The organism is Jejuibacter sp. L23 (assembly GCF_050815825.1).
Lineage (GTDB): Bacteria > Pseudomonadota > Gammaproteobacteria > Enterobacterales > Enterobacteriaceae > Jejubacter > Jejubacter calystegiae.
In genome coordinates this window covers 4,459,946-4,516,815 of the sequence record NZ_CP138199.1, presented here as the reverse complement: position 1 = coordinate 4,516,815, position 56,870 = coordinate 4,459,946, and the positions used below count along the sequence as shown (strand labels likewise).

Sequence of the window (56,870 nt, the reverse complement as noted above, 5' to 3'; positions counted from 1 at the left end):
GGTCGAGGATCTTATCGATCTGATCGATATTGTGGCGATGCAGAACAAAGTTGAGCACCATCGGGTAGCCGTGCTCTTTCACCGCTTTCGCCATTTCCAGCTTACGCTCGAACGCTTTCTGGGATCCCGAAAGCGCAGCATTGAGATCCGGATCGCTGGCCTGGAAGCTGATCTGAATGTGATCCAGCCCGGCATCGGCGAAGTCGGCGATCTTTTTGCGCGTCAGACCAATGCCGGAGGTGATCAGGTTGGTGTAGAAACCAAGATCGCGCGCCGCCCGAATCAGCTCGGGCAGATCCTTACGGGTCAGCGGCTCGCCGCCGGAAAAACCGAGCTGTACCGCACCCATCTCTCTGGCCTGTTCAAAGACCCGGATCCACTGATCGGTGGTCAGCTCTTTTTCCTGGCTCGCGAAATCCAGCGGGTTAGAGCAGTAAGGGCACTGCAGCGGGCAGCGGTAGGTCAGCTCTGCCAGCAGCCACAGCGGCGGTTTAATGGCTAATTCACTCTGGCTCACGTAATAAAATCCATTTCTGTTGCACCACGCGCGGGAAGAAGGCGACAACGTCGTTATCCACGCCTCCTGCATCGGGGTAGCGCTGGTTAAGTTCATCGATTATCCCGGCAATGGAGCGCTTACCGTCCACCAGCTGCAGAATTTCCGCTGCGGGGCCGTTCAGCTTTGCCATACCTTCCGGGTAAAGAATCACATGGCAATTTTGCGCCTCTTCCCACTGCAGGCGGTAGCCACGGCGGAAAACGGGGATCTGTTCGGTACTCATCAGACGAGCCTCGTGGTATGCCAGGCGTCTTTATCGGTGACGCTGTGATAGGGTTTGCGATGCAGCTCATAGGCCATGGTCATGGCATCCAGCATCGTCCACAGGATATCCAGTTTGAACTGTAGGATCTCCAACATTCTTTGCTGTCTTTCAACCGTAGTACAGAATGTTTTTGCAAGCGTAAGACCGTGTTCCACGTCGCGACGGGCCTCATTCAGACGGCGGCGGAAGTAGTCGTAACCTTCGGCTTCGATCCACGGGTAGTGGCCGGGCCAGGTGTCCAGCCGCTTCTGGTGGATCTGCGGTGCGAATAGCTCGGTCAGGGAGCTACAGGCGGCCTCCTGCCAGATGGTGCGGCGCGCGAAGTTAACGTAAGCGTCCACTGCGAAGCGCACTCCCGGCAGCACATGCTGATGGGAAATCAGCTCTTCACGCTTCAAACCGACCGCTTCACCCAGCCGCAGCCAGGCTTCAATGCCGCCCTCGGCGCCCTGATAGCCATCGTGATCCAGAATGCGCTGAACCCACTTGCGGCGGGTGTCGGGATCCGGACAGTTAGCCATGATCGCCGCATCTTTCAACGGGATATTGACCTGATAGTAGAAGCGGTTCGCCACCCAGCCCTGGATCTGCTCCCGGGTCGCCTGGCCGTTGTGCATCGCCACGTGATAAGGGTGATAAATATGGTAGTAAGCGCCTTTGTCACGCAGCGCCTGCTCGAATTGTTCAGGGGTCATGGGTGCGGTTTGCATAGTCGTGTTTTACCTAAATTTCGATGAGCATGCCGTCGTGGCTGACTTCAATACCGTGGCGGGTTAGCGCCAGGCGTTCAGCGGACTCCTCATCAAGAATGGGGTTAGTGTTATTAATATGAATAAGGATTTTGCGCCGGGCCGGTTGAGCCGCCAGCAGCGCCATCAGACCCTGCTGTTCGCCAAGGGCCAGGTGTCCCATCTCTTTGCCGGTATGGCTGCCGACGCCGGTGGCGGCCAGCTCGTCATCCTGCCACAGGGTACCGTCCACAAGCAGACAATCAGCGCGCCGGAACCAGGGCATCAGCGCCTCGTCAGGCTCGCCCAGCCCGGGGGCATAGAGCAGCGTGCTGCCGCTGGCGGTATCTTCCACAAACAGCGCCACGTTGTGTCCGGGCAGCGGACGGCCGCGATATTTCGAATAGGGCGGCGCATTGCTGACGATGGGCAGGGCGGTAATACGCAGCGTCGGGCAGATTCCGGGGTTAAAGGCTTCGTCCGGTGTTATCTGGTGATATACCAGACCGCCATTCCAGTGCGACAGCATGGGAAACAGCGGGAACCCCTCATTAAGGTCGTCATGGACTTCGGGGGTGCACCAGACCTGATGCGGGCAGCCTTCACGCAGGCTTAGCAGCCCGGTGGTGTGATCTATCTGACTGTCGGTCAGAATAATGGCGCCAATCGCGGTTCCCCGCAGAACATCGGTCTTGTGGAGTTCGGGATTCGCGGCCAGCTGTTGGGCTATATCGGGTGAGGCGTTACACAGGATCCAGTTTTTCCCGTCGTCGCTCAGCGCGATGGAAGACTGGGTACGCGGCGTGGCTTTGATGGTACCGTTGCGAACGCCCCGACAGTTCCGGCAGTTGCAGTTCCACTGAGGAAAACCGCCCCCGGCGCCGGAACCCAGGACTTTAATTTTCATGGTAAATCCGTTTTGGTGGGAAAGGCTCCTCCCGATTCGGGAGAAGCCGGGCGTGCTTAGCGGTTGGAAATGTACAGCGTCACTTCCAGGCCTAAACGCATATCTTCAAAATCAGGCGTGCACCATGTTTTCATATTATTTACCTCCGGTTATTAATCGCCACCCAGTCAGGGCTATCCGTTATGTTAACGAGGGACTGACTTGCCACTCTCCCGCTTATCAGGATAGCGTCAGGGTGATAATCCCGGGTTTTGGACCCGGGTCATGAGGCCCTATTTTAGATCACGATCACAATTTTTAATTAACAAATCATGCAAACCATTAACGGGTTTCGCACGATTAACTAACCCCAGCTCTGCTTCAGCACCCGTAGCCAGTTGCGCCAGCACAGTTTTTCCAGTAATGAGTCCGGGTAGCCCGCCTGGCGCAGGGCATCGATAAGATGTGGAAGCGCCGCCACATCGCGGAGCGCGTCCGGGGTTTGAGTACCATCGAAATCCGAACCGAAGCCGACTCTGTCTTCCCCCAGTTTTTCAATCAGGTAGTCAATATGGCGCACCACCTGAGTCAGGGGGGTGTCGGATTCCCGCTTGCCGTCGTCGCGCAGGAAGGCGTTGCCGAAATTAACGCCAACCAGGCCGTCGCTGGCGGCGATGGCGGCCAGTTGATCGTCGGTAAGGTTACGCGGCTGGGGACAGATGGCATGGGCGTTAGAGTGGCTGGCGACCAGCGGCGCATCGCTCAGTTCAGCGGTATCGAAAAAGGCTTTCTGATTCATATGTGAGACGTCCAGCATTATACCCAGCCGGTTACAGGCGTGAATCAGTTGCCGACCGGCCTGCGTCAATCCGGGGCCGCTGTCCGGCGAGCCGGGAAAGCTGCCGTTAATTCCTTCACCAAAGGCATTCGGCAGATTCCAGAAGGGGCCGATACTGCGCAGGCCCGATTGATACCATCCTTCGAGCTGGCTCAGATCCGCATCCAGCGCCGCTGCGCCTTCGATATGCATCACCATCGCGATTGCGCCGTCGTGAATACTGTTCTCGATCTCCGTTGCGTTCAGGCACAGACGCGCCCGGCCCCTGGAGCGCCCAACCAGCTCGTGCAGCAGCGCCATCTGGCGTTCGGTAATCTCCAGTGCGCTCAACTGTTCCGCCTGCTCCTGAGAGATATTGAGCATCTGCGCCACGTAGTGGGCCGGAGGTACAAAAACGGCGAACAGACCGCCCACAAAGCCGCCCTGGCGCATACGCGCATAATCGAGCTGTCCCGGCATCGTGCCATCAAGGAAATCCTCAATCGGCGAGCCTGACAGCATCCACAGTTGCAGGAGCAGATCGTTATGCCCGTCAAAGACAGGAAACGCATGTTTATTCATAGAGTTATTCATCTTTTCAGGCTCCTGTAGCAGAAGGGGAACGGTGGGCCCGGATAACCGGCGAGAACATTAATTCTACTAATGTTAACGATATGTCTATTAAATTTTAATCTTTAACAAAAATTTTTAACATATCCGAAAAAGTGATATGTTGATCGGGCTTTGACTGTTTCAGACGGTATCGCTCCGGTGCCGCCCAGCGTCAGCCATAGCATAATTTTTTGATTTATTGGGAATTATTGCACTTTTTGACTCTGTAGTGACTCCTGGATAGTGAAAAAAACAAAAGAGGCAGTAGAGATGAGGAAGTTGGCGCTTGTCATGCCCGCGGCCAATCTGCTGGGCGCGAACCACAAAGTGGACGTAGCGGAAGAGAAAACCGTCGATGTATTGCTGGTTGGCGGTGGAATCATGAGCGCGACGCTGGGCACGTTGTTGCAGGAACTCGAACCGGACTGGACCATCGAAATGGTGGAACGCCTGGACGGTGTGGCGCAGGAGAGTTCGAACGGCTGGAACAACGCGGGTACAGGCCACTCCGCGCTGGCGGAACTGAATTATACCCCCGAAACCGCCGACGGCGTGGAGATTACCAAAGCCGTTAACATCAATGAATCCTTCCAGATAACCCGCCAGTTCCTGGCATGGCAGGTTCGCAATGGCGTTCTGCATAACCCCCAGAGTTTTATCAACAGCGTCCCGCATATGAGTTTCGTCTGGGGCGATCGGAACGTCAACTTTCTGCGCAAACGTTTTGCCGCCCTGCAGCAGAGTACCCTTTTCCGCGGTATGGAGTATTCAGAAGATCCGGAGCAGATCAAAGCATGGGTACCGCTGATGATGGAAGGGCGCGATAGCGAACAGAAGGTCGCCGCCACCCGTATTGGTATCGGCACCGACGTGAACTTTGGCGAAATCACCCGTCAACTGGTGGCATCGCTGCAGAAGAAACCCAACTTCAGGATGCACCTGAATACCGAGGTTCGCACACTGAAGCGCAACAGTGACGGTACCTGGAGCGTGACCCTTGCCGACAGTAAAACCGGCCAGGATCGGGTGGTCAAAACAAAGTTTGTCTTCCTGGGGGCGGGCGGCGCATCGCTGAGCCTGCTGCAAAAATCCGGTATTCCGGAAGCGAAAGAGTATGCCGGTTTCCCGGTGGGCGGTGAGTTCCTGGTGACCGATAACCCGGAAGTAGTCAACCGTCACCTGGCGAAGGCGTATGGTAAAGCATCGGTAGGGGCGCCGCCGATGTCGGTACCGCATCTGGACACCCGGGTGCTGGATGGCAAGCGCGTGTTGTTGTTCGGGCCTTTCGCCACCTTTTCGACCAAATTCCTGAAGAGCGGCTCGCTCTGGGATCTGTTCGGCACCATCAACGGCTCCAACCTGATGCCGATGATGCGGGTCGGGCTCGATAACTTCGATCTGGTGAAGTACCTTATCAGCCAGGTGATGCAGAGCGATGAAGACCGCTTTGACGCGCTGCGCCAGTACTACCCGGATGCGAATCCGGATGAATGGCGTTTATGGAAAGCCGGGCAGCGGGTGCAGATCATTAAGCGCGATCCGCAAAAAGGCGGGGTGCTGCGTCTGGGCACCGAGATCGTAGGCGATCGCGAAGGCACCATCGCCGCGCTGCTGGGGGCGTCGCCGGGGGCATCGACCGCCGCGCCTATTATGCTCAACCTGCTGGAGCGGGCCTTCAGCGAGCAGATGGCCACCGCTCCCTGGCGTATGAAGCTACAGCAGATCATTCCATCCTGGGGCACAAAGCTTAATGGTAATGTCGAGGCGACCGAACAGGCGCTGAGCTATACCAGCGAAGTGCTGCAACTGGATAACCCGGTCCCGACCTGGCGTCCCGATGCCGCCCCGGAGCCGGATCGCGGTATTCCGGCCGCACAACCGGAAACGGTGGCCGATATCGCGCTCTGATTTCCGCGTTGCTGATGGCGCCGCGCGTTTTCACGCGGCGTTTTCTCCCTTCTGCGAATATTCTTAATTACGGCAAAGTGCCGGGCGGCGGGCAGAAATATCGGCCAGGTTTGCCAGAGGGGCGCAATTTTGCTATCCCCAACATAACATCATGACTGAACGGCAGCCGCGGCTGCCGTTCGGTCATTTTGGCAGGGGGATCGGTCGACTTAAAGGTAAATCATGCGGAAAATCCGCCCGTTGCGGAATCGGTATTCAAAACGTCCTGCAGCTTACGCCTGCCGGATATTTTGACTACGGGGTCCAGCACGCGCCGTTCTGGCTTGCCCGGTGACGGCTCCGGCACCCGATATCAGACGCTTTTTCCCGATCCCCTTATCAGACGCTCTCAGGCTCCGGTCTGGCGGGCGAGGTGTGCCTGATGGCGTCCGGGTACTTTGCCGGAAACGGGGTTTGTTGATGACAGAGGTTTTTCCGCTCGGGTGGCGACACCGGTCGTCGGCCGTGACCTGGCAGGAGAAAATTGCGATGCAGACAAACTCATCATCTGTAGATCAGGAACTGCCGCAGCAGGTCAGCGATGTCACAATAGTGGACAAACCGCTGATGAAGCGCGCCATTGGTGCGGCTTCGCTGGGAAACGCCATGGAGTGGTTTGATTTCGGCATCTACGGCTACCTGGCTGTCATTCTGGGTTCGGTCTTTTTCCCGGATGCCAGCCCGGTAGCGCAGTTGCTGTCGACCTATGCCGCCTTTGCGGTGGCCTTCCTGGTTCGCCCTCTGGGTGGACTTTTCTTTGGCCCCTTAGGGGATCGCATTGGCCGTAAGAAAGTACTGGCATTAACCATGATTCTGATGGCGCTGGGCACGTTTTCCATAGGGCTTATCCCCAGCTATGCCGCTATCGGACTATGGGCGCCGGCGCTGCTGCTACTGGCGCGTCTGGTTCAGGGATTTTCCACCGGTGGTGAATATGGCGGTGCCGCGACCTTTATTGCCGAATATGCGCCGGATAAAAAGCGCGGCTTTATGGGAAGCTGGCTGGAGATCGGCACGCTGTTCGGGCTGGTGATATCGGCGATGCTGGTGACCGGTCTGACGCACCTGTTGGGCAATGAGGCAATGCGCGAGTGGGGCTGGCGAATTCCCTTTCTGATCGCCGGTCCGTTGGGGCTTTTAGGGGTATGGTTGCGGCTGCGGCTGGAGGAGACTCCGGCCTTTCGTCAGTACCTGGAAAAGCAGGCGCCGAAAGAGAAGCCGCCCGGCATGGTACAGCAGTGGCGGGATCTGCTGGCGAACAGCCTGCGCCCGTTTCTGATCTGCATCGGGCTGGTGTTTATCCTTAACGTTTCGGACTACATGCTACTGACCTGGATGCCGGGCTACCTGAATGTGGTGATGGGGTTTAGCGAACTTCAGGGGCTGGCGGTGGTAATGGTCGCCATGCTGTGCATGATGGCGGTGATCCCCTTTGTTGGCATGCTGTCGGATCGCATCGGGCGCCGTCCGCTGTGGATGACCGGCTGTCTGGGGTTCCTGTTCCTGTCGCTGCCCTGCTTCTGGCTACTGGGTAGCGGCAATCTGGGGCTGGCGTTTGTGGGGATGCTGGTACTTGGCCTGCTGCTGAGCTGTTTTCTGAGTACCGTGGCTTCCACGCTTCCGGCGCTGTTCGCCACTTCGGTCCGCTATGGCGGTATGGCGATCGCCTATAATCTCTCCACCTCGCTGTTTGGCGGTACGGCGCCGCTGTTTAGCGCGTGGCTGGTGGAAAGCACCGGGCACCCGCTCGCACCGGCGTTTTATCTGATGTTTGCCGCAGCCGTTGGGGGAACCGCTGCCTGGCTGAGCAAAGAGAGCTCTCGCCAGCCGCTGGCTGGTTCGCCGCCAGCAGTGGAAAGTCACTCAGAAGCGGTGGCGCTGGTAAGGCGTAACCGCAAGCGACGTATTGGCATGAAGCCGCTTTCGGCCCGATAAAAGAACGCCGGGCGATAGTGCCCGGCGCGTTCCATTCAGGGTTATCCGTGGCGTTTATCTTCCGTTAGCGTATCGAAGTCCGAAGCGTCGTGACGTTCGTGTAGCTGTTCGGAAAGCGGCCCCGATGTGCGATTGACGATACGTCCGCGTTTCACGGCGGGTCGGGCATCTACCGCCTTCGCCCAGCGCACCACATTCTTATAGCTGGCGGCATCCAGGAATTCGGCGGCATCGTAAGAGCGGTTCAGTACCAGTCCGCCGAACCAGGGCCAGATAGCCATATCGGCAATGCTGTACTCATCGCCCGCCACCCATTCGTGATTCGCCAGTTGCCTGTCCAGCACGTCGAGCAGGCGTTTGGTTTCCATGGCGTAGCGGTTAATGGCGTATTCGATTTTGACCGGCGCATAGGCATAGAAGTGGCCAAAACCGCCGCCTACAAAGGGGGCCGATCCCTGGAGCCAGAACAGCCAGTTCATGGTTTCGGCGCGCGCAGGTTGGCTGGTTGGCAGGAAGTGGCTAAATTTTTCCGCCAGATAGAACAGGATAGAGCCGGACTCAAACAGGCGGGTCGGCGGGGTGGTGGAACAGTCCAGCATGGCCGGGATCTTGGAGTTCGGGTTGACGCTGACAAACCCGCTAGAGAACTGATCGCCTTCGCCGATTCGAATCAGGTGCGCGTCATATTCCGCCTCTTTTACCCCCTTCTCCAGTAACTCTTCCAGCATAATCGTGACCTTCTGGCCGTTGGGAGTCCCCAGTGAATAGAGCTGTAACGGGTGTTTGCCTTGCGGTAGCGTCGTCTCATGGGTGGCGCCGGATACAGGGCGGTTAATGGAGGACCAGGTGCCCCCATCTTCAGGCTGTTCCCAGGTCCATACTCTGGGAGGTTGATATTCGTGTTGCGACATCGTATTCCGCCTTTTGTTAAGTGATAGAGACCTGTAAAGACAGAATAGTGTAGCAGAAGCCGGGGTCTTTCCCGCCAGTGCGGTATACCGTTGTATTGGCGGACGATGCGTTTATAAAACATCTCTTTACCCGATGCGTAATGATGTCGTTTGATATTTTTTAGATCGTGAGGCGCGAAGCTAAAAAAATATGTTGCTTGAGTTGTTTAATCTCATTGTTTTGGTAAAGATATTGGGTTGGGCTGGAAATATAGCGTGAGTTATTCAATCTATACAAAATTTAAAACCGGGTTCAACTGCTGTGGCACGTTGCTGGAACAAAGAGCAGAGATATGTGAGTATTTTATATATAATAATTAATAGGTTGGCTGGAACAGATGTTCAGTGTGTTCATGAGCGTAAATAATCTGATTCTATTATCCATGCCGAATATCTTCGGGGGTTCGGCGGGCCGCTAAGTATGAATAATTACAGCGTAGTTATTCTTTATCGTCCGGCCGTTATTGTAGAAAAATATTTCTGGTTTGTTTGAACAGTGCCAAGAATAAAATTATATCCGATAGACTCTCCCGCAGTGAAAAAACGATTAGTGTCCATAAATCAAACATAGTACGTAAACCTGGGCTAAAGCGTATTCCCATAACACTGGGTAATGGCCTTAAGAATTCGGGGAAAAACACCTAAGCATTCTGTCTGCTCTCCTCTGCCCTGAGCGACATTCCCTGGTGGGAAGGGAAGCCTGAAAGGATTCAATCATTCTATAATCCTGTAATCTTTTGATTTTATGATTACAGGATTACAAGAGTATTTAATCTTCGCCTCTTTCCTTAAGCCACTGTTTTATCAGCGTTGTTGTCACTTCTGTCATATCCATATCGGCCTTAAGACAGGCCATCTTAAAGGACTTGTGCAACTCTTCCGGAATGTTCATCTGCAGTTTTTTGGTCAAACCGGTAGCGTTGCGTAACGAATTGACTGCCTGAACCGTGTTGCGGTTCTGGCCGAGTTTCATTTTCATACCAGCAGCTCCAGTATCTCGTTGGTCAGCACTTCAATCTCCCCTTTTGCGGCACCGTCATCGGTATCGAATACGGTACTGCCGTCCAGCATCACTCGTACATAGCTCTGGCGCTGGGCCATGCCGGTGCGTAGCGCCGGTACGCCGGTATCGGCGATGGAGGCTTTAAGTACCGACAGCATGCGCGCTTTCTGCACTTTACGGGTAATAAAGAAACGAGCGACGACAGGTTGCAGATCCTGCCGCGCTTCCAGCACAGCGAGAATCGCGCTACAGGCGGCGAAATCCAGCGGGGAAGGGGTAACAGGAATCAGCACCAGGTCGGAAACCATCACCGCCGCAGCCGAAATGGCTGAAATCGCGGCGGCGCCGTCGATGATGACATAATCATAGGATTTTAACGCCTTACGGACCTGGTAGACCTCTTTTTCACTGGCCGCTTCGGTCAGATCAAACTGGCACTTACTCTCTTCATACCAGTTGCTGATGCTCTGCTGGGGATCGGTGTCGACAACAGCGACCGAGTAGCCTTTGCGAGCAATGGCGGTTGCCACATTCACCGCCGCAGTGGTTTTTCCCACGCCGCCTTTCCCGTTCAGAAAAGCGATAATCTTAGCCATGGCTTATCCTTATCTAATGTAATTATCTTATGATTATTAGATTCTCATCATTACATAATTACGGCCATAGATAACAGTCTGATTTTTGTATCTTTGCATGACATCATTTAATGATTAAATAATGCTATAATCTTTTAATTAAAGAGTGTGGCGGGGAAGTATTGAAGAAAAGTCAGAGAACATGCGGTCTGAGGGCTGATTTTTGGATTTTATGATTTAATGATTACAGGATGTTGTGATGACAGGATTCACCGGGCTGGAGCATTGAAATGTGTAATCACAGGATTCAAGAATCCTGTGATTACATAATTTTAAGATGATTTGATGTCGGAAGCTCAGTGCTGCTGAGGCCAGACTTTCTCAAGCATCTGATGCAGTAGAAAGCCGCACGCCAGGGTGCAGGCAATGGCGACGCACACGGAAGAGAAACGATAAAGCGCACCGTAAAAGACATCCGAACCCGGCGTCTTTAGCCCGAAAAAGATAGCCAGCGCCGTCATGGCGCAAAAGCCCTGCACCGGACCGCTGCGTTCCCGCACGTGCTCTGCCGCGAACCAGGCCACGCCCAGGCCGTAGAACAGGCTCATCAGCGTCAGATTTTCTCCCCAGGTAAACAGCAGCGCCTGAATCAGAATGGCGCTGGCAGAACCGATTAGCGTCCCGAAAATGCGGTGGATGCTGATGGCGTAAATGCCCTGCCAGCGCATGGGAAACAGGATCAGCAGCGTTGCCGCCTGTGCCGCCAGCGAATCTTTCTCGTCAAATAGCTGGAAAGCCAGAAACGACAGGGTCGCCAGTAGGGTTCCAATGGTAATCTGGTGGCGTAGCGTATTGCTGTCTTTGGTTATTTGCGGCGGTGTCGGGCGAGGCTCGCGGTCCGGAAACAGCCAGTAAGCAACGAAAGCGCTGGCCAGCGCCAGTGCGGTAGCTGCCAGGTGTGACTGACACAAATCGGTCAGCGGCGTGTCGTGATAGCTGCCCAGATGCACCATGGCGTGAATCGCCAGCAGCGACTGGGCGCCCGCCAGAAAGGCTATACCGCTGGCCATCAGCCAGAAGCAGAACAAATTCACCAGTAGCATCAATAACACCATCAGCGCCGGTTGATTGATAAAGATGTCGGCGATAACCACCGTCACCAGCACGTTAAAGCAGCCGCTAAACAGAAACTGGCGTACCACGTGTGGCGTAAGCACCGGCACCAGCCCCATCAGGATCATCGGATAAATGGCGAAGTAAGATCCGTAATCCCAGGCAAAAAATTTGGGGATAACAAAACCGGCCAGCGCGCCCAGTACCAGGCGTTTTACCTGTTGCAGGCCATTCTCATCAAGATGGTGAAGAGCTTGTTCAGTAGACATAGTGTAATAACGCGACGGTGTGAATCTGTAGCCAGGCCAGCGGTCTGAGCAGCGGGTGGTGAAGAGGCAGAATCTGAACGGTCGCACGGGCGCCGCTGGGCAGGTTTACCGGCAACGTTTCTTCCAGTTCGAGGTAGACCCGCTGACGCTGAGCATCACGCACCCAGCGATCGCTCGCCTCGGTGGCCGCCAGCTTACCGTCCGCCAGAATCTGCCCGTCGGCGATCCCCGCTTCGGCGGACACCAGTTGAGCGTTGAACACCTCGCCCGGCAGGGCATCAAAGACCACCCGGGCATTGCTGCCAGCCCCGGCGTGGCGCAGCGATTTCTCGCGGAAGTCGGCGTAAATCTGTGCCCGGGGGCTGACCAGACTCAGCAGCGGCGAACTGGTGCTGGCATAGTCGCCGGGCTCCAGGTTCAGGTTACTGACATAGCCGGACTCCAGCGCCCGCACCCGGGTTCTATCCAGGTTGAGCTGGGCCTGATGAATGGCGCTGCGGGCCTGACGCACGTGCAGGTTGGCCTCGCCCGAAAGGCCACGCTGGATCTCCAGACTGTGAATGCGCGCTCTGGCCTGAGCGATTTGCGCGGCGTATTCCCGCTCGCTGCCGACGGCTTTATCCACCTCCTGACGAGAAACGGCGACGCCTCCCAGACTGCGGTAGCGGTGGGCGTCATTGCTGGCGACTCGCCAGGCCGCTTCGGCCTGCGCCAGGCTGGCCCGGGCTTCGGCCAGTGAGGCATCCAGCTCCCGGTTCTGATCCTGGGTTTGCTGCAGGCTAAGTTCGGCATCGTGAAGCGCGGTGCGGTAATCGCTGTCATCCAGAACGAACAGCACATCGCCGGCGTGAACATACTGATGGTTTTTAACGCTCACCTCCACCACCCGACCGCTCACCTCCGGAGCGACCGGAATCACCCGGTGCAACAGGCGAGAATGGGGCGTCAGAGGCATCAGAATATCGGCCACCACAAAGTAGCCGAAGGTCAGTACGGCCAGTAGTAAAGAGCAACGCGTCCAGCGGCGGAAGCGTTGTTCGGGGGTAACGGACATGGAAAGGCAAACCTCCGGATCGGACGATAAGTGGGGAAAGAACCGGATAAGTTTATATTTGAGCCGATGCTAATAAAATGGCCTAAAATGGACATCACTATTCCATAAATGAACCAGTGCAATGCAGGATCTCAACGAATTGTATTACTACGCCAAAGTGGTGGAGCGGGGCGGATTCGCCGAAGCGGCCCGGGCCACTGGCATTCCCCGCTCCACGCTCAGTCGCCGCATCGCGGCACTGGAAGAGCGGCTGGGCGTCAGACTTATCCAACGCTCGACCCGTCGTTTTAACGTTACCGATATCGGCTGGGAGTATTACCAGCACTGTCAGGCGCTACTGGTGGATGCCCAGGCGGCTCAGGCGGTGATCGACAGGGCCAGTGATACGCCGCGCGGCACCATTCGCCTGAGCTGCCACGTGGTCCTGCTGCATGCTCACGTTGGCGATATCCTGGCCGACTATATGCGGCGCTATCCGGATGTGATGGTAGAGGTGGAAGCGACCAATCGCCGGGTGGATGTCATTGGTGAAGGGCTGGATCTGGCGCTGCGGGTGCTGCCGCCGCCGTTGGAAGACAGCGAACTGGTGATCAAGGTACTGGGGGAAAGCCATCAGCTACTGGTGGCCCATCCGGATCTGCTGGCGCGCTATGGCGAGCCGCAAAGTCTGGAATCTCTGGTGCAGTTGCCGCTGCTGGGCGCCGGTCAGGGAGAAGAGCGGCTCTATCGCCAGTGGCGCCTGATGAATGCCGAAGGGGAAGAGCGGTTGCTGACCTACCGCCCGCGGCTCGCCAGCGACGATCTGGTGCTTCTGCGTCAGGCCGCGCTTGCGGGCAACGGCGTCACCATTCTGCCGCATATGATGATTCGTGACGACCTGCTGACCGGGCAGTTAGTGAATATTCTGCCCCAGTGGCGTCCGGCGCAGCGCATTATTCATGCCCTTTATCCCTCCCGTCGCGGTCAGATGCCCGCGGTGCGCCACTTTCTGGCCTTCCTGGCCGGGGCTTTGGGGGATATTTAACGGGTTTAGTCCCGGGTTTCTGCGTCCCAGTTACGCATGACCAGGGAGATGGCGCCCTCCATCGCATCGAGAGCGACGTCGTCTCTGGCCAGTATCGACAGCCCCAGCAGAAAACTGTCGAAAACCGTGGTCAGTGCCGCGATGTTGGTACCGGCACGCAATTCGCCGCTGGCAATGCCGCGTTTAATACAGGCGGTAATACCTGCCCGGGTACGCGCCCGGGAGCGGGTCAGGGGTTCGGTAATCGCGGCGTTTTTTTCTGATGGGGCGCTCATGGTGCCTAACCCAACCATACAGCCTTTAGGATGCCCTTCGCCGCACTGCATTCTGGCCGACTGGAGAAGCGCGGTTTCTATCGCTGTACGAGGGGGAAGATCGGTATCCCACAGACATTCCGTCACGTGGGCCCAGGTGGCCAGATAGCGCTGCGCGCACTCCAGAAACAGGGCTTCTTTGGAGCCGAATGCGGCGTAAAAACTGGGCGCGGTGATCCCTCCTGCAATGGCCGCTTTCAACTGGCTCAGGGAGGTGGATTCATAGCCGTTCTGCCAGAACAGATACATTGCCTGCTCTACTGCTTCTTCGCGGTCGAATGTCCGCGGTCGACCCGTTTTCGCCATCGTTTTGTCTCCTGGAGTACGCCGGATTATAGACTAATAGATACATAAGTCGTGGACAAGCTCGTCGCCAGCAGATTTACCAATTTTATACCGATCGATATTTATGTCGTTGACATCGCCGGAAGGTTCACACTATAAATATATACCGATTGGTATTTAATTAAAAATAACACCTGCAATGAGGGCGAATCTGTGACCACCACCACCTGTGAAAATCCGGTTCATCGCTTACCCATGGGAGCGCTGCTGGCGCTGGCGATGACGGGATTTATCTGTATCGTGACCGAAACCCTGCCAGCGGGACTGCTACCGCAACTGGCGGAAGGGCTGAATATATCCCGGCCCCTGGCTGGACAGCTGGTTACGGCTTACGCCATCGGCTCGCTGATAGCCGCCATCCCGCTCACCATCGCCACCCGTAGCTGGCGTCGCCGTTCTGTGTTGCTGCTGACTATCGTGGGATTTCTTATCTTCAACACTGTTACCGCGCTGTCGTTTAACGTCTGGCTGACGCTGCTGGCGCGCTTTTTCGCCGGGGTTTCCGCCGGGCTGGCCTGGAGCCTGCTGGCCGGGTATGCACGACGGATGGTGCCGGATTTCATGCAAGGAAGAGCGATGGCGGTAGCCATGGTCGGCACGCCGGTGGCGCTGTCGCTTGGCGTACCGGCGGGAACCTGGCTGGGTAACCTGGTGGGATGGCGTATGGCCTTTGGCGTGATGTCGATACTGACGCTGGGGTTGATCGGCTGGGTGCTGGCAAAGGTGCCTGACTATCCTGGCGAATCCGGCGCTAAGGCCCTGGGGCTGCGCCCGGTGCTCAGTACGCCTGGCGTTCGTTCGATACTGAGCGTGGTGATTGTCTGGATGCTGGCCCACAACATTCTCTACACCTATATCGCTGACTTCGTGTCGCTGTCGGGGTTACTGGCGCACGTGGATGTGATCCTGCTGGTTTTTGGCCTTTCGGCGCTGGTGGGAATTGGGTTTGCGGGGCGATTTGTGGATCGCTGGCTGCGGCTGTGCGTACTGGTCAGTCTGGCGATTTTTGCGCTGGTCGCCCTGTTGTTTGCCCTGTTCCCCGTTCAGACCATGGTTATCTATGCCGGTGTTGCGCTCTGGGGGATCACCTTTGGCGGTGCGGCCACGCTGTTGCAGACCGCGCTGGCGGATAGCGCCGGCGACGGCGCCGATGTCGCCCTGTCGATGAATGTGGTGGCCTGGAATAGCGCAATTGCCGGTGGCGGCATTGTTGGGGGGCTGTTGCTGAACCGCTGGGGGGCTGACTCCTTTCCCTGGGCGCTGCTGATTTTGCTGGCGGCAGGATTCTGTATCGCGCTGGCGGCCCGGCGCCACGGTTTTCGTCCGGGTGCCCGTACCGGCACTCTGTAATTTCCCCATCTAATTAAGGAAATCATCATGTTACGTAATTTTACTGGCGCTCTGTGCGGCGCCCTGGCGCTGCTGTCTTCCGTATCGGCCTGCGCAGAGGAAGAGTTTCCGATCCCGACGGGATTTACCAGCCATTATCAGACCGTTGACGGCGTTAAGCTGCACTATGTCAAAGGCGGTAGCGGGCCGCTGGTCTTTCTGGTTCACGGCTTTGGCCAAACCTGGTATGAGTGGCACCAGCTCATGCCGCTGCTGGCGCAGCACTACACGGTGGTAGCGCCGGATCTCCCGGGGCTGGGGCAGTCAGCGCCAGCGCCTTCATTACGGGGACGGGACGTCGCACCGCTACTGTTTAAGCTTGCCACCCGATTTAGCGGTGAACAGAAGTTCGATCTGGTGGCCCACGATATTGGCATCTGGAATACCTGGCCGATGCTGGTGCAGCACCAGGCGCAGATCCGCAAGGCGGTCTATATGGAAGCGCCGATACCTGATGACAGCATTTACGAATTTCCGGCCTTCACGCCTGAAGGGGAATCGCTGGTCTGGCACTTCAGTTTCTTTGCGGCGGATGGGCAACTGGCGGAAAAGCTGATTACCGGTAAAGAGCGCCTGTTCTTCGAACACTTTATTAAAACGCATGCCGTTAATAAGGCGGTATTCACCCCAAAACTGCTGGATATGTATGCGAAGTCTTACGCCAAACCGCACAGCCTGGCGGCGGCCTTTGGCTACTATCGCGAGCTGAATCAGAACGTACAGGATAACCGGAAGCTTTCCGGCACGCCGCTCACGCTTCCCGTTTTGGCGATTGGCGGCGGCGGGCACGGTGGAATGGGGCAGTTTCAGGTCGATCAACTGCGTCGCTACGCAAGTAATGTCACAGGCAAAGTGCTGCCCGGCTGCGGACACTGGCTACCGGAAGAGTGCCCGGGGCCGCTCAATAGCGCAGTTATCGACTTCCTGAATGCTCCCTGAATCGAATCATAAGGCGCATCAGACCGGGTCGCCGGGCTGTTGCGCCTTGCGGTAATTCTGTTCCATTTCATCCAGCGCGGCCTCGTTATCCAGCCCCCACTGATACATCTGTTCGATGGGTTCGGCAAAGGTTTTACCCAGCGGTGTGAGCTGATATTCGACCTTTGGCGGCACTACCGGGTAGACGTGGCGGGTAATCAGCCCGCGCTGTTCCAGCTCCCTTAACGTCTGGAGCAGCATCTTCTTGGAAATACCCTGCAAACTGCGCTGAAGCTCGCCGGGTCGGCAGCGTTGGCCCGGCCAGTGCCACAGCGCATGCAGCACCATGGTGCTCCACTTGACCGAAAAAAGCGCCATCAGCCTGCGCGGCGCGGAATCTGCAAAGAAGCAGAGTTTACCGTCAACAATCACCGGCATCTTATATCCTTCTGTTTAATGGTTACCAAATGGTGACTACTACCAATAAAGATACCATGTGTCTATAGTGTGCGCCCTGTTAATAACCGGCCAGAGGTAACGATGAAAATTCGCGGAATAATGGCGCAGGCGGCCGACCAGGCGCTGCGCGTGGGTGAAGTCACGCTGCGTGACGTGCAGCCGGACGATGTGCTGATCGACATTCTCTACTGCGGGGTGTGTCACTCCGATCTGCATATGGCGCGCAATGAGTGGGGCGTCAGCCAGTATCCGCTGGTGCCGGGCCATGAAATTGTCGGGCGGGTAGTGAGCACCGGTCAGGCGGTTAGCGAATGCCAGCCGGGCGATCTGGTGGGCGTTGGCGTCATGGTGGATGCCTGCGGTCACTGCCATTTCTGCCAGCAGCACGAAGAGCAGTATTGCGAAGCGGGCTTTACGCCTACCTATAACGGTCAGGATCGCTATACCGGGGAGATGACCCGGGGCGGCTACGCCCAGAATATCGTGGTGGATCGGCGCTTTGTGGTCTCGGTTCCGGAAAATCTGGATCCCCGGGGCGTGGCGCCGCTACTGTGCGCGGGCGTAACCGTCTGGTCGCCGCTGCGCCACTTTAATGTGAAGTCTGGCGACCGGGTTGGAGTGATCGGTCTGGGCGGGCTCGGCCATATGGCGGTGAAGCTTGCCAGCGCGCTGGGGGCTGAAGTGACCCTGTTCACCACCTCGCCGGAAAAAGGGGCCGATGCCCGTCGCCTGGGCGCGAGCCGGGTGGTGGTATCGCGCGACGCCGATCAGATGGCCGCCTGTGCGGCAAGTCTGGACGTGATTCTCGACTGCGTGGCCGCGCCGCACGAACTCGACCCTTACCTGGCGGCACTGAAAACCAATGGGCAACTGGTGCTGGTGGGGATCCCCGACAGCCCCCATCCGTCACCGGACGTCACGCCCATGGTATTCCGCCGCCTCAGCATCAGCGGCACCTCCATCGGCAGCATTAAAGAGACCCAGGAGATGCTCGACTTCTGCGGTCGACATAACATTACCGCTGAGATAGAGATGATTCGCGGCGCAGAGGTAGAAACGGCCTTTGCCCGAATGCTAAAAAGCGACGTGAAGTACCGGTTTGTGATTGATATCAAAGGCACGAGCTGGGTGGCGGATTAATTATCCGCCTGATTGTCAGGGGAATTTGCCGCCCGAGCGCTATCGGGCGGCGTGAGTTGATGAAAAAATAACGGCATGAATTATAAGAATCCCTGGTGATAATATGCTTTATTATTCTATAATATCATTTAATTAATTAATGTTATTTGTGAGAAAAATCCTATAAATATTTTATTTTAATTATTTATTTCAATTGCTTGATAATTTTTGTACAAGCTACCATCCCTTATATCCCTTCTTTTCTCTCATAAATGACTAATATTCTGTACTGGTTCAAAATATAAGTTTTGCTAATTTATTCACCCCACCGAAGAGGAAACATCAATGACAACAAAAGCTGCATGGTCAGGACAGGTTCCGGCAAACAATCCGCAGGGCGCTGCTACGGGTATTCAGCTCAACGCGGGCGATGAAGTTTCCATCAAGGCATACGGATGGATCAAATACGGCAAGGAAGAGTACGCGCTGGCCGCGCCGCAGGGGCGGGTTCGCGCCGGGCTCGAGACCAAAGATGAGATCGTGCTGAAAGCGCGTATTGGTACTTCAACTAAGAGCTATGACGTTGGTAATGGCGTTTATAAATGGGCCGCGCCGGAAGCGGGCGAACTGCACCTGTACGTTGCCGATAAGCCGGATGGCTATGGTGATAACAGCGGCAGCTTTACGGCAGAAGTCTATAAGTAATCACGGCCTTCGCCACTGGCGGAAAGAGTAAAAAACTATCCCGGCAACGAAAGAAAGAAGCCTGAGTTCGATAGAATACCGAACTCAGGCCCTGAAAGCTGCTTAATATAAATCGTCCAGCGGGATGTTTTTTTGCAAAGAATAAATGATGAGGATGAGATTTTAATAACTCATCGACAATATGAAAGGAGTTATCAATGGCAGTTAAACCTGTTTGGTCTGGAGAGATAGATGCGACTGCTCCTGAAGGCATCAGCACGGGTATCCAGCTTCAGGTAGGCGATGAAGTTTCTATTCTGGCGTCTGGTTGGATTAAATATGGTAGGGAAGATTTCGCGCTAGCGACTCCTCAGGGGAGAATAAGAGAAGGATACAAGGCCACGGCCAATAAAGTGCTGGGGGCTAAATTCAGTGGTTCAGACAAAAAATATGAAATTGGCAATGGTGTTTATAAATGGTCGGTCCCTGAAACGGGTGAGCTGATTTTATATGTGATTGATGCTGAAGGAAAATATGTCGATAACAGCGGCAGCTTTAAGGCGGAAGTCTATAAATAATCACAGTCCTGGCCATTGACGAAAAGAGTATCAGCCATCCTCATCGGATGGCTTTTTTATTTCACTCAGGAAGCAATCTTCATTAATACCAGTCCTGAAACAATCAGCACGGCCGCGATTATTCGCATTAATGATGCTGGTTCGCCCAGAATAAACAGGCCAACCATAAATGCGCCAACCGCGCCAATACCGGTCCAGATGGTATAGGCAGTACCCAGCGGCAGGGTACGCATGGCAAACGAAAGCAGGCCAAAGCTGGCAATCATGGCCACAATGGTAATCACTGCATAACTGGGGCGGGTAAATCCGTGGGACAGTTTCATGGTATATGACCAGACAATCTCCAGGATACCGGCGGCGACAAGGAAAATCCACGCCATAACAGACTTCTCCATTAGCGCCAGGTCGTCCTGACAAAGATGAAAGTCACCCGGGTCGTCCCGGATGCGGCGTGAGCCGTGCTCATGATATCAAACTGGCGTAGCGGCTGCCAGACTTCACCTTTCGATTCTCCCGCTATTCGGGATAGTTATTCCCATCAGGCATGGATTGTTCTCGTTAAATGACAAACCTAAACTTTCAGGCTCATTTACGGGTCGGGAGTCATAATGAAAATACGTTATTTAGGGTGGGCCGGAATCGAAATTGATTTTAACGGTCAGACGCTCCTTATTGATTATATTCAGGATACCTCTGCCATTCTTTCCGATGCGCAATTCCCGCAACCTTTACGTCCAGGGGGCGCAATAGCGGCGTTAGTCACGCATCTGCATGCCGATCATGCAGACCCTGATGCCCTGGTTCATGCCCTGGCGCCAGGGGCGCCGGTATTCAGACCGGCACCCACTCCGGGCGAGGGGGATGATTTAGCATGGACGGCTCAAACGGAGCGTGAATTTGCCCTATCGGGTTTAAAAACGGTGATAACCCAACCCTGGCAGTGGCACCAGGCGGGGCCGTTTCGCATGATGTCAGGTCCGGCCGTGGATGGCCTGGGCGATCCGCAATGCTGCTGGATTGTCGAAGCCGGAGAGTGTTGCATCCTTCATGCCGGGGATACGCTTAATCATGGGTACTGGTGGGCGCTGGCCCGGCAGGTGTCGCATATCGACATTGCCTTCCTGCCCGTGAATGGAGCCGTGGTGGCACTTCCTCACCTCCAGCCACCCAGCCCTTTTAATGCCACAATGCTTCCTGAAGAGGCCGCCGTGGCGGCGCATATTCTGGGAGCTACGCAGATTGTGCCCATTCATCACGGCGAGCTTCATCGCCCGGGAATTTATGAAGAGACGCCGGATGCGGTTGCGCGGCTGTGTGAAAAGGCCAGGGATTTAGGTATTGTGCCCAGGGTGGTGAAACGTGGCGACTGGGTGACGCCTGTTCAGGCGGGGGCCTGAACATTATTCCGGCGGCTCTGGCAGGAGGTGGGATGGACAGGCTTAAGGCGATGGCGATGTTTGTTACAGTGGCGGAGCAGGGGAGTTTTTCCGGCGCGGCGCGGGCGCTTAAGGCTTCTCTGACAACGATCAGCCGGAGCGTGGCTGAACTGGAAACGTTGCTCGGTGCCCAGTTACTCATCCGCACTACTCGTAAACTGACGTTGACCGATACGGGGCGCGACTATTTGTCCGCCGCAAGAAAAATTCTGGCTCAGGTCAGCGAGGCCGAACAGGCGGCGGCTGGCGAATTTGCCACGCCCAGAGGAGAATTACTGATTACTGCTCCTGTTATGTTAGGGCGCAAGCATCTTCTGCCGGTCGTGACGGCATTTCTGGCTACCTGGCCGGAAATCAATATTCGCCTGATTTTCTCAGACAGCAACCTGGATCTGATTGACCAGCAGGTGGATATGGCGCTGCGAATTGGCAACCTGCCAGACAGTTCGCTGGTGGCGACCCGGGTCGGAATGATGCGTAATCTGGCCTGCGCCAGTCCCGAATTGCTGGACAGGCTGGGGGAGCCGCGACACCCCGCCGATCTCAACGCGTGGCCAGCGATAATACTCAATACCGGCGCTTTGCCACTGACCCACTGGCGTTTTCACGAGCCGGATTCCGGTGCCATGATTGATTGTCGTGTGCTCCCCCGTCTCTCGGTAACGGCCGCTGAGGCAGCAGTACAGGCAGCGGAACAGGGCGCAGGAGCGGCAAGGCTATTGTACTATCAGGTGGATGATGCTCTGGCGCGCGGCTCGCTGCGAGAGATTCTGTCGCATTATGAAGCGCCGCCACAACCCGTGCAGTTGGTTCACGCATCCCGGGGGAAGATGGCGCTGAAACTGCGCTGTTTTCTCGACTTTGCCGTACCGCGACTCCGTGAGCGACTGTCGGATCAGGACAAAAATAGCGGGCGGTGATTCGCTTGTGGGAAAAATAAGCTGACGAATGCGGGGGAAGTGGATTCCCCCGCATCACTTTTAACGGTCGACAAACCGCGCAAAGGCATCGGTATAGCGCTCGCCCTGGGTTTGATACTGTTGCGACAGTCCGGCGTACTCTTGTGCCGACACACTGAGTGCCGCCGCGCCCAGGTTGTCCTCCAGGTGGCTGCGCCGCTTACTGCCGGGAATCGGCACAATATCCGGCCCCTGGTGCAGCAGCCAGCCTAACGCCACCTGTGCCGGTGTTGCGCCGTGTTTGTCTGCCAGCGCTTTTACTGCATCGACCAGGGTCAGATTAAAGGCGTAGTTGTCACCCTGCAGGCGCGGATCGCCCCACGAGCGGAAGTCATCTTTCGGGTAGTCCTGGGCGGGTTTTGCGTGGCCGGTCAGGAATCCCCGCCCCAGAGGGCTGAAAGGGACCAGACCAATACCCAGTTCGCGCAGCACCGGCAGGATCTCTGCTTCAATATTGCGTTCCCACAGCGAATATTCGCTCTGTAGAGCACTGACGGGCTGTACCCGATGGGCCCGACGCAGGGTCTCCACACTCGCTTCCGACAGGCCAAAGTAGCGCACCTTGCCTTCGGCAATCAGATCGCCGACGGCGCCAGCCACCTCTTCGATGGGCACATCCGGATCGACCCGGTGCTGATACAGCAGATCGATATAGTCGGTTTGCAGACGCTTAAGGGATGCCTCGACCACCTCACGGATATGCCGCGGTCGGCTGTCCAGACCGCTGGCCCGCGTCTTGCTGATATCGAAACCAAATTTGGTGGCGATAACGGTTTGCTGGCGCTGGCCGCTGTGGGTGAGCCAGCGTCCGAGCAGTTCTTCATTCAGGTAAGGGCCGTAGAATTCCGCGGTATCGAAAAAATTGAGTCCCAGCGCCAGGGCGCGATCCAGGGTCGCGAGTGACTCCCGTTCGTCGGCCACGCCGTAAGCGTGGCTCATTCCCATGCAGCCCAGGCCCATTTCAGAAACGGTCAGCCCCTGGCGACCTAACGCACGTTGATTCAGCATCTTTATCTCTCCGGTATGGTGTGAGGCTCCTATTCTGCGGGCGTTGACATTGATGTTTAATACCACGCATTCTTCATGAATTGATTAGCTACTGATATATAATTCATGAAAGACAGCGACTATAAGCAGCTGCGGGCGTTTCAGGCTATTGCGGAGCAGGGCAGCTTTGTGGCCGCCGCCAGAGCCCTGGGCATTACCCCTTCGGCGCTCAGTCAGGTGATTCGACGGCTGGAAGATAAGATGGGCACCCGGTTGTTTCATCGCACCACACGCAGCGTGTCGCTGAGCGAAGCCGGGCAGCGCCTGCACGCGCGACTGCGACCGGCGCTGGATGAACTGGATGCCGCCTTCCATGAAGCGCGTAGCCAGGCGGGAAAACTGTCCGGCCGGGTGCGGCTGCATGTTTCCAGCATTGCCGCGGACGATGTGCTGGCGCCGGTACTGGGGGGCTTTCACGCACGCTATCCCGATATCGTGCTGGATATCGTAGCGGAATCCTCTTTCGTCGATCTGATTGCGGAAGGTTTTGACCTGGGCATTACCCTGGGCGAATTTGTCCAGAAAGATATGGTAGCCTGCCCGCTCGGGCCGGAACTGCGGATGGTGGCGGCGGCCTCTCCGACCTATCTGGCACGCTTCGGAACCCCTGAAACACCGGGGGATCTGCAACATCATAAATGCATTAACTGGCGCCACCCGGGGCAGAACAGTCTGTATCGCTGGGAGTTTTTCCAGAACGGGCACTGGATCTCGCTGGCGGTGGAAGGGCCGCTTATCACCACCCGGCGCGAGGTGGCCGCAGTAGCGGCAGTTCAGGGAGTGGGCATTACTTTCTGGAGTGAAGATAAGCTCGCCCCCTGGCTGGAAAGCGGCGAACTTATCCCGTTGCTACGGCCGTACTGCCCGCCGTTTCTTGGCTGGCACCTTTACTATCCGCGCCAGCGCCACACCGCGCCCGCGGTGCGGGCGCTTATCGACTATCTGAGGGACGTGTGCCGTCAGGGGGCGTGAGTTATGCGTCTTCATCCTCTGAACGGCTGGCCTTTAAATCAATAATTCGACCAATCTGGTCGTGATAGACCGTCAGCAGGTTGTACTGACTCATCTCAGAGATAATCTGGGGCGCTACGTTAAAACTTTCCGCCAGTTCGTCATGGCGTAATGAAGCCAGAGCGCCGTGCCGTCTGGCGTCATAACGCCGCAGATTGTACTGATACCACAGAATCAGCAGCCAGCCGTTGATAACGGCAATCAGCAGATAAACCAGCACCGTATTAAACGAGGCGATAATTACCTCCCAGCGCTGGTTATGCTGTGCGGTAATCTGGGTCAGTAAATTGTGATACAGGAAAAACAGAAATCCGGCCCAGGCGATGGTGGTTAATACACCGTCGAAAACGCGCGGCAGCATGCGGTGCTCGGTCAGTATTAAGGCATTCTCGTTCATTATATTCTTCCTTTTCCGCGATCCGGGCTTATCCAGCGGGCCCGGGAGCGTTTACGTTTAAGCATCACTTTGGGGAAGGAGACCAGCGTGGTAAACAGGCTGATCATCCAGTACACCATCGGGAACCAGATCACCCAGAACAGCGATCCGGCCACCCTCTTTTCATAGCGTCGTTCAATAAACAGGCTGACCAGAAACTGCAACAGGCACATCACGCCCAGCAGCAGCCCGGTAAATTCCGGCGGAAACAGGCTGTCTACGGTCAGGTTGGGCGGCATCGAGATCAGATGGCTGGCGATAAACAGCAGGATAGTGACCGCACAGGCAAACGCCCAGGTGGTGGAAAGGGCATACTCCACGAACAGCGGCCACATGCGGTGATGCTCCCAGCGGAACAGACGACGCAGGTTGACCAGAAACACCTCCGCGCCGCCCTGGGCCCAGCGCAGGCGCTGTTTCCACAGTCCTTTTAGCGTCTCCGGCATCAGGATCCAGCACAGCGCCCGGGGCTCAAAGAAGATGGTCCAGTGCCGTAGCTGGAGCTTCCAACTGATGTCGATATCCTCGGTTACCATATCCGGGCTCCAGTAGCCGACATCCGCCAGCGCCTGGCGGCGGAAGGCGGCAATCACGCCGGAAACGGTAAATACCCTGCCGTAGATCCGCTGGGTACGCTTAATCAACCCGATAATCGAGGAAAACTCCCCGACCTGGATACGGCCGATCAGGGTGGAACGGGTGCGAATGCGCGGGTTGCCGGTTACGGCGCCGACGTGGGGATACTCGATAAGCGGGGCCGCCAGGTAAGCGGCTGTATCTCGCTCCAGCAGGGCGTCGCCGTCGATACAGACCAGCAGATCGCCCCGCGCCGCCGCCGCTCCCGCTTTAAGCGCCACCGCTTTGCCCTGGTTTTCCGCCAGTTGAATCACCCGAAGTTTTGGGCACTCCTGCGCCAGTTGGCGCAGAACCTGAGCGGTGTTATCGGAAGAGCCATCGTTGATGGCGATAACCTCAATATTTTCATAGCGCTGGCCCAGCGCAGCCTCAATGGTTTCCCGGGCGTTTTTCTCTTCGTTAAAGCAGGGGATCAGAATGGAAATCAGCGGATTGCCTTCCAGTTTCGGCGGTGGCCGGTTTTTGCCCCAGGGCCAGTGGCGCTCCAGTTGAAACCAGAAATAGAGCCCGCCGGTTATCCACAGCACCGACATAAACAGCGGCCAGAAGAAAACGAAATCCAGAATCAGTTCCCCGGTGAATATCGCGGCCACGCCTAATGGCAACCCGAATACCAGGCACAGAATGGAGAATGCAATAATGCGATCAGTCATGGTCAGGATACCAGTAGGAAGAGAATTCAGGCCTGATGCGTGAAATATCAGGTTGGTTATTAATGAAGTCGTCCGGGTAGTAGCCGTAATGTTTAACGCCGTTAAGCTGCAGCAGGCGCATCCACCGGGCCAGTTGCTGGTCGGCAATCGCGTTTTGCGGCTTCCGGCTCCAGTCCCTGGCCTGTAGCTCAAACAGGGTTTTATTCAGCGCGCCGGGGCGGGCCGCCACGGCCTGGATCAGCCGCGTCAGCCAGGCGTCGCTCTCGCTTTGCGGCACCTTTTCCATCAACGGCATCGCCATGGGCACCGTCCAGTCATAGGTCGCCAGAAAATCATCCAGATTCTGGGCGAACCAGGTTTCGCTTTTAGGCTCCAGGATTGGCAGAGCGAAAATATTGCGCGCGGTTTTCACCTGGGGACCGCGAATTTCTCGCACGCCCTGTCTCAGAGTGCGGGTCAATTCCACCAGAGCCTGGCTCTTAAAACGGGTCCAGCGCTGAAGCTCCGCCGGGTTATGGCGAATCGTGGCGATATCGCCCTGAAAACCGGCGGCGCGCCAGGCGGCCATGGCGTCCGGCCCGGCGTCCTCGAAGTCTGAAAGCACCGCATCGTCATGAAACAGAATGCCGTCAAAGGTGGCGTGGCGGGCCAGATCCTCATAGATATCCAGGATCTGCCTGCGAGCCTGCGCATTCCAGGGAGAAAGACGCTGATACGGCTGGGTGGCGCGCCGGGCATAACCAGACTGCGGGTCCCACTCCTGAACCCGCGGCAGTGACGGATTTAAGTCGAAAGAGAGCACCGGCAGCCAGGCGTATACCCTTACCCCGGCCCGGGTCTGTAACTGCCAGGAAACAAAATTAAACAGATCGGCGCGTACCGGCAGCCAGCGATTGGGAAAGTAAAGCGATTGAATATTGCCGTCGCCCAGCGGATCGGAAAACGCCTGCAAAAAGACATGGCTGATTTTCATGTCGTAGACGCGCTGCACCAGGGCATCGATATTTTTTGTCTGCTGGACGGGGTCCCGGTCATAGACATAGTCCAGATCCACATGCATGACTCGCACCGGATCGGTTTCCTGAATCCGGGCCACCATACTGGCGAAGGCTTTAATCGACGGATTCCCGGCTATCAGCAGACGCGGAATATTATCCAGATCCCGCACGTTAGCCAGACCGTTATTCAGGGTAAAAGCCAGCTGGTAGCCACGCTTTTTGGCGACGTCAAGCGTTGTGCCGTTTGCCGCGCCATAGGGCCATACCCAGGCCCGTGGAGAGCGTCCAGTGACCTGATGAATCTTGTCGGTGACCCGGCGTACGTCATTATCAATACGGCGAATAAATTGCAGATCGTTTTCGTACTGGCCAGAAACTTTATCGTAAAAACGGTTGGCGACTGCGGGTTCATGGCTGCCCTGGGGATTCGCCACAATACCGTAGTGCGACGCCCAGGTATGGGCGCCAATCTCCACCAGCGGCGACTGGCTTAACTCACGCACCAGCTTCCAGTTGGCGAATTTGGCCCGGGGCGTCATGAGCCCGCCGAAGTTAACCTGGCGGTCGGCGGGGGTATCCACCCAGCTTCCTACCGGCGCCCAGAGCGCGGGTACGTTATACGCCTTAAGCAACGGCCAGACCCGGGTATAAAAGCTGCTATAGCCGTCGTCGAAACTCAGTAAAAAAGCCTTTGGAGGCAGCGTTTTCATTCCGCTATGAGCATCCAGAATCTCCTGGACGCTGACTGCCCGGTAGCCGTTGCTCAGCAGCCAGCTAATTTGATCGTTCAGCGCGCTGGTGCGTACAGACAGGTAACGCTGGTCGGCCGCATCGTCTTCCACATCATGGTAAGCCAGCACCAGAAAGTGATTTTTCGGCCAGGGTTTACTGGCTTGCAGTTGGGGCCTTTCCTGCGGCGCCACGAAGGTGACTTCCCCGGCCCGGGCGCAAAAAACGATAGCCAACCAGCCAATAACCATCAGGCCGATGCGCAGACTCTTATTCAGCATGTTTATCCTTAAAACCGTAAATTCGCATCAAAGGCAACGGAGAGATTACTTTCGCGCTTGCCGTCATAGGGGCGTTTATCCCAGTTCAACATCACTCCGGCATCGACCACGTTATTCCACTGAATTCGCTGGCCGTATCCCAGTAGCGCGATGGCGCCGGTATCCTCGCTTTTCTGCCATCCGGCGCCGCCGCCGGCCATAAACTGCTGACTCCAGACGGTGTCGTAGCGCCGGTACATCACGTGATCGGCGGCAAGGGCCGCCGTGGCGGAAAGATCCCGCTTTGGGTTGTAGTAAGCCGCATCATCATGGCTGTTGGCGCTGGCGGATAATCCCGGAATCAGATCCAGAGTCAGGGTGGGGGCCTGCCAGATGCGCTCTTTGCCCTCCAGGCTATATTCCTGACGGCGGTTATGGTCGGAAAAGTCGCTGGCGGCGAAGCCGAACCGGTACTCACGGCGTTCGTTTTGATACCAGCGTACCCAGGTTTCGGCGCGATTAGCGCTAACGCCATTGCGCAGCGCCCGTAACGGCGTACTGGCTGATATACGCTCAAGCCCGCCCCCCAGTCGCCAGCTATCGCTAACGTCATACCAGGCAGAAACGCGCGCGCCCGGCTTGTTGGCACCGTGAAAATTGTTATTGGACAGCGCCAGTTCGGCCCAGGCGTTACGGGGGCGCCACTCCACGCCGCCGGAAACGTTGCGGCTGAAGCCCTTGCCTTCATCGAACCGGCCTGCGGCGAAGCGGGTACCGCCAAACAGACGCCAGTTGTCGGCCATCGGCGGACCATAGATCGCCGCCTCCCAGTTCTGGTCGTGGCTACCGCTGACCGGATTGTCTGAATGGATCCCCTGCGTACCGTTGATCCGCAGTTCTGACATATGGTGCACCTCGCGTGCCCTGGCCAGCTGTCGTGAGGCGAGGTCGAGCGGCGTACGAGCGATAACGTCATCGGTCAGTAGATCCATCTGTCGCCACTCCTGGAGATCCATGGCGACGTATGCCTGCTGGCGCTCCAGCTCGATGTTCGACGGCTCCAGCGATTCAGCCGCTTTGAGTTCGCGTTCGGCGGCCCGCGGTAGGCCCCGGGCCTGGAGCAGCGACGCATAGTCGATACGTAGCCCCTGGTTTCCGGGGGCCGTTGTCGCCATATGACGGGACAGCCTCTCAGCTTCCGGCAGCGCATGAGTCATCAGCAGATACTGAAACCAGAGCGACTGCCCGACAAGCCACGGATCGTTCGGCTGGGGCGTAGGCGAACCGAAGTCATAGCGGGTGTACGGGACGTTGTGGGTCATTCGCCCGATGTAGTGGCGAGCGGATGAATACTGACCGCTGTCCATCAGGGCGTAGAGCATTTCGTTCTGATCCTCTTCTTCCGTTTCTGGGGGAAGCTCCGGATGCTGGCGAATGATAGCCAGTGCGCGATCTACTTTTTTCTCTGCCAGATATGCAGACACCACCCAGCGTAGCGCCCAGGGGGGAATCGCCGTCTTTTGCGCGCTGAGCGACTGATATTCGCTGATAACGTCGTGGTAGTAGCCGTGGGCGTGCAGTGCACCAAGGCGGTCGATACGCGCCCGGGCGATATCGGCGTCGGCCCCGGGCTCATGACGCCAGCGGGCGAACAGCGCGTCATAGCGGTCCAGCGCCTTCTGAGCGAGGGTAAAGCGCGCCTGTTCGCTGCGGGATGGCGTATCGGCAAGGCGCACCAGTCCTGCGACCGCATCTAATTCCAGGGCGCGGCGCTGTTCAGGAGAAAGCGCCGCCTTATCTGAGAGCCTGAGAGCGGGATCGCTCACTCGGTTTAGCGTCAGGGCGTTAATCAGGCGATTAAGTACCGCCTGATCCCCTGGTGCGGCAGAGTATGCGCGGGTATCGTTCAGTAACTGATCCCAGCTTTTCCCCTGACGCTGATAAACATAAGAGAGCGTTTGCAGGTGCGGCGCGCTCGGTTGGGCCGCGACCAGACGGCGGGCTTCGCGCAGTGCCTGGTCATCCCTGCGGGCATCGGCCAGGGTTTTTATCCATCCGATGCGATAGTCGTCGTTTTCTGGTGCCAGGCGACGGGCGCGATCCCACAGCGCCAGCGAAGGCGCCCAACGTTTGAGATTGCGATAAGAGCGCGCCGCCGCCGCATCAGCCCGGGCAGGTAGGGCCATTTTTCTCTGCCATAATGACCAAAGACGAACCACGTCATCATCATGTCCGGCCCAGGAGGCGACCTGAATCCAGTCTGCTACCTGTTCGTTACTGAGCGGGTGCTGCTGCTGATAATGCTGAAGATAGTCCAGAAGCGCTGCGTAATTGCCATTCCGGGCCTGTAATACTCGTTCCTCATATACCGATTCAGTCCCCTGAACCATAAGCGGGAATAGTAATATGAATGTTAATGAGAATGATAGTTTAGTCCTGCTGTAAAGGAATAACTTATTGATACCAGGTAATAGATCCATAAATAACGTCCATATATCCCATCTGCACCAGGGCGCAGTTTTATTCACCGTTTGTGAATAAAATCAAACAGTGTCTGTATGCGAGTTGTGGTGTTGTAAACCCACCATTTAAAGACTGGATAAGTGCTTTGCTGCCGATCTCTTTCTGTATGTCGCTCCGTCTTTCATAAAGTATGACAAGTTAATGAATGAAACCGATTTTCAGATAAGGGGGAGAGATAACCAGGGTGAAATGTACACCTGATATCTTTTCGAATAAATATCCCAGATAGCCGCGTGGATACTTTTAAGAAAACTCTGTAGTGGATGTATTGATAGAATAAAATGATTATTTTACTTTTTGTTTAACTTGCTGATTTTAAATGGTGTTTATTTATTTTTATCAGTCCAGGAACTATCCGGTCAGGCCAGTTTTTTATAGTTATTCGTGGTTTTCTTATAACTATTTGGGACGATTCGTGACAAAAATTCTGAATGGATTGAGAAGATGCTTTTTTGTACTTCCGTTTTATTTATAATTGATGCTTCAGTTAATGGGGTTAGTGATTAGATACAGCTTATTAATACCGATGGGGAGTGGAGTTGTTATTGAGGGTAACTAACTTAAAGGTTAGTTATATCGTCACTGAGAGAAAACCAGACTCGGGGAGTAGAGGAGAAAGTCGAGCCTCTGCTTTTAGAAAGGATTTTATTAAATTATTGTTAACGGGATGGTTTGTGGCGGGTTCAATGTTTTTGGTTACTCAGGATCGCTATCTCTTTCAGGGAATCAAAAATTTCTTCCCTGATATAGTGTTACTGCATTCTACCGAGGGAGAAATTTTTGACAGCGACGGTAATGAATATTCGGTACTGGTGGACAGCCGGGCGCCACTGCGCCTTTCGGAGTATCTGATGCTCAGCACCGCAAGTCACGGTAAGCGCGTTAGCGGCATTGTGTTAGAGATGCGCTACCGCGAAGCGCATCTGCTGAGCCTGAAGTGGTGTATGGATATGGCTATGGCGCGTACCGATATGGCGGCGATGTTTGGTCTGTTTCTGGAAACGAAAGGGAATCGCCTGACCAGAGAGTGGTTTGATGAAATCCGACTGAGTGAACAAGAGCGCCAAATGCTGATACTGCTCAGGGAAGGTAAGTCTATGGAAGAGGCGGCAAGGGCTTTAGCGCTGTCGGTGAAAAGCCTGTACCGTAAGCGGATCGAGCTGTATGAACGGCTTGGGCTGTCCAACTTCAACGAAGCCTGCCTGTTTATCTTTAAAAACGGACTGCTGGATGTGCCTTATCATGCGCCCTGTGAACTGGCGGAGGCGGGGAGCGGATAATGTCCCCGCAGCGTGGAGTCTGTCGGGGATATCATCGTTCTTCGACATACAGATAGCCAATCCCCAGTATCTGGCTGGCGCGGTCTAACTGGCCGAAATGAATATTGGTGGCTTTGCTTTTCAGGGTGTCCTGCGGATCGAAGGGATTAAACGCAATCTGGCGGATAATGGCATCACGCCACTGCGCGCCGAATTCGCAACTGCGGCCATATAACCAAATCTGATTGATATTAAGGGTATTCAGAAAGTTATACAGGCTCATGCCAATGGCGGCGGCGGCGTGGCTGACCCAGTCAAGAATCCACGGCTCGCCGGCCTTCCATGCGGCCAGCAGTTGTCGGTTGGTGGGCTCTGCGCCTGGCTGGCGCTGGCGGGCCGCATGTTTTAGCGCACTCAGCGAGGCTACAGTTTCCAGACACCCGTATCTTCCGCAACTGCAACGCTGGCCGCGAGGATCGACAACGGTGTGGCCAATCTGGCCGCTGCCATAAAGATTCCCACGGAAAATCTCTCCATTGATGACGAAGGAAGAGCCGATACCGTAGTCGACATTGATAACGCAGAACTCGCTTTGCTGCCGGGGGTTCAGCCATTTTTCCGCCAGCGCCAGCATCACGCAGTCGTTATCGACGCGCACATCAATCTTTAGCTGCTCTTCCAGCAGGTATTTTAGCTCGACCGGCGCTTTCCAGGCGGCCTGGGGCATATGTTGCGAAACCCCGGTAACCGGATCCACCTGGCCGTGAACGGCCAGCGCCAGATTGATGCGCTGCTTTGGCCAGATCTGGCTTACCCGTCGCCACACATTGGCGATTTGACTGAGCAGCGCCTCTGGCGTCGTCACGCTAAAGGTTATCTGCCCGCATTCGCCCCGACCGACCAGTTGGGCATCGGCCAGTTGGTATTCAATACGGGTAGGAGTGACGCACATACACAGCGTCCATGCCCCAGTGGACGGCAACTGATAGCTGCCGCTGCTTTTCCCCCGCGAGCTTAGTGATTGCGGCGAATGCTCCAGCTTTCCCTCGTTCATCAGCTCTTCAAGAATATTGCTGGATGCGGGAATCGTGAGTCCGCTGAGCTGCGCCAGCCGCGACTTGCTGAGTCGCTTATGGCGCCACATCAGGGACATAAACAGGGCCTTATTGTGTTTACGTACCTGAAAATTGTTCAGTCCGGGCTGATGCATCCCGTCTCCTCCCCTGATGAGCAGGGCTCTCTCACTGGTTCAGTAAAGTGCGTTTACTGTGCAATGTGACACCACCCCCAGCCATGGCAGTCAGGCTTAGATAGAGTCCTGACTCTCCAGATAAGGGGGTAATCATGGTATTTGGTTTACGCTCGCCAGAGCAACTGGCAAACGAACTCACCGCGACCCGGGTTCCAGTAGGAGGACTTGCGCTATGGAGTCTTGGTCAGGCGGGACTGGTGATAAAAAATGCGGCGGGCACGCTGCTGGCTATCGATCCCTACCTGAGCGATGCCATTGAAAGAACGCACCCGGGTACGGAATTTGTGCGCCGTTTTCCTCCTGTCATTCCGCCGCAGGCCCTGGCGGTCTGCGACGCCATCCTGATAAGCCACTTTCATGACGATCACATGGATATGGACACCCTTGAGCCTCTGGCACAGCAGGCGCCTGGGCTGCCGTTCTGGATCCCGGCGCCGGATGCCGCCACCCTGCAGCGGGAAAATACGATCGTTGGCGGCCAGGTGTTTGCCGCGAAAACCGGGCAGGAAATTACGGTGGGCGAATTTCGGGTATTACCCATTGCCGCAGCCCACAGCGAATATGAGCGTGATGCGCAGGGCAACGATCGCTATCTGGGCTATCACATCGTCTGCGGGGATCTCAGCCTGTGGCACAGCGGCGATACGCTGGTCACGCCAGAACTCCAGACGCAGATGTGCGAGTTACGGCCGAATATCGCCGTCCTGCCGATCAACGGCGGCGACTATGCGCGCGGCGCCAGGGGCATTATGCCGAATATGAACTTTCGCGATGCGGCGGATCTGCACCATAGGATCGGCAGCGATCTGCTGCTGCCCTGTCATTACGATCTCTTTACCTGCAACAGCGACAACCCCGCCTGGTTTGTCGATGACATGCTGACCCGTTATCCCGGCAAAAAATTTCACCTGATGATGCCAGGAGAGCGACTGATCTATCTCCCCCAGGACGGCTAACTTTAACGGGAATCACCTGCTATGAATAATAATCAACAACTGGCATCGCGCGCTCCTGTCCTGTCGCGCCTGGGTATTCCGCCCGCACTGGCCTGGGGCTACGTCGCCGTCCTGCTTTTTATGATTGGCGACGGCGTGGAGTCTAACTTTATCGCGCCATACCTCAGCCGTAACGGCTTCACGCTGGATATCGCCACCACCGTCATCGCGTTTTACGGCGTGACGGTGACTATCGGCTCCTGGCTGGCAGGAGCGCTTTCGACCCTGATTGGTCCAAGGAACGTGATGATCCTCGGGGGCGTTATCTGGATTGTCTTTGAAATCCTGTTCCTGGCGGTGGCGTTACCTTCACAAAGCGTCATTGCCCTGATGCTCACCTACGGCCCGCGCGGCATCGCCTACCCGATGTTTGCCTACGCCTTCCTGGTCTGGATCCAGGCCGCTGCGCCTGCCGATATGCGCGGATCGGCAACCGGCTGGTTCTGGCTGTCGTTTACCGGTGGGCTGCCGACCCTGGGATCGCTGGTGGCGATCTTTTCGATAGGACTGATGGATGAATACGCCACCCTGTGGCTGTCGCTGGCGATCGTCGCCGTCGGGATGCTGGTGATGCTGGTGGCGCTGAAAGAGCGCACGGGCTACGCCCCGCTGCTGGATAAAGCGCATCGCCACCAGAGCCCAGGACGCACCCTGATGGGCGGTATCGATATTCTGTGGCGTGAACCGCGCATTGCCGCTGCTGCCGTGGTGCGTATCATCAATACGACCCCTTACTTTGGCTTCTTTATTTTCCTGCCGGGGTTCTTCACCGAACGCATCGGCTTTTCCCAAACCGAATACCTCAGCCTGATAACGATTATGGGGCTGGTCGGCATGAGCTTTAACCCGGTTATTGGCAAGATGAGCGACATTATCGGCTGGCGCAAGGTGCTGACGCTGTTCGGCGGTCTGGGATCGGCAATCGCCATGCTGCTGATGTACTTCGTTCCGCTGTGGAGCGGCGGCAGCTTTGTACTGAGCGTCATTTTTGCCTGCCTGTACGGCATTACGCTGTGTGGCTACGTGCCCGCCGCGGCGCTCTTTTCCACCCTGTGTCAGCCAAAAGATCGGGGGAATGCGATGGCGATTTACTGCTTCGCTGCCGGGATGTCCACCTTCTTCGGCCCTGCGCTGTATGGCATTTTCAACGGACTCTTCAACACCGAAGGGGTGATTTGGGGCTATGCGGCGCTTTACGTCATCAGCGCGGTTATTTCGTGGTTGTTCCTGCTCAGCCCGCAGGATCCCGGAGAACAAAATAATCCGGCGGTGGCGCGGTTACGAAAACTGGATTCAGCAATATCAGAATAAGAGAGCGGTAATGAAAAGTTACGACTATATCGTGGTGGGCGGCGGCAGCGCTGGCTGTATCGTCGCGGCGCGGCTGGTTAAGGAAGCCAACGCCCGTGTTCTGCTGCTGGAAGCGGGAAGCGATGAGTACCATCCGGTACTGAAAATGCCCGCAGGCTACATGAAATATCTGGCCAGCGACCGCTATCTGACCATGCACCAGACCCAGCCGCAGCCTCAGTTGAACGGTCGGGGGGTCATTGTGCCCCAGGCGAAGGTACTGGGCGGTGGCTCAACGGTGAATGCCATGGTCTACATGCGCGGTCATCGCCAGGACTATGAAGACTGGAACCACGCTCTGGGTCACGAAGGCGTGGACTGGTCGTGGGATTCGCTGCTGCCTCACTACATGGCGATCGAAGATAACGATCACCTGGGGGCTCCCAGCCACGGCGTCGGGGGGCCGATGAAGGTTTCCCATCTGGGCCATTTCAGCCCGCTGAGCCGCGCTTATGTGAAAACCATGCAGGGGATGGGCATCCCATACTCGCCGGATTTCAACGCGGGCGATCCGAGCGGCGTGGGCTTTATGCAACACACCATCGACTGGCGGACGCGCAAAAGGTGCAGCGTGGTGGATGCCTTTATTACGCCGCTGCGCGGCGATTCACGCCTCACCATTGCTTCACAGGCTCTGGTGAAGGAGATCCTGTTCGAGGGGGACGATGCCGTTGGCGTTCGTTTTCAACGTCATGGCGTCGATGAAACCGCAATGGCGGAAAAAGAGGTGATTCTGGCTGCCGGAGCCTATCAAACGCCGAAGCTGCTGATGCTTTCCGGCGTGGGGCCAGACGAGGCGCTGCGCGAGCAGGGGATCCCGCAGCGCCGCTCTCTGCCAGGCGTAGGGGCAAATTTGCAGGACCACTATGAAGTGCCGGTGGTGGCGACAACGCGCGGCGCATGGGGCTACTACGGTCAGGACAAGGGCTGGCCGATGATGAAAGCGGGTCTTCAGTATCTGCTGTTTAAAACCGGCCCGGTGACGACCACCGGGGTGGAAAGCTGCGCGTTTTTCGACCCTCTCAGCGGCGGAGCCATTCCCACCATTCAGATGTTTTGCGTGCCCACGGTCTACCTCGACCGCGATGTGATGGGGGAAAACCCCGGCCACGGCGTCACGATAAATTCCCTGCTGCTACGACCGAAAGCGACGGGCCACGTCACGCTTGAAAGCCGCGATGCCGCTGCGTTACCCCGGGTGGATACGCAGATTTTTGGCCACCCGGAGGATCTGGCCCGCACTATCGCCGGATTCCGCTTTGCCCGTCAGGTGATAGCGGCGCCGCCGATGGCAGAGATGGTCGACAAAGAGATTTTCCCCGGCGTGGACATCCGCTCTGACGACGAGATAGCCGAACACTGCAAACGCATGGTGAAAACCGGCTATCACCCGGTGGGAACTTGCCGTATGGGGCATCGGGACGATCCTATGGCGGTGTTGAGCAGCGACCTTCGGGTGCGCGGTCTGGGGCGCCTGCGCGTGGTGGATGCCTCTATGATGCCCAACATCATTAGCGGCAACACCAATGCGGTGGTCATGGCCGTGGCGCACCGGGCGGCTGATTTGATTATGGGCCGTGAAAGCGTGGATACCGATTCGAATAAAGAGAGGGCCGCCTGATGAGCGATAAGCTAAGACGGGTGCAGGAAGCGCTGGCGGGCTGGCAACTGGATGCCGTGCTGCTGACGCGGCGTGACAATATCGCCTGGCTGACCGATGGCGCGACTTTTCATGTGGTGGAACGGGCGGAAGTCGGGGTCGCCAGCCTGCTGATTACCCCTTGCGAAGTGCGGCTGCTGGCCCCGGATAACGAGCTGGCGCGTATTGTTGCCGAAGAGCCTATGCCTTTTGAATACGAAACCGCGAGCTATCCCTGGTATCAGAGCCTCAGACAGGGGCTTCCTGACATTTTCAACGGGGCGTTGGGCAGCGATACGCCTCTGGCAGGGACCCGGGATGTGGCGGATAAACTGGTCCTGCTACGCCAGGGGCTGAGCCCGCAGGAACAGGAACGCTTCGCCGAATTAGGGCGAGAGGCGGCAACGCTGCTGGAACAGATTGCCAGAGGGCTCAGTCCCGGTATCAGCGAACAGCAGATAGAAGCGGAAATCGCCCATCGCTGCCTGGAAAAGGCGATCCGTCCGGTCTGTGTGCTGGTGGCCGCCGATGAGCGTATCGCCAGCTTTAAACATCCGGTTCCCGGGCCGTATCCCGTTATCCGCAAAGTGATGATGACGCTGGGGGCAGAACGCCAGGGTCTGCACGTCAGCCTGACCCGCATTGTCCACTTTGGTGAGCCCGAACCGGCCCTGCGCCAGCGGGTTCTGGCGCTGGCGGAAATTCACGTCGATATCATGCTGGCTTCCCGGCCGGGAAGGGCGTGGCAGGCGATTTTTAGCGATATCCAGCAGGCCTATGAAAGGCAGGGTCAGGACGGCGAATGGCGCCATCATCATCAGGGCGGTCCGACGGGCTACGGCTGTCGGGACTGGATAGTCACGCCACAGACCGAAGGCGTTCTGGCACCGGGAACGGCGCTGGCCTGGAATCCCACTCTGAGCGGCGTCAAAAGCGAAGAGACCGCCATACTGACAGAAAACGGCATCGCGTGGCTGACGCGAAGCGGCGACTGGCCGCTGATTGATATTCAGCGCGGCGGGCAGCGCTGGCAGGTGGCCGACTGGCTGATTATGCAGGGAGAGAAACCATGAGCGAAAGACTCAAACAGAAGCGCGCCCTGATCACCGGCGCGGGCAGCGGCATTGGCAGCGCGATAGCCACGCTGTTCGCCCGTGAGGGGGCGGATGTCGCGCTGCTGGATATCTCCAGCGACAATACCGAAAAGCTGGCGGCCCAAATCCAGACGCAATATCAGCGACGCGCTATTGCCTGCGTGGCGGATGTCACCCGGCCCGAACAGGTACAACGCGCCGTCGGTGCCGCGGAACAGGCGCTGGGAGGCATTGATATTCTGGTTAACTGCGCGGGGATTAACGTATTTCGCGATGCGCTCGAACTCTCTCAGGAGGACTGGCAGCGCTGTATGGATGTCAATTTACAGGGGCCGTACAACCTGATCCGCAGCGTGCTGCCGGGGATGCTGGGCCGGGAGTATGGCAATATCGTCAATATTGCCTCGGTTCACGGCCATAAAATTATTCCCGGCGCTTTTCCGTATCCGGTGGCCAAGCATGGGCTGATTGGGCTCACCCGCTCGCTGGGGGTGGAATATGCCAGTCGCGGCATACGTATTAACAGTATCTCGCCGGGATTGATTATGACCCCGGCCGCCGAGGCCTGGCTGGCGAGCTGTCCGGATCCGGAGGCGGAACGGCGCAGACAGCAGGAGATTCTGCCCTGTCGTCGGGCGGGAGAGCCCGATGAAGTGGCCTATACCGCACTGTTTCTGGCATCCGACGAGGCACGCTTTATTAATGCCACGGATATCGTCATCGACGGCGGCAGAAGTCAGGTTTATCACGAGTAGTCTGCCGGGCTTAACGGCATAGCCTGCGAAGCAGCACAAATTTTTGGGCATATACTTAGCCTGCTCGCTTAACGCTGTGACTAACACCGGAGAAACTGCATGAGCCAACTGTTCACCCCGATAAAACTGGGCAACCTGACCCTGGAAAACCGCATCGCCATTGCCCCGATGTGCCAGTATTCGGCCGAACGCGGCCGGGCTACCGCGTGGCATCGCATTCATCTGGGCAATCTGGCCCTGTCAGGCGCCGGGCTGCTGATTCTGGAAGCCGCCGCCGTCGAGCCTGACGGACGTATCACCCCGCAGGATCTGGGAATCTGGGATGATGACACCGAACAGGCGCTGGGCGAGGTGCTGAAAGATATTCGCAAATATTCCCCGATGCCGCTCGGTATCCAACTGGGCCACGCCGGGCGTAAAGCCTCGACCGATGTTCCCTGGCGCGGCGGCGGTTTTCTGACACCGGAGCAGGGGGGATGGCAAACCTCAGCGCCTTCCGCGCTGCCTTTCCATAGCCATGACGGTGAGCCGCTGGCGCTCACTAAAGCGCGGATTGAAGAGATTAAACAGGCCTTTATCGACAGCGCCATTCGCGCCGATCGGCTGGGGCTGGATCTGATTGAAGTGCATGCCGCCCACGGCTATCTGCTGCACCAGTTCCTGTCGCCGCTTGCCAACCAGCGTGACGATGAGTACGGCGGTTCGCTGGAAAATCGCATGCGTCTGACGCTGGAAGTATTCCGCGAGGTGCGTCGGGTATTCCCGGCGGATAAGCCGGTTGGCGTGCGTATTTCGGCCACCGACTGGGTGGAAGGGGGCTGGGATATCGAGCAGTCCATCGCCCTGAGTCAGGCGCTGGAAAAAGAGGGCTGCGCTTATATTCACGTTTCCAGCGGCGGTCTGGCGCCGGAGCAGAGGATAAGCGTTGGTCCTAACTATCAGGTCCCTTTTTCCGCCGCCGTGAAGAAGGCGGTATCGATTCCGGTTATCGCGGTTGGGCTTATCACCGAACCGGAGCAGGCTGAAGCCGTGCTGGTGGAACAGGAAGCCGATATGATAGCCCTGGCGCGCGGGGTGCTTTACGACCCTCGCTGGCCGTGGCATGCGGCGGCGAAACTGGGGGCGAAGGTACAGGCTCCGGACCAGTATCTGCGCTGCGAGCCCCATGATGTGAAAGGGCTGTTCAATAAATAAATGTGTGCCGGCCCTGGGGGCCGGCTATCAAATACTGTTCAGATCGATATCTTCGCTGTACTCCAGACCAGAAATCTCTTTCAGCACCGTCTGCCCGCAAATAACGCGTTGCTTGTTAGCGTCATAAGTTAATGTGGGCTGACCGGCCAGCTCCCATCCCTGATTTAATAACTGCGTGATCCGACGGCAAAATTCGGCATCATCTGGTCCTGTAATATAACGGTAGGCTTTCATAGGTGTGACCTCAGTGGCTGGGTGACTCCTGCAACAATTTATTCTGCATGCAGCAGGGCTGGCAGAAACATTGCCTGTTTTAACAGGAATGAGACTCCGGTTACCAGTTTAGTTGTAACCAAACATCACCGTCGCGTTGTGGTAACGGTGCCAGACCAGAGGTTAACATTATGGGGCGCTAATGATTCAGATGATTTCGCCACGCGATATCCAGCATGCTGACCAGATTGGGAGCCTGCAGTTTTAGCATAATATGATTCTTAATCACGCTAATGGTTTTGTCGCTTATTTCCAGTTCCAGGGCTATGGTTCGGCTATCCATGCCGCGCATAAACCCCTGCAACACATCGATCTCGCGCGAGGTCAGCCGACTCAAATACTGATTGTCGGTCGGATAGCGCTGATAGTGTTGCAGGATATCCGGAGACAGATAACCGCCCCCTCGCTTTACCAGGGAAATAGCGTGTATCGCTTCGGGAAGCGGGGCCGTAATGGATAAGTAGCCATGGAATCCCATTCGTATCGCCCGTGAAAACATGAAGTAACTGGCGCCGCAGATGGCGACCAGGCGAATATCGGGGGCCTGGCGTCGAAATCTGTCCAGAATTGAAATCTCCTGTCGGGTAAGAGGAATATGATCAAGAATCAATATTTCTGGCGTTTCTCTTAACATCATGTCAGGGAGTTCAGCCAGCTTTTTCAGGCTATAGCAGCGGATACCATCGTTCTGACAGATAATCTCCCTGATCCCCCGACGCAGATAAAGATCCTGCGCGATCGCAATGCAGAACTTGCTCATAACGGAACGATCCTGTCGGCTGATGCAATCGTAGAGGGGCGATGGGCAATAATGATACGGGTGATTTTGAGCTCGGAAATGGACTTATTAATAAAGGCTTCATTGTCCAGATCCAGATGGCTGGTCGCTTCATCCATAAATAGCACCGACGGACGACGATAGAGCGCTCTGGCAATCAGCAGGCGCTGTTTCTGACCGCCGGAAAGCCCGGTTCCCAGTTCGCCCACCAGTGTTTCATAGCCCATAGACATCTTCATGATTTCATTATGAAGATTGGCATACAGGGCGCAGGTGGTCACCAGCTTCATATCGATATTGCTGTCGAATCCGGCAATATTGTCAGCGATGGAGCCTGAGAACAGCTTATCTTCCTGTAATACACAGGAGATCGCCTCCCGGTAATTATTCAGCCCCATATTATTAATGTTGATGCCTTCGACCAGAACTTCGCCTTCATTGGGGGAAAGCAGGCCGCACATCACTTTCATCAGTGTGCTTTTCCCTTTGCCGGAAGCGCCGACAATCGCCACGCTTTCACCCGGTTTTACTGCGAGGTTGAATTCGCTGAAGATGGGGGGAGTTAAGGGATCGTATTGAAAGGTCAGGTTTTTTAGTTCCAGCCTGACGGGAACGCCGGGGGCAAAAGGGCGGCGTGGCGCATTCTCTTTTTCCGGCTCGGTAAAGACAATGTCAGAGATCCTCTCATTGTGGAGCGATAACATACGTAGCTTAATCGCCAAATCGACCAGGCTTCCCGCCCGCTGAGAAAACTGCCCGCGATAGGCGTTAAACGCCATAAACATCCCAAGCGTCATAGAGTTATCTATCACCATAAGGGCACCTATCCAGAGAATCGCGACCTGATCGATGGTGTTGATAAAAATATTAATGCCGGAAAAAAACATATCGAAGCGGGTCTGGCGCACGCCGGTGTTTGCCGCATCGATATTCAGATTTAGCCATCCTCCCGATCGGTTGGCGTTGAGTCCCAGCGCTTTTATGGTGCCTATACCGTACAGCGTCTCCATAAAATGCGAGCCAGCCCGGGCGCTTTTTACAATCTGCTCTTCGGAAATGCGGCGGTAAACGTTATAGGTACTCAGTCGCAGTAGTGCATAACATGCCGTGAACCCCCCAACAACCCACGTCAGCCACCCACCGTACAGCGCCATCATCACTACCAGACCCAGGGAGACGATGGCATCCATCAGTCCGCCGACGACGTCCTGGGTAAAGGTACGTCGTATCACGTCCAGGGAAGAGAAACGGGACTGGATATCGCCGACCTGGCGTTTTTCGAAGAAAGAGAGCGGTAGCTTGATCATGTGGTCGAACAGGGAATTCTTCCACTGAACATCGATAAACGTCGAGATGACCAGACTTATCCACGAACGAATCATGCCCATAAAGGTGCGAAAGAGCATAAACAGCAGCAGCCCGCAGCAAATGACCATCAGTAGGCTACGGTCATGAGCCATGATGACGTGGTCCGTCACCAACTGCATACCGACAGGAAGTAGAAGGTTAATGGCTTCAATCACGATGGAAAGGGCGGCGATTTTGACTAATGCGCCTTTCAGCCCTTCGACATTGCGCATCAGATCCAGCAATTTGACGCGGGTTTTATAGCTGCCTTTTTCGAAGTGGTTTTCGGGCCAGAACTCTACAGCTACGCCGGTAAAGTGTTCAGAAAGTTCTTTAACACCGATAACGCGTTTGCCCAATGCCGGATCGTGGATAACCCAGCCAGCCCGATGATGGCCGACAAGCACAACGAAGTGATTCATATCCCAGTGCAGAACGCAGGGGAGCTTAAGCTTATTCACTTCGTCCAGATCGAGGGACAGCGAGCGGCTTTTCAATCCTATAGCCGAGGCGGTACGAATTAGCCCTTTAAGCGTCGTTCCCTGGGAAGAGACTGAAAAGTGATGACGCAGGTTCAGCATATCTACATCCAGGCCGTGATAACCGCATATCATGGCCAGGCAGGCAAGCCCGCATTCACTGGATTCAATCTGTAATATTTGTGGGACTTTTCGGGTCAGGCCAAAGTTAATTTTTTTTCTGAGGTAATCCAGTATTTCTTTATTCATTTGCAACCCGCCCTGTCACGCTATGCTTGACTTCATAAAACGGCATAAACATCCATTGATATAATTTACGCGTATCCAGAAAAACGATGGTCTTTGCCTGTAAGCCACCCGATAAATGCATCTTCTGGCCCTTGTCGCTGATATCGGTGTCTTTCAGGTCGACCAGCACTTTGTAGTAATTGCTGGCGCTACCTGCGCTCTCTTTTGGGGCGCTTCCGTAGCCTGTCATCTCCTCCCGGGAAGCCGGGATATAGGCAATGGATTTAATTACGCCGGGAAACTGGCCGAACTTTTCTGATGGAAAGGCGGAATAACGAATATTGACGGTATCTTTTATTTTAACGTAGGGCAGGCTGCTGTCAGGTATCCACAGCACCATGTAGTAGTGCGTTTTTTCCTGCGGCTGGATCTGTGCCAGAGAGCTGCCACTATTGACCATCTGTCCGGGCGTGACGCTGAGCGACTCGACCCGTCCGGCTCCCTGAGAAAAAATGATAATGGTCGCTCCGGCATCGGACTCGATTAACTTACGCTGAAGCTCATTACGCTGATAGATATTCTGCGTAATGTTATTGTCAAATTCTGCCGCACGGGTGAGTATCTGGCTGCGTAGCTGGGAAATCTGTAGCGTTTCCTGAATTGCCTGGCTGTTGAGCGATTGCAGATTACTCTGCTGCTGATAAAACATGAAGCGCTGATTATTTAGCTGATCGGTGGTAATTAACCCCCGTTTGCGATATCCCTCATAACTGGTCATGCCTTCACGCATTTTCGCTACGCCATCTTTGACGCTGGTGATAAGGCGGGTGGTTTTGTCATGGTTCTGCTGATAATTAGTGAGCTGTTCCTGCAAGTTACTGAGAGTTTCTTTTTTATTACTACTTAGCTTTTCGATAATTTGATCGATGTTGGCTATTTGCTTTTTGAGCACCGTGAGTGTTTCCGCGCTTACATTACCTGAAGTGGTTTGCCTGGAGACATTAATACTGTAGATAGGATCGCCAGATTTTACGCTGTCGCCCTGTTTAACGAAAACCTTACTAATGTATCCCTGCTGCGGAGAATAGATATTTATGGCGTGCGGGAAGGTAATCACCTCTCCGCTAACCTCAATCCGACGCGTATAGTCGAAAAAAAACAGGAAATAGAGTAACAGGGCCATAAACAGGATGCTCAGTAGCGCAATTAACCACGGTGGAAGTCCGTTAGTTAATAGTGCTCTTCCTCTCCATTCAGCCTTCTGACGATTAATTACTTGTAAGCGGAAGATACCAGGATTGCTCATATCGTCTTCATACATCCTCAGTGTTTTATTGAATAGCCGGGGTTTCCCCCGGCTAAAAAGAACGGATAATCAGGGAACGAGAGTCCCGTTGGCGAAGCCTTTGGCGACTTCGTCAACAACCTGCCAGGTGGTGTCCCAGCCCACGGCGGCAGAGGCGACAACCCCGCCGGTCAGGCCGATCAAACCGCCTGCGACCATACCAACACCCTGGCCGATAGCGCCGAAGCCCAGGACACCGCCGCCGTCACCACCGTGCTTGCCGCCGATGATGGCGCCGGCAAAACCCGCGGCAACTCCGCCAACAACAGCGCTTTTAATTGCTTCGCCGATGTCGGAAAAGAAGCCATTGCCATATGCGCCTGCAACTTCATCAATTTCAATAGTGGTTAATTCTCTCATTTTTATTACCTTCTAATATCAGTTAAGGATATGAAATACCATTGCCGACGAATAAGTTATTCAGACAATAGTATTTTGCTATTCATTCATAACGAATGAATTCTGTGCACTATTCGCAAATTAATTTTGCGTAATAGTAAAAGTCATTGCCGTATTGGCGATTCCTGGCGTTATCGTTGGCGCAGTTTGTATATAACCGGCGCGTAATGGAATCGTAATGCTGGTTTCAGCGCCAGTGTGATATGTCTCTTCCGTATCAAACTGCAGGGCTGTGCCGCTTTCTCTGACGACTTTGACCGCTACGCCGTTGGCCGAGCCTTCGCTACCGTCCAGCGGAATAACGCCTGGTTCGGGTGAGGCCGATCCGCCGCTGGCGCTAAAGGAGACTTTCACGGGCATGTTGTCTCCCTGGCAGGTCAATTCGACGTTAAAGGCCACCATATCGCTGGTACTGCCCGGGCCGTTAAACTCCGTACGCTGGTGTCTGCCCAGCGGTACGGTAATGCTGGGCGATTTCGCGTAGCAACTCTTGATCCTGGCGCCGCCGGCGGTGACCTGAAGCGACAGGATATTAGTGGCGCTGCCGGACGGTCCCGGCAGGGTGAAACGGGCCACCAGACCGGTAGGGAAGTTGCCCGGTTCAATTTCGCCGGTACGGTAAAACAGTAGCTGAATGTCGGAACCGCTTAATCCCAGAGTTTGATTAGGGGATAGGGCCGCATTGGTCACCGGCATGGAACGATCGGGTAGCACAAAGTCGGAAACCTTTACCCCAATGCCAGGCAATCCTGTTTCATACACGCCCGGCACCGTGGCGCTTGGTGTCGCCCAGCTTCCCAGAAGGGAGGAGCGATACGTTGTACTACCCGTACAGTTCAGGGTCAGCAACCTTGCGACGCTCAGGGTTTTTCCTCCAATAACTCCGCCGATGGGAATATTGGGATCCACTGCAAGATTAGGGAGCACCACCCGTACCGTTTCCGGAGAGGCTACAAAAGTACAGCCGGCAAACACCTTCGCGGAAGCAAATAAAAGAGGTGTTAGCAGTAAACTCAGCGTTCGGATGTTTAACATTATTTTCCTTCCTGATTCCTTTATACGCTCTGGTCTGGCTGCCGTTACCGACATTCCGCCGCCACTTTCTGAAGTCCCGGAGAGCCGTCACTGGTGATACGGTAGCTGGCCCGGCACTGGCTATCCGCCGTATTGCCCCAGGACACTCCCAGCGTTCCGCTTTCCTGTAATCCGCTCAGATAAACTTCGCCGTCATCGCCGACGATACTGCTGTAAGAGGAGCCTTCCCCTTCCGGCGTCACGGTTGCCCCAAAGGGAACGGGCAAGCCATTCGGTCGCGTCAACTTCACCATCACCCGCTGTCCGACGCGTCCGGAAAAGTCGGCCCTGACGACGGCGCCGCGCGTTGGCACTACGCTACGGGTGGTTTGTTCCAGTTCGACGTTGTCCGCCAGCGTTTCCGGATCGAGCGCGATTTCGTTACGGCGATAGGCGCTCATATAGGGCACGACGGTGTATCCGCGGAAGTCGGTTTTCACGCCGGTCTGGTTGATGACCCGGGTACTGCTTACGCCTGGCGCTTTCACGAGCGCAACGGTTTCGCCCAGCGGTTGGCTCAGAGTGATGCCATCTTCGTGCAGCATAGCTGCGCCTTTAATGCCATAGCTGACGCGTCGGCTGTTTTTATCCCAGGCGTATCCGGCGTTCACTTCGCCGTAGGTCGCCTGATAATCGGCATTCAGGTTACCGCCGCTTCCTTCGCCGTGATTTGTCCGGGACTCCTGAACGCTCCAGTTCAGATTGTTATCCGCCAGGGCCGTGCCGTTCAGGCCGACCGTCTGAGAGGTATCCCCATGACGCTGGGTATTGATGCTGTAGCTGGCCCAGGTATTGCTCAACCAGCGTTCCAGCGGAATATTGATGCTGAAAGCCAGGATCTGGTCCTTGTCGTAAACCCTGCCACTGTGTTCGTCGAAACCGATATCCTGCTTATATGAGTTGCGGTTATAGCTATAGTTAACGCTATAGCTGATTCCTTCCCAGCTATTGTTGTAGCCAACGGAAACGGAACGCATCTGGCGGCTATTGTTCCAGTAATCTTCGCCGATCAGGCTGAATGTTAGCGCGCCTGCACCCTGCCACAGATTCTGGCTGAGCGTCATTTCCGCGCGGTTGCGGCGGCGCTCCTGCCACAGCCCGTAGTCTTCGTCGCTGTTGTACCAGGAATCCATGACCTCATTCAGGGTGTAAAAACCGCGGGTTGAGTAGCGATAGCCCGCAATAGCGAAGTTGGTTCCGGTATCGACGAAATTCTTGCTGTAGCGTACGCGCCATGACTGTCCCTGCTGGCGTCCTTCATCCTTTGGCTTTCCCCATGACTGCGTCATGTCCAGGGAGAGGGCACCCAGCATTCCCAGGTTTTTCCCCAGCCCGCCAACCACCGACTGATAGCGCGATGAGAGCTGGGTTCCGCCGTAGATCGTGAAGCCGTAGGGCAGCCCCCAAATTCCTGTTCCCTGGGTAAAGAAGGTATGCTCCGAGTTATTGTTCTGGTATGAGCGGTAGGTCCCGCTGGTCAGGCTGTATTTCATACGCCCTTCGCGCTGCAGCACAGGAACCGACGCGAAGGGCACTACCATGTGCTGTTCGGTGCCGTCGGCTTCCTTAATGGTGATGTAGAGATCGCCGCTGCCGCCGGTCGGATACATATCGGAGATCGTAAAGGCGCCAGGCGCCACATAGCTCTGATAAATGATGTAGCCGTTCTGCCGGATAATAACCTGTGCGTTGGTGCGGGCAATGCCGCGTACTACCGGAGCATAACCTTTCAGGCTATCAGGCAGCATTTCGTCATCTGAAGCCAGCTGTACGCCGCGAAACGAGACGCTATCGTAGATATCCGAAGGCGAACTGCTTTCCCCAAGGGTAAGCTGGCTCTTCAGCGCTACGATGTCGCGTTGCAGGAAGGTATAAATCGTATCCCAGTGCGAATCGCCATGGCTGCTACGGCTCCAGGTCGTGTAGTTACGCAGACGCCAGGGGCCAATATTCAGCGAGGGACGAACGTTTAAATACTGGTTGTCACTATCGCGCGCGCCAGGCTTTTTGGCGTAATAATTTGCGCCGCTGAAGCTGTAATTCAGCCAGAATGCGCTGATTCCCTCGTCCCATTTTTCTGGTGGCACGTAGCCGCGCGCCTGATTGGTCATGGCCGCCTGTGGGATGCTCAGAATCAGTCGCTGTTCGCTGAAGATCAACTGCGCGTCGGCATCCGGAATGGCGTTCAGATCCACGCATTTCGCTGCGGTGTTCAGGGCCGGAAATCCATCTACCCGCACGCCGTAGCGAATCAGATCGTCCTCACTCAGGCAGGGCCACAGACGTTTTTTGCCGTCGGTGTCCGCTTTCAGCATAAAGGCTATATCGCGCGTTTCTTGATCCTGACGGTTGACCACCACATCGACATGGTAGATGCCAGGCTGTTGGGCATCCTCTTCGAACGCCGACAGATCTACCCGGGGACGATCGCTTCCCTGGCGCTCCAGCAGCGCGGGGTTAAATTGCGCTTTGGCCAGGGCCTGCGTGGTCATGCCGGACGCAAAAAGGATGCCCAATAACATTGAGGAGATTTTTTTATATTCCGCCACTGCCATCATTTACTGATTCCCTTCCTGTTCTCGCTAATTCATGAACCCGACATCAGAAACGCCCATCATTACAGCTGTGCTTGATGCGCGCGGCCTGATGCGCCAAAGTCGCTGATTAGCTTCCAGGTCACATTTCCCGAGACCGCCCCATTAAGCGAATAGGTTTTCGTCGCAAACGGAGCTACCCACTGCGGATCTTTTACTCGCTGTCCGCCAACGTTAATTTCATAAAAATTCATGTAGTACGGTGTTGGATTTTTCACCTGTAACTGGCCTGCGGAGCGCGTCCAGCGCAACTGTTCCGCCATATCTTCTGGCCGCTTATCTTTGAGCGCCTGGGGGCGGTAAATGAGCTTGATGCGCGTCTTTATCGCTACCTGCAACACGTTCTCTTTATCGGCGGCTTTCGAGGGGATTGATTTAATATTGACCCAATACAGAGATTCCCGGTCCGCAGCCAGATTTGAACCATCATTAAGAATTCTCATAATATTCTGCTGTTGCGCATCCAGCCTGAATAATGGCGGTGTAATCACAAACGGTGGCTTTCCGTTATCCGTATTTTCAACCCATGACTGAATTAAATAGGGCGATGAATCCGGATTATTAACGCTGAGTGAGGTTTCTTTTTTTCCTCCTTCAAAAATCACCCGGGTGCCGCCAATAATTACTCCGGCATAGGCTGTGGAACAGCCAAGAAAAAGCGCCAGGCACAGAGCCATTTTTTTCATCGATGACTTTCCGTTAGGTTAAATATTGGGTCGGGGTTACCGACCCAATAAGGTAATAACTTAGTTATAATTCATGGTGAAAGTCGCAACGGCGTTAGCCGGACCCGCGGTCACCGTGTCTGACATGGCGATATAACGGGCGTAGAAAGGCAGATCGTTTTCTACGTTAGCCTGCAGCGGGTAGGCGCTGGACGGTGTAAACAGCGGCAGTACAGCCTGAGTACGATCGGAAAGCTGGATACCTACTCCAGTGGCCACGCCGCTTTCTTCAGTCAGCGCCAGGACAGAGTCGTCACCTGAATAAGCGGTACCGTCAAATTTTACGGTGGCGCTGGTGATCGTATCCGGGCAATCCTTCAGCTTCAGAGAGAATTTAGTGGCGGAAGCGGTAGAACCCGCACCAGTAAAGGTGCTTTTATTTACCTTACCCAGATCGACAGTCATTTTGTTACCGGCACCGATATCAACAGTACAGGCTGCATCCACGATTTCACCTTCAAAATTAACGGTACCATCATAAGCCTGCGCGGAAACGCTGCCAGCCAGTAACATCATCCCTACCGCAGTAAGAGAAAGACCAGTTTTCATGTTCATAGAATTTCCTTTATATAAACATATTATTGGCGGTGAAAATTTATTTAGCGATATTGCTGTTTCACCATTATTTATTCCGTATGCATAACTCTCCGTAGCGGAGGTATACACGCAGGAACAATCCTTTAAAGTACGAGCTCATCTTTATGCTCACGATGTCCGCCTTGTTAAGGTTATGCCCGAGAATGCCAGGCACAACCTGAATGCGTCATATCAGTGAGATTCAAGATGTATTAATTATGTGTCCGGTTTTCTTAAAAGAGAAAGTGAAGTGTTTTTTGTGGAGAAAAAAAGAAAATAAATTTATGATTGCAACTCACAGAGTCGGAAGTAGAGAAAATAACATAAAATGTAAAACCCTTTGTTTTTTGTGGGGTGTTGTCGTTGGGTATTAGTAGTATCGCCATTTTTCCTATCATGATTCTGGCAGGCCGCGAGATATTTTATATGGTGTGTTGATGGTGATTTCAGCGTTATGAATTCATTAAAAATCAGTTAACTCGAAGCTGATGGCACAGAGTAGGATAACTCCTGTCTGCGAATCTCCGGAAACGCAGCAACGGCGCAATCAGGCATTAGATATGATGATTGATGCATTCTGTAAGATTTTTTATTCAATCCTTATAAAGGAAGGAGAGTTAGATGAAACATTTCAGGCTATTATTTCATCAAATCTTGATGTTGAAAATTTCAGTATGTGCAGAATATTCCTATATTGAATTAGTTTTCAGTTGTTTAACCTTTCTGGTTATCGGAGTTCATTTTTTATGAAATTTCGTATCTGTATGTTTTTTAAAGTTAAAAAAATGGAGCTGAATAATGATAATTAGCTGGTTGAGATTGTACGTATTTTCATCTTTTGCTATGAAGTATTCTGAACGCATATGTCAGACATGGTAGAATGGTATTAATAATCAATGTGTTATGAGGGTTAAGGAAAGTGCACAAAGCGATGTCTGTATGAAAAGCAACCCTTCATAAAATTAATTTACTTCAGCTAAATATTATAATAATATCCTTATGACATATGGAACTTTCCTGAAACATATATTCATGCTGACAATGGATGTGATACCGTATGCATAATCACTATATCATTAATAGTAAAGTTGAATTCCGCCCCGCAGTCAGTACATTGAAACCCCTTGATGGTCATGGCTCTGAGGTGGAATTAAACTCACCCGCTGCACGTTGTCTTTTGTTGTTAATTCATAAACAGGGTGAAATCATCGGGCAGCAGGAGTTCATGGATGAAGTTTGGGGGAAGAATGGAATACATGTGACTTCAAACACTTATTATCAGAATATATCAATATTACGTAAAGCACTAAAGAAGGCTGGAATTGATGACGAGATCATCGTAACCATTCCAAGGGTAGGGCTAACGTTAGCAAGTGAGACGCAGGTTGTCTGTGAAGGCCGCGAGAGTAAACCTCCAGTACCTCCAGCGGAACATTCAGCAAGGAGCGAACAGAGTAAAGAGAGTCCCGATAGCAACATTCAGAACAGCATACTTGAGATATCTTCAGAGAAACCACAACCCACGGTCATAGGCGGCTCTCCCCCGCTCACTGAAGCCAGAATACCACGCGCTCATTTTAATGGTTGTATCTCTCCTGGTATCTTATGCCTGGTGGCGGGGGTTCTTTTCTTCTGGTGGACACAGCATCATACGCAAAAAAATTACTACTCGAATTACCAGTTTATCTACCAGGGAAAGGGATGCAAAATTTATGCTTACCATCTTCTTAAAACTCAAAGCTTCAAAAACGAAGTGATTAACTGGGGCATGAAGTTTTCTTCCGATTGCGCTATCCATCCTTATATCTATATAGATAAATATGAAATATTACCCCGTGTCTCCGTGATACGTTGTGATAAAGAGATCAATAAAAACAATGAGTGCATATCTGAGTATTTTGTAGAGTAATACTAATGAAGCGAGTGATGATAATAGCTTGTGTCGTGTTTTCCATTGTAGCTGCTATGCTGGTGATAGAGATACATGTCAGAGAAGAGACCGATGATGGTTTCTCTTGTATCGCGAGTTACATACAACACAGCAAAGGATTTCGTATAAATATGATGGTCAGTTACACCTTTGGCGCCAGAAACGGCATCATCAATCTGACCGGTATAGCGACAGATGAAACGGGAAAGATATGGTCACTAGATCGTCGGGTCATTTTTCAGTACTACCGTGAAGAAAACATTTATTTCTTAACATCGGTACGGACCACCAGGTTTCCGAATGATAATGCGGATACCATGATGCTCAACAGATATATCCCTTCATTTTATCTGAAAGATTCTCAGGAAATAGTCTTGAAAATTTTGCCTAACGGGAGCAATAACTATCTATTTTTTCTGGATCCAATACCGATGTATAACTGTAAGCTCGCCCTCTGAAATTGTGTGACGGGTTTCTGCGTCTTCGGCTATCGTTCCGCTTTTGGGTTGGAAATAATGCAATATCGAACGGGGGCTGGTGTTCTGCATCGCGGATAATATTGCGGTTGGTATGCTTTGCGGCTTGTGAAGCTGCGGTGAATAAAAATAAATAAAACTTCACATGACCATAAAATCGCCAGGTCGTATAAAGTAACAGTTAATCCACTAAAAGCTACGCGGCTTTTGTTGTGCAACTTTGCTTTTACATAGAGCAATCGTTATCTTCTCAGGGAACGAAACTATGAAACCATGGCGTTTACATCAAACTGCCCTAAAATATCCGCCGCGCATATTTGCGAAATGGCGTAGGGTATATGTTTTTCCTTTTATTGGTACCGGTCTGTTAGCGTTTCACTTTGGTATTTACGCCGCTACGCTCAATAGCCTGAATGATACTGACTTTATGCAGCCAGGTTTTAGCGTAAATCCGGGAGATTCCGTAGTTGCGACATTAAGCGATACAGAAGGAACGGGTTATGGGGTTCTGAATAAAGAACGTGGCGGCCGTTTTTCACTTTCCCGGGATGTGACCGTAACCAGTAATAATGGTGCTCCCTGGTCCCGCGGCATCATGATGAACGGTGATGCCAGCTCCCTCAGTGCCGATCGTCTGGTTGTGAATAGCAGCGGTGCTTTTGCCGAAGGCATTGCCGTTAATGGCGATGATGTTCAGGTCGAATTAGGTTCCAGCAGCCGAATTAACGTAATCAGTCAGAGCGATCCTGTCCAGGCTGCAGGGATTTACCTGCGGGGCAATTCGCAACTGATGGCGAATGAGCTGTCTATTGCCACAGACGGCAATAATACCGAAGGGCTGCATATTGAGAATGAAGGTACCCGGGCGAACCTGGGAGAGAGCAGCAGCATCACTACGGCCGGGCGGAACAGCGCCGGTATTTATATCTTTGGTGCCAATGGCGATCCGCAAAACGGTCAGTCTTCTTTGACTGCTTCCCGTCTGAACATTCATACCTCCGGGGATAATGCTTACGGCATCAATATTCAGGCCGGTGCGGACGTACAGTTGGGCAGCGGTAGTTCCGTAACGACTGGCGGTGCCAACGCGATTGGGGTTTGGGCCGTGGGGGAGCACTTACAGATGCGGGGGGAAGCGCTGGCGATAAACACCCAGGGTGCAGGTGCCAGTGCCCTGGAAGCTGGATATGGCGCTCAGGTCGATATCGGCCCCGGGAGCCAGCTTTTTTCCGCCAGAGGGATAGGACTGGTCTCTGTGGAAACGGGAACCGTCGTCAGTTATCACGGCGATAAAAGCCACCGGAATATTGTGACCTCCCTTGCGGGGGTGGGGGCATCCGCTCAGTCCGGGGGCGAGCTTAATCTGGCGCATACCCAAATCGCCGTAACGGGACGACATCAACCTGATAAACCGGGTTATGGGCTGTGGGCCATTACCGGTGGCCGTATAAACGGAGAAGCGCTGACAATTCAGGGCGCGTCGGGTAACCGTGGGGTTTATGCGACTTCAGGTGGTGAAATTACGCTAACGGATTCTCTGTCAGTTGCGATGGCGGGGGCGGATGAGATCGCCATAATGACGGACAGCAGTGAGGATTACGGTTCAGGAATCGGGCGTATCCGCGCCAGCGGTGTGATCGACCTGCTGGGCGGCGTGAAGGCCGACACTGGCTCCATCGATATGGTGATGCAGCCAGGCTCTGTCTGGACGGGAGCCTCCGCTACGGCGAGCGAAAACGGTGCGATGTTAAATGTGGCTATGACCGGTAGCCGCTGGAATATGACCGGGGATTCCAGTGTGAGTACGCTTCAAATGGCTGGCGGTCTGGTTTCTTTCGCGTCAGAGCGGCCGGGAACTACGCTGACCGTAGGCCGATTAAGCGGAAGCGGCCGCTTTGCGCTGAAGACTGATATCGTGAGCGGCGGAGTGAATAACCATAGCGATAAACTCGTGGTGACCGGGGCCAGCGCCGGAAATCATCTGTTGGATTTCGCTAATCAGGGTAGCGCCGCCACGAACGGTAATGAACGTCTCACCGTGGTGGAAACGCCGGACGGCAAAGCCACATTTACCGGTACGCATAATGTTGAGCTGGGTGGTTATCTGTACGAATTGCATAAGCAGGGAACCGACTGGGTTCTTCGTGCAACTGCGCCCGATACGCCCGAAATACCGCCGAACGATGGGGATGATGTAACGCCGGATACGCCGGAAGATAATAATAACGGACAGCCGGAGACACCGACCGGGCCGATAACCAGCACGGCGGATGCCGGAGCCAGCTTCCTGAATATCGGCTATTTGCTCAATTTTGCGGAGATCCAGACTCTGATGCAGCGAATAGGGGATCTGAGGCAGGGTCGCCGTGGCGGCAATATGTGGATTCGCGGTTATGCCGGACGATTTGACAGCTTTTCTGGCGGTAAGCTGAGCCAGTTTACGCTGGACTATAGTGGTACCCAGTTCGGGGCGGACAAGAGATTTTTTGACGATATCCCTCTTTATACCGGGGTTTTTATGAGTATGACTCACTCCAGTTCCGATTACCGCAGCGGTGATGGGGGCGTGAAGGCCCACAGCGTGGGGGTTTATGGTTCCTGGGTAGCGGTGAACGGCTTTTACAGTGACACTGTGCTGAAATATACGCATCTGAAAAACAGTTTTAACGTTCTGGATTCCGAAGGGCGGGGCGTTGGAGGCCAGGGGAATTCGGGGGGCGTGAGTCTGTCTGTGGAAGCGGGGCGAAAATTTTCCCTGAGTGGTAAGGCGTTGAGAAACGGTTTTTACCTGGAGCCGCAGGCTCAGCTGACGTGGAGCCACCAGAACGCTTCGCATCTTCGCGCCAGTAATGGACTGCGAATTGATCTGGGCAGCTATGAGTCATTGCTCGGGCGCGCCAGTATGCTGTTAGGGTATGAAGTCGACCATCGCGATATCGCGTTGAATGTTTACCTGAAGAGCGGTTATTTGCATGAGTTTAAAGGCGATGCTGGATACCAACTGAATGGCTCGCAGGAACAACATCGCTTTCGCGGCGGCTGGTGGAATAATGGTCTGGGCTTCAGCGCGCAGTTTAAGCAACATCATACTCTCTATTTTGATGTAGACAGTTCGACGGGGTACCAGTTTAATCAGCGTCAGGCGAATCTGGGTTATCGCTACAGCTTCTGATTTACTGCTGCCGGTTCTTCCCGGTTGGTATAGGGAGAACCGGCATAATGATAATCAATCGGGTTGAATACGGCACGAATTCAGACTCTCAAAGATTATGACGATTGTATTTAAAAGTTGCCAATGAATTGTTTTACCGTAGGTGAACGTTCGAATTTTCTCCAGGCTAAAGCTACATCGGTTTTTAATCTGCTTTTTTTTATTTGATGAAAGGTGATATGTGGATGTTGAAAACATGTCATGGACTCCGGAATAAATGCGAAACCAAAACCGGCTGCGACCATACTTATAGATGAAGAAAACTGAGACGCCTGGATTTTGTTATCCATATTAATCCCTGCCTGCTGGCAGGTCTGATAGATCAGCTCGTAAAGCCCTGGTGCCACTTCCTGTGGAAATATAATGACAGGTGTTCCCGTTAATTCATCAAGCGATAGTTCAGCCTGCCTGGCTAAGGGGTGGCTGTGATGCAATCCAACCAGCATCTGTTCCCTGGCAATCATCCGCAGATTAAAAAACTGACTACTGTCGCAGGGCAGGCGCACAAAAGCGGCGTCAATCCTGCCTTCGTCCAGTTCATGCATCAGTGTCGCCATGTTCGCTTCTTTCTGATAAAGCGCAACGTTCGGATAATCTTTATGAAACTGATAAATCGTGGAAAATATTTTGGGATGAAAAGCATTGGAACTGGTTACACCCAGATACAATTTCCCATTAACGCCGCGGGCAATACCTTTCGCCTTTTCAAGGGCCGCATCGCTCAGCGCAATTATCTTACAGGCATCCTCATAAAAGTTTCTTCCCGCTTCAGTCAATTCTACACTCCGGGTCAGCCGGTGCAGCAGTGGAGTACCGACTTCTCTTTCTAATCTTTGAATTTGCTGGCTAAGCGGGGGTTGCGAAATTCCTAAAGATTCAGCGGCCCTGGAAAAATTTTTATTTTGTGCTACGGCGATAAAATAGCGGAGATAACGAAGCTCCATATAAAAACCTCCCTCATCCTGACGGTCTTTGGCTCTATATCAGAAATAAATTGAATTCGTATGTTCTGTATATTGGAACTGTTTGCTGAAACGAGTCAATAATTAATCGTCTTTCCAACCTGTTTTTAAAACGAGGGAACAAGGCATGACTCATGCAACCAATTGTTCTTGCGAGGAAAACCTGATTCAAATGATTTTGGGTTTTTCAGAGGATAACCCAGAGCTCGTGATATATCAGACCTCGCTAATGAGCGCGCTACTCAGCGGCGTGTACGAAGGCGAGACGACAATCGCGCAACTGATGACCCGGGGGGACTTCGGCTTGGGTACCTTTAACGAACTGGACGGCGAGCTGATCGCTTTTAGCCAGGAGGTATACCAGCTACGCGCCGACGGAAGCGCGCGCGTGGCGCTGCCGGATCAGAAAACCCCTTTCGCCGTGATGACCTGGTTCAGGCCTCAGTATCGGTTACAGATCGATCGCGCTATCAGCCGACAAAAACTGCATGACATTATCGACGCCCGGATCCCATCCGATAACATCTTTTGCGCACTACGCATCGACGGGCATTTCCGCCACGCGCATACCCGTACTGTACCAAGACAGACCCCACCATACCGGGCTATGACCGACGTGCTCGACGACCAGCCGGTATTTCGCTTTAACGGTCGGCATGGGGTTCTGGTGGGATTCCGTACGCCGCAGCATATGCAGGGGATTA

53 protein-coding genes (2 of these 53 running past the window's edge) are annotated in these 56,870 nt (G+C 54.7%); 23 read left to right on the top strand and 30 right to left on the bottom strand.

The genetic code is table 11. The features are described from left to right. The 6 genes from pqqE to SCU88_RS21460 form a co-directional block, all read right to left on the bottom strand. Positions 1–517, bottom strand: the beginning of a protein-coding gene (gene pqqE, locus SCU88_RS21485; RefSeq protein WP_175340742.1) for a pyrroloquinoline quinone biosynthesis protein PqqE. 623 nt of this gene lie to the left of the window's left edge; 517 of the gene's 1,140 nt are visible here — the first part of the coding sequence; its start codon is at positions 515–517; its stop codon lies beyond the left edge, outside the window. Next, complete coding sequence (pqqD, locus tag SCU88_RS21480; RefSeq protein WP_138093804.1) at positions 504–782, bottom strand: pyrroloquinoline quinone biosynthesis peptide chaperone PqqD; 279 nt, start codon at positions 780–782, stop codon at positions 504–506. Before pqqD ends, pqqE begins: the two co-directional genes overlap by 14 nt. Beyond that, the gene (pqqC, locus tag SCU88_RS21475; RefSeq protein ID WP_421804789.1) at positions 782–1,519 is read right to left on the bottom strand and encodes a pyrroloquinoline-quinone synthase PqqC; all 738 of its coding nucleotides are present in this window, start codon (positions 1,517–1,519) and stop codon (positions 782–784) included. Before pqqC ends, pqqD begins: the two co-directional genes overlap by 1 nt. A gap of 28 nt (positions 1,520–1,547) precedes the next feature. Continuing rightward, positions 1,548–2,459 carry a pyrroloquinoline quinone biosynthesis protein PqqB gene (gene pqqB, locus SCU88_RS21470; RefSeq protein WP_175340741.1) on the bottom strand — a complete coding sequence of 304 codons (912 nt, stop codon included), beginning with the start codon at positions 2,457–2,459 and terminating at the stop codon, positions 1,548–1,550. A gap of 56 nt (positions 2,460–2,515) precedes the next feature. Further along, the gene (gene pqqA / locus SCU88_RS21465; protein ID WP_138099083.1) at positions 2,516–2,593 is read right to left on the bottom strand and encodes a pyrroloquinoline quinone precursor peptide PqqA; all 78 of its coding nucleotides are present in this window, start codon (positions 2,591–2,593) and stop codon (positions 2,516–2,518) included. Between the two features lie 209 nt (positions 2,594–2,802). Further along, positions 2,803–3,849, bottom strand: coding sequence for a membrane dipeptidase (locus SCU88_RS21460; RefSeq protein ID WP_175340740.1), 1,047 nt, complete (start codon positions 3,847–3,849; stop codon positions 2,803–2,805). Positions 3,850–4,158: 309 nt separating this feature from the next. On the opposite strand from SCU88_RS21460, the gene mqo reads away from it, so the two are divergent. Together mqo and proP are read left to right on the top strand one after the other, a co-directional pair. Continuing rightward, positions 4,159–5,775, top strand: coding sequence for a malate dehydrogenase (quinone) (gene mqo / locus SCU88_RS21455; RefSeq protein WP_431810186.1), 1,617 nt, complete (start codon positions 4,159–4,161; stop codon positions 5,773–5,775). Between the two features lie 528 nt (positions 5,776–6,303). Beyond that, positions 6,304–7,749: a glycine betaine/L-proline transporter ProP gene (gene proP, locus SCU88_RS21450; RefSeq protein ID WP_138093794.1), complete on the top strand. Its 1,446-nt coding sequence runs from the start codon at positions 6,304–6,306 to the stop codon at positions 7,747–7,749. 41 nt (positions 7,750–7,790) lie between these two features. On the opposite strand, the gene yghU is transcribed toward proP, so the two are convergent. Then, on the bottom strand, positions 7,791–8,660 hold the full coding sequence (yghU, locus tag SCU88_RS21445; RefSeq protein ID WP_175340738.1) for a glutathione-dependent disulfide-bond oxidoreductase: 870 nt from the start codon (positions 8,658–8,660) through the stop codon (positions 7,791–7,793). Between the two features lie 528 nt (positions 8,661–9,188). Between yghU and SCU88_RS21440 the strand changes: the two genes are divergently transcribed. After that, positions 9,189–9,344: a LuxR C-terminal-related transcriptional regulator gene (locus SCU88_RS21440; RefSeq protein ID WP_175340737.1), complete on the top strand. Its 156-nt coding sequence runs from the start codon at positions 9,189–9,191 to the stop codon at positions 9,342–9,344. A 124-nt stretch (positions 9,345–9,468) separates the two neighbouring features. On the opposite strand, the gene SCU88_RS21435 is transcribed toward SCU88_RS21440, so the two are convergent. From SCU88_RS21435 to SCU88_RS21420, 4 genes are all read right to left on the bottom strand, one after another. After that, positions 9,469–9,678, bottom strand: coding sequence for a plasmid partition protein ParG (locus tag SCU88_RS21435; RefSeq protein WP_138093790.1), 210 nt, complete (start codon positions 9,676–9,678; stop codon positions 9,469–9,471). After that, positions 9,675–10,298: a ParA family partition ATPase gene (gene parA, locus SCU88_RS21430; RefSeq protein ID WP_175340736.1), complete on the bottom strand. Its 624-nt coding sequence runs from the start codon at positions 10,296–10,298 to the stop codon at positions 9,675–9,677. The genes SCU88_RS21435 and parA overlap by 4 nt, the downstream gene beginning before the upstream one ends. A gap of 335 nt (positions 10,299–10,633) precedes the next feature. Then, positions 10,634–11,659: a DUF2955 domain-containing protein gene (locus SCU88_RS21425; RefSeq protein WP_138093786.1), complete on the bottom strand. Its 1,026-nt coding sequence runs from the start codon at positions 11,657–11,659 to the stop codon at positions 10,634–10,636. After that, entirely contained in the window at positions 11,649–12,713 is a 1,065-nt protein-coding gene (locus SCU88_RS21420) for a biotin/lipoyl-binding protein (protein ID WP_175340735.1), read from the bottom strand. Before SCU88_RS21420 ends, SCU88_RS21425 begins: the two co-directional genes overlap by 11 nt. Positions 12,714–12,834: 121 nt before the next feature. On the opposite strand from SCU88_RS21420, the gene SCU88_RS21415 reads away from it, so the two are divergent. Beyond that, positions 12,835–13,737, top strand: a complete 903-nt coding sequence (locus SCU88_RS21415) for a LysR substrate-binding domain-containing protein (protein WP_138093782.1) — start codon at positions 12,835–12,837, stop codon at positions 13,735–13,737. Between the two features lie 5 nt (positions 13,738–13,742). Here SCU88_RS21415 and SCU88_RS21410 read toward each other — a convergent pair whose 3' ends face one another. Continuing rightward, on the bottom strand, positions 13,743–14,357 hold the full coding sequence (locus tag SCU88_RS21410) for a TetR/AcrR family transcriptional regulator (RefSeq protein WP_138093780.1): 615 nt from the start codon (positions 14,355–14,357) through the stop codon (positions 13,743–13,745). 234 nt (positions 14,358–14,591) lie between these two features. On the opposite strand from SCU88_RS21410, the gene SCU88_RS21405 reads away from it, so the two are divergent. Continuing rightward, a complete protein-coding gene (locus tag SCU88_RS21405) occupies positions 14,592–15,746 on the top strand; it encodes an MFS transporter (RefSeq protein WP_138099081.1) in 1,155 nt (384 codons plus the stop codon). 27 nt (positions 15,747–15,773) lie between these two features. Further along, on the top strand, positions 15,774–16,724 hold the full coding sequence (locus SCU88_RS21400) for an alpha/beta fold hydrolase (RefSeq protein WP_138093778.1): 951 nt from the start codon (positions 15,774–15,776) through the stop codon (positions 16,722–16,724). 18 nt (positions 16,725–16,742) lie between these two features. Here SCU88_RS21400 and SCU88_RS21395 read toward each other — a convergent pair whose 3' ends face one another. After that, positions 16,743–17,141: a winged helix-turn-helix transcriptional regulator gene (locus tag SCU88_RS21395; RefSeq protein WP_175340734.1), complete on the bottom strand. Its 399-nt coding sequence runs from the start codon at positions 17,139–17,141 to the stop codon at positions 16,743–16,745. A gap of 102 nt (positions 17,142–17,243) precedes the next feature. On the opposite strand from SCU88_RS21395, the gene SCU88_RS21390 reads away from it, so the two are divergent. The 3 genes from SCU88_RS21390 to SCU88_RS21380 all read left to right on the top strand — a co-directional run bounded on the left by SCU88_RS21390 (position 17,244) and on the right by SCU88_RS21380 (position 19,543). Continuing rightward, the gene (locus tag SCU88_RS21390) at positions 17,244–18,302 is read left to right on the top strand and encodes an alcohol dehydrogenase catalytic domain-containing protein (protein ID WP_175340733.1); all 1,059 of its coding nucleotides are present in this window, start codon (positions 17,244–17,246) and stop codon (positions 18,300–18,302) included. A 324-nt stretch (positions 18,303–18,626) separates the two neighbouring features. Then, positions 18,627–18,986, top strand: coding sequence for a LecA/PA-IL family lectin (locus SCU88_RS21385; RefSeq protein WP_175340732.1), 360 nt, complete (start codon positions 18,627–18,629; stop codon positions 18,984–18,986). Positions 18,987–19,183: 197 nt separating this feature from the next. Beyond that, positions 19,184–19,543 (top strand): LecA/PA-IL family lectin, encoded by a 360-nt coding sequence (locus tag SCU88_RS21380; protein ID WP_175340731.1) that lies wholly within the window; start codon positions 19,184–19,186, stop codon positions 19,541–19,543. A 65-nt stretch (positions 19,544–19,608) separates the two neighbouring features. On the opposite strand, the gene SCU88_RS21375 is transcribed toward SCU88_RS21380, so the two are convergent. Beyond that, entirely contained in the window at positions 19,609–19,923 is a 315-nt protein-coding gene (locus SCU88_RS21375) for an SMR family transporter (protein ID WP_175340730.1), read from the bottom strand. 228 nt (positions 19,924–20,151) lie between these two features. Here SCU88_RS21375 and SCU88_RS21370 point away from each other — a divergent pair, with 228 nt between their 5' ends. Both SCU88_RS21370 and SCU88_RS21365 read left to right on the top strand, forming a co-directional pair. Next, positions 20,152–20,940: an MBL fold metallo-hydrolase gene (locus SCU88_RS21370; protein WP_175340729.1), complete on the top strand. Its 789-nt coding sequence runs from the start codon at positions 20,152–20,154 to the stop codon at positions 20,938–20,940. A 32-nt stretch (positions 20,941–20,972) separates the two neighbouring features. After that, entirely contained in the window at positions 20,973–21,899 is a 927-nt protein-coding gene (locus tag SCU88_RS21365; RefSeq protein ID WP_175340728.1) for a LysR substrate-binding domain-containing protein, read from the top strand. Between the two features lie 60 nt (positions 21,900–21,959). Here the strand turns inward: SCU88_RS21365 and SCU88_RS21360 are convergent, their stop codons facing one another. After that, positions 21,960–22,943, bottom strand: a complete 984-nt coding sequence (locus SCU88_RS21360) for an aldo/keto reductase (RefSeq protein ID WP_431810185.1) — start codon at positions 22,941–22,943, stop codon at positions 21,960–21,962. Between the two features lie 108 nt (positions 22,944–23,051). On the opposite strand from SCU88_RS21360, the gene SCU88_RS21355 reads away from it, so the two are divergent. Continuing rightward, on the top strand, positions 23,052–23,957 hold the full coding sequence (locus SCU88_RS21355; RefSeq protein ID WP_175340726.1) for a LysR substrate-binding domain-containing protein: 906 nt from the start codon (positions 23,052–23,054) through the stop codon (positions 23,955–23,957). 1 nt (position 23,958) lies between these two features. Here SCU88_RS21355 and pgaD read toward each other — a convergent pair whose 3' ends face one another. From pgaD to pgaA, 4 genes are read right to left on the bottom strand one after another with little or no spacing between them, the layout of a single operon-like run. Then, complete coding sequence (pgaD, locus tag SCU88_RS21350) at positions 23,959–24,393, bottom strand: poly-beta-1,6-N-acetyl-D-glucosamine biosynthesis protein PgaD (RefSeq protein ID WP_138093757.1); 435 nt, start codon at positions 24,391–24,393, stop codon at positions 23,959–23,961. After that, positions 24,393–25,721, bottom strand: coding sequence for a poly-beta-1,6-N-acetyl-D-glucosamine synthase (pgaC, locus tag SCU88_RS21345; protein WP_138093755.1), 1,329 nt, complete (start codon positions 25,719–25,721; stop codon positions 24,393–24,395). The genes pgaD and pgaC overlap by 1 nt, the downstream gene beginning before the upstream one ends. Further along, positions 25,714–27,729, bottom strand: a complete 2,016-nt coding sequence (gene pgaB / locus SCU88_RS21340; RefSeq protein WP_138093753.1) for a poly-beta-1,6-N-acetyl-D-glucosamine N-deacetylase PgaB — start codon at positions 27,727–27,729, stop codon at positions 25,714–25,716. Before pgaB ends, pgaC begins: the two co-directional genes overlap by 8 nt. Positions 27,730–27,737: 8 nt before the next feature. Further along, complete coding sequence (gene pgaA, locus SCU88_RS21335; RefSeq protein ID WP_175340725.1) at positions 27,738–30,188, bottom strand: poly-beta-1,6 N-acetyl-D-glucosamine export porin PgaA; 2,451 nt, start codon at positions 30,186–30,188, stop codon at positions 27,738–27,740. A gap of 729 nt (positions 30,189–30,917) precedes the next feature. Here pgaA and SCU88_RS21330 point away from each other — a divergent pair. After that, positions 30,918–31,511 carry a helix-turn-helix transcriptional regulator gene (locus SCU88_RS21330; protein WP_138093749.1) on the top strand — a complete coding sequence of 198 codons (594 nt, stop codon included), beginning with the start codon at positions 30,918–30,920 and terminating at the stop codon, positions 31,509–31,511. A 31-nt stretch (positions 31,512–31,542) separates the two neighbouring features. Here the strand turns inward: SCU88_RS21330 and SCU88_RS21325 are convergent, their stop codons facing one another. Continuing rightward, positions 31,543–32,700: an ROK family protein gene (locus SCU88_RS21325; protein WP_175340724.1), complete on the bottom strand. Its 1,158-nt coding sequence runs from the start codon at positions 32,698–32,700 to the stop codon at positions 31,543–31,545. Between the two features lie 134 nt (positions 32,701–32,834). On the opposite strand from SCU88_RS21325, the gene SCU88_RS21320 reads away from it, so the two are divergent. The 6 genes from SCU88_RS21320 (at position 32,835) to SCU88_RS21295 (ending at position 39,769) form a co-directional block, all read left to right on the top strand. Beyond that, positions 32,835–33,698 (top strand): MBL fold metallo-hydrolase, encoded by an 864-nt coding sequence (locus SCU88_RS21320; RefSeq protein WP_175340723.1) that lies wholly within the window; start codon positions 32,835–32,837, stop codon positions 33,696–33,698. A gap of 21 nt (positions 33,699–33,719) precedes the next feature. Beyond that, entirely contained in the window at positions 33,720–35,048 is a 1,329-nt protein-coding gene (locus tag SCU88_RS21315) for an MFS transporter (protein ID WP_138093743.1), read from the top strand. Positions 35,049–35,058: 10 nt separating this feature from the next. Beyond that, positions 35,059–36,708 carry a GMC family oxidoreductase N-terminal domain-containing protein gene (locus SCU88_RS21310; RefSeq protein ID WP_175340722.1) on the top strand — a complete coding sequence of 550 codons (1,650 nt, stop codon included), beginning with the start codon at positions 35,059–35,061 and terminating at the stop codon, positions 36,706–36,708. Beyond that, positions 36,708–37,799: a M24 family metallopeptidase gene (locus SCU88_RS21305; protein WP_175340721.1), complete on the top strand. Its 1,092-nt coding sequence runs from the start codon at positions 36,708–36,710 to the stop codon at positions 37,797–37,799. Before SCU88_RS21310 ends, SCU88_RS21305 begins: the two co-directional genes overlap by 1 nt. After that, on the top strand, positions 37,796–38,575 hold the full coding sequence (locus SCU88_RS21300; RefSeq protein ID WP_175340720.1) for an SDR family oxidoreductase: 780 nt from the start codon (positions 37,796–37,798) through the stop codon (positions 38,573–38,575). The genes SCU88_RS21305 and SCU88_RS21300 overlap by 4 nt, the downstream gene beginning before the upstream one ends. A gap of 99 nt (positions 38,576–38,674) precedes the next feature. After that, complete coding sequence (locus tag SCU88_RS21295; protein WP_175340719.1) at positions 38,675–39,769, top strand: tRNA-dihydrouridine synthase; 1,095 nt, start codon at positions 38,675–38,677, stop codon at positions 39,767–39,769. Positions 39,770–39,796: 27 nt separating this feature from the next. On the opposite strand, the gene SCU88_RS21290 is transcribed toward SCU88_RS21295, so the two are convergent. The 9 genes from SCU88_RS21290 to SCU88_RS21250 form a co-directional block, all read right to left on the bottom strand. After that, entirely contained in the window at positions 39,797–40,003 is a 207-nt protein-coding gene (locus SCU88_RS21290) for a DUF1737 domain-containing protein (RefSeq protein ID WP_138093733.1), read from the bottom strand. A gap of 178 nt (positions 40,004–40,181) precedes the next feature. Continuing rightward, positions 40,182–40,802 (bottom strand): LuxR C-terminal-related transcriptional regulator, encoded by a 621-nt coding sequence (locus SCU88_RS21285; protein WP_175340718.1) that lies wholly within the window; start codon positions 40,800–40,802, stop codon positions 40,182–40,184. Next, a complete protein-coding gene (locus SCU88_RS21280) occupies positions 40,799–42,895 on the bottom strand; it encodes an ABC transporter transmembrane domain-containing protein (protein ID WP_175340717.1) in 2,097 nt (698 codons plus the stop codon). The genes SCU88_RS21285 and SCU88_RS21280 overlap by 4 nt, the downstream gene beginning before the upstream one ends. After that, a complete protein-coding gene (locus SCU88_RS21275; protein WP_431810058.1) occupies positions 42,888–44,180 on the bottom strand; it encodes an HlyD family secretion protein in 1,293 nt (430 codons plus the stop codon). The genes SCU88_RS21280 and SCU88_RS21275 overlap by 8 nt, the downstream gene beginning before the upstream one ends. Before the next feature lie 69 nt (positions 44,181–44,249). Continuing rightward, positions 44,250–44,579 (bottom strand): colicin V synthesis protein, encoded by a 330-nt coding sequence (locus SCU88_RS21270; protein ID WP_175340715.1) that lies wholly within the window; start codon positions 44,577–44,579, stop codon positions 44,250–44,252. A 120-nt stretch (positions 44,580–44,699) separates the two neighbouring features. After that, entirely contained in the window at positions 44,700–45,653 is a 954-nt protein-coding gene (locus SCU88_RS21265; RefSeq protein ID WP_175340714.1) for a fimbrial protein, read from the bottom strand. A gap of 44 nt (positions 45,654–45,697) precedes the next feature. After that, positions 45,698–48,247 carry a fimbria/pilus outer membrane usher protein gene (locus SCU88_RS21260; protein WP_175340861.1) on the bottom strand — a complete coding sequence of 850 codons (2,550 nt, stop codon included), beginning with the start codon at positions 48,245–48,247 and terminating at the stop codon, positions 45,698–45,700. A gap of 62 nt (positions 48,248–48,309) precedes the next feature. Beyond that, positions 48,310–48,972, bottom strand: coding sequence for a fimbrial biogenesis chaperone (locus tag SCU88_RS21255; RefSeq protein WP_138093721.1), 663 nt, complete (start codon positions 48,970–48,972; stop codon positions 48,310–48,312). A 60-nt stretch (positions 48,973–49,032) separates the two neighbouring features. Next, positions 49,033–49,560: a fimbrial protein gene (locus SCU88_RS21250; protein ID WP_138099079.1), complete on the bottom strand. Its 528-nt coding sequence runs from the start codon at positions 49,558–49,560 to the stop codon at positions 49,033–49,035. A 1,084-nt stretch (positions 49,561–50,644) separates the two neighbouring features. On the opposite strand from SCU88_RS21250, the gene SCU88_RS21245 reads away from it, so the two are divergent. The 3 genes from SCU88_RS21245 (at position 50,645) to SCU88_RS21235 (ending at position 55,165) form a co-directional block, all read left to right on the top strand. Then, the gene (locus SCU88_RS21245) at positions 50,645–51,496 is read left to right on the top strand and encodes a winged helix-turn-helix domain-containing protein (RefSeq protein WP_175340713.1); all 852 of its coding nucleotides are present in this window, start codon (positions 50,645–50,647) and stop codon (positions 51,494–51,496) included. Positions 51,497–51,501: 5 nt separating this feature from the next. Then, the gene (locus SCU88_RS21240; protein ID WP_175340712.1) at positions 51,502–51,975 is read left to right on the top strand and encodes a hypothetical protein; all 474 of its coding nucleotides are present in this window, start codon (positions 51,502–51,504) and stop codon (positions 51,973–51,975) included. 283 nt (positions 51,976–52,258) lie between these two features. Next, a complete protein-coding gene (locus SCU88_RS21235) occupies positions 52,259–55,165 on the top strand; it encodes an autotransporter outer membrane beta-barrel domain-containing protein (RefSeq protein ID WP_175340711.1) in 2,907 nt (968 codons plus the stop codon). Between the two features lie 110 nt (positions 55,166–55,275). Here SCU88_RS21235 and SCU88_RS21230 read toward each other — a convergent pair whose 3' ends face one another. Then, entirely contained in the window at positions 55,276–56,148 is an 873-nt protein-coding gene (locus tag SCU88_RS21230; protein WP_138093711.1) for a LysR family transcriptional regulator, read from the bottom strand. 145 nt (positions 56,149–56,293) lie between these two features. Between SCU88_RS21230 and budA the strand changes: the two genes are divergently transcribed. Then, positions 56,294–56,870, top strand: the 5' portion of a protein-coding gene (gene budA / locus SCU88_RS21225) for an acetolactate decarboxylase (protein ID WP_175340710.1). The gene runs 203 nt beyond the window's last position; only the first 577 of its 780 coding nucleotides appear in the window; its start codon is at positions 56,294–56,296; its stop codon lies off the right edge, out of view.

Excerpts from the sequence above, each read along its gene's own strand:
- SCU88_RS21405 (WP_138099081.1), top strand. The coding sequence starts at position 14,592 with ATGGGAGCGCTGCTGGCGCTGGCGATGACGGGATTTATCTGTATCGTG.
- SCU88_RS21425 (WP_138093786.1), bottom strand. The coding sequence starts at position 11,659 with ATGTCTACTGAACAAGCTCTTCACCATCTTGATGAGAATGGCCTGCAA.
- SCU88_RS21280 (WP_175340717.1), bottom strand. The coding sequence starts at position 42,895 with ATGAATAAAGAAATACTGGATTACCTCAGAAAAAAAATTAACTTTGGC.
- SCU88_RS21325 (WP_175340724.1), bottom strand. The coding sequence starts at position 32,700 with ATGCATCAGCCCGGACTGAACAATTTTCAGGTACGTAAACACAATAAG.
- SCU88_RS21235 (WP_175340711.1), top strand. The coding sequence starts at position 52,259 with ATGAAACCATGGCGTTTACATCAAACTGCCCTAAAATATCCGCCGCGC.
- pqqC (WP_421804789.1), bottom strand. The coding sequence starts at position 1,519 with ATGACCCCTGAACAATTCGAGCAGGCGCTGCGTGACAAAGGCGCTTAC.
- pgaB (WP_138093753.1), bottom strand. The coding sequence starts at position 27,729 with ATGCTGAATAAGAGTCTGCGCATCGGCCTGATGGTTATTGGCTGGTTG.
- SCU88_RS21330 (WP_138093749.1), top strand. The coding sequence starts at position 30,918 with ATGTTTTTGGTTACTCAGGATCGCTATCTCTTTCAGGGAATCAAAAAT.
- SCU88_RS21245 (WP_175340713.1), top strand. The coding sequence starts at position 50,645 with ATGCATAATCACTATATCATTAATAGTAAAGTTGAATTCCGCCCCGCA.
- SCU88_RS21435 (WP_138093790.1), bottom strand. The coding sequence starts at position 9,678 with ATGAAAATGAAACTCGGCCAGAACCGCAACACGGTTCAGGCAGTCAAT.
- SCU88_RS21260 (WP_175340861.1), bottom strand. The coding sequence starts at position 48,247 with ATGGCAGTGGCGGAATATAAAAAAATCTCCTCAATGTTATTGGGCATC.
- proP (WP_138093794.1), top strand. The coding sequence starts at position 6,304 with ATGCAGACAAACTCATCATCTGTAGATCAGGAACTGCCGCAGCAGGTC.
- pqqA (WP_138099083.1), bottom strand. The coding sequence starts at position 2,593 with ATGAAAACATGGTGCACGCCTGATTTTGAAGATATGCGTTTAGGCCTG.
- SCU88_RS21320 (WP_175340723.1), top strand. The coding sequence starts at position 32,835 with ATGGTATTTGGTTTACGCTCGCCAGAGCAACTGGCAAACGAACTCACC.
- SCU88_RS21390 (WP_175340733.1), top strand. The coding sequence starts at position 17,244 with ATGAAAATTCGCGGAATAATGGCGCAGGCGGCCGACCAGGCGCTGCGC.
- SCU88_RS21380 (WP_175340731.1), top strand. The coding sequence starts at position 19,184 with ATGGCAGTTAAACCTGTTTGGTCTGGAGAGATAGATGCGACTGCTCCT.
- SCU88_RS21255 (WP_138093721.1), bottom strand. The coding sequence starts at position 48,972 with ATGAAAAAAATGGCTCTGTGCCTGGCGCTTTTTCTTGGCTGTTCCACA.
- SCU88_RS21290 (WP_138093733.1), bottom strand. The coding sequence starts at position 40,003 with ATGAAAGCCTACCGTTATATTACAGGACCAGATGATGCCGAATTTTGC.
- SCU88_RS21310 (WP_175340722.1), top strand. The coding sequence starts at position 35,059 with ATGAAAAGTTACGACTATATCGTGGTGGGCGGCGGCAGCGCTGGCTGT.
- SCU88_RS21285 (WP_175340718.1), bottom strand. The coding sequence starts at position 40,802 with ATGAGCAAGTTCTGCATTGCGATCGCGCAGGATCTTTATCTGCGTCGG.
- SCU88_RS21415 (WP_138093782.1), top strand. The coding sequence starts at position 12,835 with ATGCAGGATCTCAACGAATTGTATTACTACGCCAAAGTGGTGGAGCGG.
- SCU88_RS21460 (WP_175340740.1), bottom strand. The coding sequence starts at position 3,849 with ATGAATAACTCTATGAATAAACATGCGTTTCCTGTCTTTGACGGGCAT.
- SCU88_RS21385 (WP_175340732.1), top strand. The coding sequence starts at position 18,627 with ATGACAACAAAAGCTGCATGGTCAGGACAGGTTCCGGCAAACAATCCG.
- pqqB (WP_175340741.1), bottom strand. The coding sequence starts at position 2,459 with ATGAAAATTAAAGTCCTGGGTTCCGGCGCCGGGGGCGGTTTTCCTCAG.
- SCU88_RS21355 (WP_175340726.1), top strand. The coding sequence starts at position 23,052 with ATGAAAGACAGCGACTATAAGCAGCTGCGGGCGTTTCAGGCTATTGCG.
- SCU88_RS21395 (WP_175340734.1), bottom strand. The coding sequence starts at position 17,141 with ATGCCGGTGATTGTTGACGGTAAACTCTGCTTCTTTGCAGATTCCGCG.
- mqo (WP_431810186.1), top strand. The coding sequence starts at position 4,159 with ATGCCCGCGGCCAATCTGCTGGGCGCGAACCACAAAGTGGACGTAGCG.
- pgaC (WP_138093755.1), bottom strand. The coding sequence starts at position 25,721 with ATGACTGATCGCATTATTGCATTCTCCATTCTGTGCCTGGTATTCGGG.
- SCU88_RS21305 (WP_175340721.1), top strand. The coding sequence starts at position 36,708 with ATGAGCGATAAGCTAAGACGGGTGCAGGAAGCGCTGGCGGGCTGGCAA.
- SCU88_RS21365 (WP_175340728.1), top strand. The coding sequence starts at position 20,973 with ATGGACAGGCTTAAGGCGATGGCGATGTTTGTTACAGTGGCGGAGCAG.
- pqqD (WP_138093804.1), bottom strand. The coding sequence starts at position 782 with ATGAGTACCGAACAGATCCCCGTTTTCCGCCGTGGCTACCGCCTGCAG.
- SCU88_RS21265 (WP_175340714.1), bottom strand. The coding sequence starts at position 45,653 with ATGTTAAACATCCGAACGCTGAGTTTACTGCTAACACCTCTTTTATTT.
- pgaA (WP_175340725.1), bottom strand. The coding sequence starts at position 30,188 with ATGGATCTATTACCTGGTATCAATAAGTTATTCCTTTACAGCAGGACT.
- SCU88_RS21250 (WP_138099079.1), bottom strand. The coding sequence starts at position 49,560 with ATGAAAACTGGTCTTTCTCTTACTGCGGTAGGGATGATGTTACTGGCT.
- SCU88_RS21410 (WP_138093780.1), bottom strand. The coding sequence starts at position 14,357 with ATGGCGAAAACGGGTCGACCGCGGACATTCGACCGCGAAGAAGCAGTA.
- SCU88_RS21300 (WP_175340720.1), top strand. The coding sequence starts at position 37,796 with ATGAGCGAAAGACTCAAACAGAAGCGCGCCCTGATCACCGGCGCGGGC.
- SCU88_RS21230 (WP_138093711.1), bottom strand. The coding sequence starts at position 56,148 with ATGGAGCTTCGTTATCTCCGCTATTTTATCGCCGTAGCACAAAATAAA.
- SCU88_RS21375 (WP_175340730.1), bottom strand. The coding sequence starts at position 19,923 with ATGGCGTGGATTTTCCTTGTCGCCGCCGGTATCCTGGAGATTGTCTGG.
- SCU88_RS21370 (WP_175340729.1), top strand. The coding sequence starts at position 20,152 with ATGAAAATACGTTATTTAGGGTGGGCCGGAATCGAAATTGATTTTAAC.
- SCU88_RS21420 (WP_175340735.1), bottom strand. The coding sequence starts at position 12,713 with ATGTCCGTTACCCCCGAACAACGCTTCCGCCGCTGGACGCGTTGCTCT.
- pgaD (WP_138093757.1), bottom strand. The coding sequence starts at position 24,393 with ATGAACGAGAATGCCTTAATACTGACCGAGCACCGCATGCTGCCGCGC.
- yghU (WP_175340738.1), bottom strand. The coding sequence starts at position 8,660 with ATGTCGCAACACGAATATCAACCTCCCAGAGTATGGACCTGGGAACAG.
- SCU88_RS21315 (WP_138093743.1), top strand. The coding sequence starts at position 33,720 with ATGAATAATAATCAACAACTGGCATCGCGCGCTCCTGTCCTGTCGCGC.
- SCU88_RS21275 (WP_431810058.1), bottom strand. The coding sequence starts at position 44,180 with ATGAGCAATCCTGGTATCTTCCGCTTACAAGTAATTAATCGTCAGAAG.
- SCU88_RS21240 (WP_175340712.1), top strand. The coding sequence starts at position 51,502 with ATGAAGCGAGTGATGATAATAGCTTGTGTCGTGTTTTCCATTGTAGCT.
- SCU88_RS21295 (WP_175340719.1), top strand. The coding sequence starts at position 38,675 with ATGAGCCAACTGTTCACCCCGATAAAACTGGGCAACCTGACCCTGGAA.
- SCU88_RS21270 (WP_175340715.1), bottom strand. The coding sequence starts at position 44,579 with ATGAGAGAATTAACCACTATTGAAATTGATGAAGTTGCAGGCGCATAT.
- SCU88_RS21400 (WP_138093778.1), top strand. The coding sequence starts at position 15,774 with ATGTTACGTAATTTTACTGGCGCTCTGTGCGGCGCCCTGGCGCTGCTG.
- parA (WP_175340736.1), bottom strand. The coding sequence starts at position 10,298 with ATGGCTAAGATTATCGCTTTTCTGAACGGGAAAGGCGGCGTGGGAAAA.